This window comes from Clostridium rectalis, assembly GCF_900626095.1.
Lineage (GTDB): Bacteria > Bacillota > Clostridia > Clostridiales > Clostridiaceae > Clostridium_AS > Clostridium_AS rectalis.
On the sequence record NZ_UYZZ01000005.1, the window covers coordinates 115344 to 173014 of the forward strand.

65 protein-coding genes, 1 tRNA gene and 1 pseudogene (2 of these 67 cut by a window edge) are annotated in these 57671 nt (G+C 27.6%); 8 read left to right on the top strand and 59 right to left on the bottom strand.

Annotation, left to right across the window (positions count from 1 at the left end; genetic code table 11):
* The 20 genes from lepB to pta form a co-directional block, all read right to left on the bottom strand.
* Positions 1-442, bottom strand: partial view of a signal peptidase I gene (gene lepB, locus EJL03_RS09550; protein ID WP_125153751.1) — the 5' portion only. The gene continues 86 nt to the left of window position 1, outside the view; only the first 442 of its 528 coding nucleotides appear in the window; the start codon lies at positions 440-442; its stop codon lies off the left edge, out of view.
* A gap of 54 nt (positions 443-496) precedes the next feature.
* Positions 497-844, bottom strand: a complete 348-nt coding sequence (rplS, locus tag EJL03_RS09555; protein ID WP_125153752.1) for a 50S ribosomal protein L19 — start codon at positions 842-844, stop codon at positions 497-499.
* Positions 845-970: 126 nt separating this feature from the next.
* Entirely contained in the window at positions 971-1699 is a 729-nt protein-coding gene (gene trmD / locus EJL03_RS09560) for a tRNA (guanosine(37)-N1)-methyltransferase TrmD (RefSeq protein ID WP_125153753.1), read from the bottom strand.
* Complete coding sequence (rimM, locus tag EJL03_RS09565; protein WP_125153754.1) at positions 1684-2181, bottom strand: ribosome maturation factor RimM; 498 nt, start codon at positions 2179-2181, stop codon at positions 1684-1686. Before rimM ends, trmD begins: the two co-directional genes overlap by 16 nt.
* 52 nt (positions 2182-2233) lie before the next feature.
* Positions 2234-2461, bottom strand: coding sequence for a KH domain-containing protein (locus tag EJL03_RS09570; protein ID WP_125153755.1), 228 nt, complete (start codon positions 2459-2461; stop codon positions 2234-2236).
* A 16-nt stretch (positions 2462-2477) separates the two neighbouring features.
* Positions 2478-2735, bottom strand: a complete 258-nt coding sequence (gene rpsP, locus EJL03_RS09575) for a 30S ribosomal protein S16 (protein ID WP_125153756.1) — start codon at positions 2733-2735, stop codon at positions 2478-2480.
* A gap of 33 nt (positions 2736-2768) precedes the next feature.
* On the bottom strand, positions 2769-4124 hold the full coding sequence (gene ffh, locus EJL03_RS09580) for a signal recognition particle protein (RefSeq protein ID WP_125153757.1): 1356 nt from the start codon (positions 4122-4124) through the stop codon (positions 2769-2771).
* A gap of 10 nt (positions 4125-4134) precedes the next feature.
* The gene (locus tag EJL03_RS09585; RefSeq protein WP_125153758.1) at positions 4135-4482 is read right to left on the bottom strand and encodes a putative DNA-binding protein; all 348 of its coding nucleotides are present in this window, start codon (positions 4480-4482) and stop codon (positions 4135-4137) included.
* Positions 4483-4600: 118 nt separating this feature from the next.
* Entirely contained in the window at positions 4601-5512 is a 912-nt protein-coding gene (gene ftsY, locus EJL03_RS09590) for a signal recognition particle-docking protein FtsY (RefSeq protein WP_125153759.1), read from the bottom strand.
* A 13-nt stretch (positions 5513-5525) separates the two neighbouring features.
* On the bottom strand, positions 5526-9086 hold the full coding sequence (gene smc, locus EJL03_RS09595) for a chromosome segregation protein SMC (protein ID WP_125153760.1): 3561 nt from the start codon (positions 9084-9086) through the stop codon (positions 5526-5528).
* 15 nt (positions 9087-9101) lie between these two features.
* Positions 9102-9200: a DUF4044 domain-containing protein gene (locus tag EJL03_RS09600; protein WP_125153761.1), complete on the bottom strand. Its 99-nt coding sequence runs from the start codon at positions 9198-9200 to the stop codon at positions 9102-9104.
* Positions 9201-9331: 131 nt separating this feature from the next.
* The gene (locus tag EJL03_RS09605) at positions 9332-9592 is read right to left on the bottom strand and encodes a stage V sporulation protein S (RefSeq protein ID WP_125153762.1); all 261 of its coding nucleotides are present in this window, start codon (positions 9590-9592) and stop codon (positions 9332-9334) included.
* A gap of 109 nt (positions 9593-9701) precedes the next feature.
* Positions 9702-10793 (bottom strand): elongator complex protein 3, encoded by a 1092-nt coding sequence (locus EJL03_RS09610; RefSeq protein ID WP_125153763.1) that lies wholly within the window; start codon positions 10791-10793, stop codon positions 9702-9704.
* The gene (gene rnc, locus EJL03_RS09615; RefSeq protein WP_125153764.1) at positions 10786-11487 is read right to left on the bottom strand and encodes a ribonuclease III; all 702 of its coding nucleotides are present in this window, start codon (positions 11485-11487) and stop codon (positions 10786-10788) included. The genes EJL03_RS09610 and rnc overlap by 8 nt, the downstream gene beginning before the upstream one ends.
* Positions 11488-11596: 109 nt before the next feature.
* Positions 11597-11830 carry an acyl carrier protein gene (acpP, locus tag EJL03_RS09620; RefSeq protein WP_125153765.1) on the bottom strand — a complete coding sequence of 78 codons (234 nt, stop codon included), beginning with the start codon at positions 11828-11830 and terminating at the stop codon, positions 11597-11599.
* A gap of 66 nt (positions 11831-11896) precedes the next feature.
* Positions 11897-12898 (bottom strand): phosphate acyltransferase PlsX, encoded by a 1002-nt coding sequence (gene plsX, locus EJL03_RS09625; RefSeq protein ID WP_125153766.1) that lies wholly within the window; start codon positions 12896-12898, stop codon positions 11897-11899.
* A gap of 104 nt (positions 12899-13002) precedes the next feature.
* Entirely contained in the window at positions 13003-13185 is a 183-nt protein-coding gene (gene rpmF / locus EJL03_RS09630; protein WP_125153767.1) for a 50S ribosomal protein L32, read from the bottom strand.
* 13 nt (positions 13186-13198) lie between these two features.
* Positions 13199-13699: a YceD family protein gene (locus EJL03_RS09635; RefSeq protein WP_125153768.1), complete on the bottom strand. Its 501-nt coding sequence runs from the start codon at positions 13697-13699 to the stop codon at positions 13199-13201.
* A 96-nt stretch (positions 13700-13795) separates the two neighbouring features.
* Positions 13796-14995 carry an acetate kinase gene (locus tag EJL03_RS09640; RefSeq protein WP_125153769.1) on the bottom strand — a complete coding sequence of 400 codons (1200 nt, stop codon included), beginning with the start codon at positions 14993-14995 and terminating at the stop codon, positions 13796-13798.
* A gap of 103 nt (positions 14996-15098) precedes the next feature.
* On the bottom strand, positions 15099-16097 hold the full coding sequence (gene pta, locus EJL03_RS09645) for a phosphate acetyltransferase (RefSeq protein ID WP_125153770.1): 999 nt from the start codon (positions 16095-16097) through the stop codon (positions 15099-15101).
* Positions 16098-16351: 254 nt separating this feature from the next.
* Here pta and EJL03_RS09650 point away from each other — a divergent pair, with 254 nt between their 5' ends.
* A complete protein-coding gene (locus EJL03_RS09650) occupies positions 16352-17569 on the top strand; it encodes a nucleotidyltransferase (protein WP_125153771.1) in 1218 nt (405 codons plus the stop codon).
* A 57-nt stretch (positions 17570-17626) separates the two neighbouring features.
* Positions 17627-18799, top strand: a complete 1173-nt coding sequence (ylbJ, locus tag EJL03_RS09655; protein WP_125153772.1) for a sporulation integral membrane protein YlbJ — start codon at positions 17627-17629, stop codon at positions 18797-18799.
* Here ylbJ and EJL03_RS09660 read toward each other — a convergent pair.
* From EJL03_RS09660 to EJL03_RS09685, 6 genes are all read right to left on the bottom strand, one after another.
* Complete coding sequence (locus EJL03_RS09660) at positions 18779-19306, bottom strand: ATPase (RefSeq protein ID WP_125153773.1); 528 nt, start codon at positions 19304-19306, stop codon at positions 18779-18781. The genes ylbJ and EJL03_RS09660 overlap by 21 nt on opposite strands.
* A 12-nt stretch (positions 19307-19318) precedes the next feature.
* Positions 19319-19801 (bottom strand): pantetheine-phosphate adenylyltransferase, encoded by a 483-nt coding sequence (gene coaD, locus EJL03_RS09665; protein WP_125153774.1) that lies wholly within the window; start codon positions 19799-19801, stop codon positions 19319-19321.
* Position 19802: 1 nt separating this feature from the next.
* Complete coding sequence (gene rsmD, locus EJL03_RS09670) at positions 19803-20360, bottom strand: 16S rRNA (guanine(966)-N(2))-methyltransferase RsmD (RefSeq protein ID WP_125153775.1); 558 nt, start codon at positions 20358-20360, stop codon at positions 19803-19805.
* A gap of 165 nt (positions 20361-20525) precedes the next feature.
* On the bottom strand, positions 20526-22574 hold the full coding sequence (recG, locus tag EJL03_RS09675) for an ATP-dependent DNA helicase RecG (RefSeq protein WP_125153776.1): 2049 nt from the start codon (positions 22572-22574) through the stop codon (positions 20526-20528).
* Between the two features lie 57 nt (positions 22575-22631).
* Positions 22632-24275: a DAK2 domain-containing protein gene (locus EJL03_RS09680; RefSeq protein ID WP_125153777.1), complete on the bottom strand. Its 1644-nt coding sequence runs from the start codon at positions 24273-24275 to the stop codon at positions 22632-22634.
* Between the two features lie 14 nt (positions 24276-24289).
* Positions 24290-24640, bottom strand: coding sequence for an Asp23/Gls24 family envelope stress response protein (locus EJL03_RS09685; RefSeq protein WP_125153778.1), 351 nt, complete (start codon positions 24638-24640; stop codon positions 24290-24292).
* Positions 24641-24846: 206 nt separating this feature from the next.
* Between EJL03_RS09685 and rpmB the strand changes: the two genes are divergently transcribed.
* Positions 24847-25038 (top strand): 50S ribosomal protein L28, encoded by a 192-nt coding sequence (gene rpmB, locus EJL03_RS09690; protein WP_125153779.1) that lies wholly within the window; start codon positions 24847-24849, stop codon positions 25036-25038.
* A gap of 119 nt (positions 25039-25157) precedes the next feature.
* Here rpmB and spoVM read toward each other — a convergent pair whose 3' ends face one another.
* The 22 genes from spoVM to EJL03_RS09800 all read right to left on the bottom strand — a co-directional run bounded on the left by spoVM (position 25158) and on the right by EJL03_RS09800 (position 43554).
* Positions 25158-25226, bottom strand: coding sequence for a stage V sporulation protein SpoVM (gene spoVM / locus EJL03_RS16820; protein ID WP_125153879.1), 69 nt, complete (start codon positions 25224-25226; stop codon positions 25158-25160).
* An 18-nt stretch (positions 25227-25244) separates the two neighbouring features.
* Entirely contained in the window at positions 25245-25430 is a 186-nt protein-coding gene (locus EJL03_RS09700) for a hypothetical protein (protein ID WP_125153780.1), read from the bottom strand.
* A 50-nt stretch (positions 25431-25480) separates the two neighbouring features.
* On the bottom strand, positions 25481-26116 hold the full coding sequence (locus tag EJL03_RS09705; protein ID WP_125153781.1) for a thiamine diphosphokinase: 636 nt from the start codon (positions 26114-26116) through the stop codon (positions 25481-25483).
* Positions 26113-26766: a ribulose-phosphate 3-epimerase gene (rpe, locus tag EJL03_RS09710; protein WP_125153782.1), complete on the bottom strand. Its 654-nt coding sequence runs from the start codon at positions 26764-26766 to the stop codon at positions 26113-26115. The genes EJL03_RS09705 and rpe overlap by 4 nt, the downstream gene beginning before the upstream one ends.
* On the bottom strand, positions 26763-27635 hold the full coding sequence (gene rsgA / locus EJL03_RS09715; protein ID WP_125153783.1) for a ribosome small subunit-dependent GTPase A: 873 nt from the start codon (positions 27633-27635) through the stop codon (positions 26763-26765). Before rsgA ends, rpe begins: the two co-directional genes overlap by 4 nt.
* A gap of 37 nt (positions 27636-27672) precedes the next feature.
* On the bottom strand, positions 27673-29562 hold the full coding sequence (gene pknB / locus EJL03_RS09720) for a Stk1 family PASTA domain-containing Ser/Thr kinase (RefSeq protein WP_125153784.1): 1890 nt from the start codon (positions 29560-29562) through the stop codon (positions 27673-27675).
* On the bottom strand, positions 29537-30283 hold the full coding sequence (locus tag EJL03_RS09725; protein ID WP_125153785.1) for a Stp1/IreP family PP2C-type Ser/Thr phosphatase: 747 nt from the start codon (positions 30281-30283) through the stop codon (positions 29537-29539). Before EJL03_RS09725 ends, pknB begins: the two co-directional genes overlap by 26 nt.
* Before the next feature lie 4 nt (positions 30284-30287).
* Positions 30288-31334, bottom strand: coding sequence for a dual-specificity RNA methyltransferase RlmN (rlmN, locus tag EJL03_RS09730; RefSeq protein WP_125153786.1), 1047 nt, complete (start codon positions 31332-31334; stop codon positions 30288-30290).
* A 9-nt stretch (positions 31335-31343) separates the two neighbouring features.
* Complete coding sequence (rsmB, locus tag EJL03_RS09735; protein WP_125153787.1) at positions 31344-32669, bottom strand: 16S rRNA (cytosine(967)-C(5))-methyltransferase RsmB; 1326 nt, start codon at positions 32667-32669, stop codon at positions 31344-31346.
* Between the two features lie 72 nt (positions 32670-32741).
* Entirely contained in the window at positions 32742-33425 is a 684-nt protein-coding gene (locus tag EJL03_RS09740; RefSeq protein ID WP_125153788.1) for a zinc metallopeptidase, read from the bottom strand.
* Between the two features lie 19 nt (positions 33426-33444).
* Positions 33445-34374 (bottom strand): methionyl-tRNA formyltransferase, encoded by a 930-nt coding sequence (fmt, locus tag EJL03_RS09745; protein ID WP_125153789.1) that lies wholly within the window; start codon positions 34372-34374, stop codon positions 33445-33447.
* Positions 34375-34379: 5 nt separating this feature from the next.
* Entirely contained in the window at positions 34380-34832 is a 453-nt protein-coding gene (gene def, locus EJL03_RS09750; RefSeq protein WP_125153790.1) for a peptide deformylase, read from the bottom strand.
* Between the two features lie 20 nt (positions 34833-34852).
* Positions 34853-37015, bottom strand: a complete 2163-nt coding sequence (gene priA, locus EJL03_RS09755) for a primosomal protein N' (protein WP_479723557.1) — start codon at positions 37013-37015, stop codon at positions 34853-34855.
* A gap of 133 nt (positions 37016-37148) precedes the next feature.
* The gene (gene coaBC, locus EJL03_RS09760) at positions 37149-38345 is read right to left on the bottom strand and encodes a bifunctional phosphopantothenoylcysteine decarboxylase/phosphopantothenate--cysteine ligase CoaBC (RefSeq protein ID WP_125153792.1); all 1197 of its coding nucleotides are present in this window, start codon (positions 38343-38345) and stop codon (positions 37149-37151) included.
* 1 nt (position 38346) lies between these two features.
* On the bottom strand, positions 38347-38565 hold the full coding sequence (rpoZ, locus tag EJL03_RS09765; RefSeq protein WP_125153793.1) for a DNA-directed RNA polymerase subunit omega: 219 nt from the start codon (positions 38563-38565) through the stop codon (positions 38347-38349).
* Entirely contained in the window at positions 38546-39175 is a 630-nt protein-coding gene (gene gmk, locus EJL03_RS09770; RefSeq protein WP_125153794.1) for a guanylate kinase, read from the bottom strand. The genes rpoZ and gmk overlap by 20 nt, the downstream gene beginning before the upstream one ends.
* Positions 39175-39444, bottom strand: a complete 270-nt coding sequence (remA, locus tag EJL03_RS09775; protein ID WP_125153795.1) for an extracellular matrix/biofilm regulator RemA — start codon at positions 39442-39444, stop codon at positions 39175-39177. Before remA ends, gmk begins: the two co-directional genes overlap by 1 nt.
* Before the next feature lie 32 nt (positions 39445-39476).
* On the bottom strand, positions 39477-40355 hold the full coding sequence (locus tag EJL03_RS09780; protein WP_125153796.1) for a YicC/YloC family endoribonuclease: 879 nt from the start codon (positions 40353-40355) through the stop codon (positions 39477-39479).
* Positions 40356-40518: 163 nt separating this feature from the next.
* Positions 40519-41670 (bottom strand): aminotransferase class I/II-fold pyridoxal phosphate-dependent enzyme, encoded by a 1152-nt coding sequence (locus tag EJL03_RS09785; protein ID WP_243108697.1) that lies wholly within the window; start codon positions 41668-41670, stop codon positions 40519-40521.
* A gap of 163 nt (positions 41671-41833) precedes the next feature.
* Positions 41834-42016, bottom strand: a complete 183-nt coding sequence (locus EJL03_RS09790) for a hypothetical protein (RefSeq protein WP_125153798.1) — start codon at positions 42014-42016, stop codon at positions 41834-41836.
* Between the two features lie 64 nt (positions 42017-42080).
* Complete coding sequence (locus tag EJL03_RS09795; RefSeq protein ID WP_243108698.1) at positions 42081-42653, bottom strand: ferritin-like domain-containing protein; 573 nt, start codon at positions 42651-42653, stop codon at positions 42081-42083.
* A gap of 109 nt (positions 42654-42762) precedes the next feature.
* The gene (locus tag EJL03_RS09800) at positions 42763-43554 is read right to left on the bottom strand and encodes an N-acetylmuramoyl-L-alanine amidase (RefSeq protein WP_125153799.1); all 792 of its coding nucleotides are present in this window, start codon (positions 43552-43554) and stop codon (positions 42763-42765) included.
* 174 nt (positions 43555-43728) lie between these two features.
* Between EJL03_RS09800 and EJL03_RS09805 the strand changes: the two genes are divergently transcribed.
* Together EJL03_RS09805 and EJL03_RS09810 are read left to right on the top strand one after the other, a co-directional pair.
* On the top strand, positions 43729-44259 hold the full coding sequence (locus EJL03_RS09805) for a hypothetical protein (RefSeq protein WP_125153800.1): 531 nt from the start codon (positions 43729-43731) through the stop codon (positions 44257-44259).
* Positions 44260-44270: 11 nt separating this feature from the next.
* The gene (locus EJL03_RS09810; RefSeq protein WP_125153801.1) at positions 44271-44819 is read left to right on the top strand and encodes a restriction endonuclease; all 549 of its coding nucleotides are present in this window, start codon (positions 44271-44273) and stop codon (positions 44817-44819) included.
* Positions 44820-44884: 65 nt separating this feature from the next.
* Here EJL03_RS09810 and EJL03_RS16090 read toward each other — a convergent pair whose 3' ends face one another.
* A complete protein-coding gene (locus EJL03_RS16090; RefSeq protein WP_164509059.1) occupies positions 44885-45055 on the bottom strand; it encodes a hypothetical protein in 171 nt (56 codons plus the stop codon).
* 240 nt (positions 45056-45295) lie between these two features.
* On the opposite strand from EJL03_RS16090, the gene EJL03_RS09815 reads away from it, so the two are divergent.
* Entirely contained in the window at positions 45296-45694 is a 399-nt protein-coding gene (locus EJL03_RS09815) for a SatD family protein (RefSeq protein ID WP_125153802.1), read from the top strand.
* Here EJL03_RS09815 and EJL03_RS09820 read toward each other — a convergent pair.
* The 8 genes from EJL03_RS09820 to EJL03_RS09855 form a co-directional block, all read right to left on the bottom strand.
* A complete protein-coding gene (locus EJL03_RS09820; protein WP_125153803.1) occupies positions 45668-46504 on the bottom strand; it encodes a DUF3307 domain-containing protein in 837 nt (278 codons plus the stop codon). The two genes, EJL03_RS09815 and EJL03_RS09820, sit on opposite strands and share 27 nt — an antisense overlap.
* Positions 46505-46506: 2 nt before the next feature.
* On the bottom strand, positions 46507-47271 hold the full coding sequence (locus EJL03_RS09825) for a SatD family protein (protein ID WP_125153804.1): 765 nt from the start codon (positions 47269-47271) through the stop codon (positions 46507-46509).
* 71 nt (positions 47272-47342) lie between these two features.
* On the bottom strand, positions 47343-48686 hold the full coding sequence (locus EJL03_RS09830) for a CCA tRNA nucleotidyltransferase (protein ID WP_125153805.1): 1344 nt from the start codon (positions 48684-48686) through the stop codon (positions 47343-47345).
* A 217-nt stretch (positions 48687-48903) separates the two neighbouring features.
* A tRNA-Pro gene (locus EJL03_RS09835) sits at positions 48904-48979 on the bottom strand.
* Positions 48980-49086: 107 nt separating this feature from the next.
* Positions 49087-50565, bottom strand: coding sequence for a stage IV sporulation protein A (gene spoIVA / locus EJL03_RS09840; RefSeq protein ID WP_125153806.1), 1479 nt, complete (start codon positions 50563-50565; stop codon positions 49087-49089).
* Between the two features lie 136 nt (positions 50566-50701).
* Positions 50702-51697, bottom strand: coding sequence for an NAD(P)H-dependent glycerol-3-phosphate dehydrogenase (locus EJL03_RS09845; RefSeq protein WP_206427358.1), 996 nt, complete (start codon positions 51695-51697; stop codon positions 50702-50704).
* 4 nt (positions 51698-51701) lie between these two features.
* Positions 51702-53018 (bottom strand): ribosome biogenesis GTPase Der, encoded by a 1317-nt coding sequence (der, locus tag EJL03_RS09850; RefSeq protein WP_125153808.1) that lies wholly within the window; start codon positions 53016-53018, stop codon positions 51702-51704.
* Positions 53018-54334, bottom strand: a complete 1317-nt coding sequence (locus EJL03_RS09855) for a DUF512 domain-containing protein (RefSeq protein ID WP_125153809.1) — start codon at positions 54332-54334, stop codon at positions 53018-53020. Before EJL03_RS09855 ends, der begins: the two co-directional genes overlap by 1 nt.
* A gap of 248 nt (positions 54335-54582) precedes the next feature.
* On the opposite strand from EJL03_RS09855, the pseudogene EJL03_RS09860 reads away from it, so the two are divergent.
* Positions 54583-55094: pseudogene (locus tag EJL03_RS09860) on the top strand (HTH domain-containing protein); the annotation flags it as partial.
* Entirely contained in the window at positions 55068-55247 is a 180-nt protein-coding gene (locus EJL03_RS09865) for an IS3 family transposase (protein WP_423243343.1), read from the top strand. The pseudogene EJL03_RS09860 and the gene EJL03_RS09865, both read left to right, overlap by 27 nt.
* 88 nt (positions 55248-55335) lie before the next feature.
* Here the strand turns inward: EJL03_RS09865 and EJL03_RS09870 are convergent, their stop codons facing one another.
* Positions 55336-56736, bottom strand: coding sequence for an aminopeptidase (locus EJL03_RS09870; RefSeq protein ID WP_125153811.1), 1401 nt, complete (start codon positions 56734-56736; stop codon positions 55336-55338).
* 126 nt (positions 56737-56862) lie between these two features.
* On the bottom strand, positions 56863-57671 hold the 3' portion of the coding sequence (locus EJL03_RS09875) for a magnesium transporter CorA family protein (protein WP_125153812.1). The gene runs 133 nt beyond the window's last position; 809 of the gene's 942 nt are visible here — the last part of the coding sequence; its start codon lies off the right edge, out of view; it ends in the stop codon at positions 56863-56865.

Here is a 57671-nt window from a genome sequence, read left to right on the forward strand (position 1 = left end):
CAAATCCAACTTTTTCACTGTCTCTACTATCAAGACTATTATTTCTATTATCACCCATTACAAATATAGTGTTATCTGGTATCGTTACTTCATTAAAGTCTTCCATTCTGTGTTCAAATATATAATTTTCTGTTAATTCTTTACCATTTAAATAAAGCTTGTTATTTTCTATTTTAATTCTATCTCCTGGAGTTCCTATAACCCTTTTAATAAATTTTTCCTTTGGATTAGCAGGATATTTTATTACAACTATATCTCCATAAGTAGGTTTTCTAAAATAATAAGAAACTTTTTCTACTATAAGTTTGTCATTATTGTGTAGAGTTGGATACATTGATAGTCCATCTACATTTACTGTTTCAAAAACAAAAGTTATAATTAAAAATGCTGCAACCATAGCTATAATTATCGATTTTCCAAGTTCTATTAATTCCTTTACCATAATATCACCCACCCTAAATATATAATAAAAAAGGGACTTTTAAAGCCCCATTTTTTATCTCATTAATTCTTTAACTTTTGCAGCTTTACCTACTCTATCTCTTAAATAGAATAATTTAGCTCTTCTTACTTTACCTTTTCTTACAACTTCAATTTTTTCGATTGTTGGAACATTAACTGGGAATGTTCTTTCAACACCTACTCCTGAAGCAACTCTTCTTACTGTAAATGTTTCTCTTAATCCACCATTTTGTCTTTTTAAAACTGTTCCTTCAAACATCTGAACTCTTTCTCTTGAACCTTCTTTGATTCTTACATAAACTTTTACAGTATCACCTACATTGAATTCTGGTAAATCTGTTCTAATTTGTTCTGCTTCTATTGCTTTTATTATATCTAACATTGTGCATTCCCTCCTTAAGAATATTTGACGTTCTTGTCTTCAAGATTTATATGTACAAGACAGAGGAGCGCCCGTACTAGCACGAAGTTTATTCTACCATATGTGTGTATTTTTTTCAATATAAAACTATTTTTTTTTATTTATATCAGATAAATTTTTTTTATCTTCCTCTGTTAAATTATATTTTTCAAATAAATCCAATCTTTTTTCTCTAGTAATAATTAAAGATTGAGTTTTTCTCCACTTTTCTATATTCTTGTGGTGTCCTGATAAAAGTATTTTAGGAACTTTCCTCCCTCTAAAATCTTCCGGTCTTGTATATTGAGGATACTCTAATAGTCCATCATAAAAAGATTCTTCCATAAAACTTTCACTTCTACCTAATACTCCTGGAATAAGCCTACATATACTATCTATTATAGGAATACATGCCATTTCTCCTCCTGTCAATATAAAGTCACCTAAAGAAATTTCCATATCTATATAATTATAAACTCTTTCATCTATACCTTCATAATGACCACATACAAAAATTAATTCTTTTTCCTTTGAAAGTTTTTTAGCTATTTCTTGATTAAATGTTTTTCCTCTTGGCCCTAGAAAAATTACTTTTCCCTTATTATATTTTTGTACATTAGTTATAGTATCTACTATAGGTTGAGCTGCCATTACCATGCCTGCTCCTCCACCATATGGATAATCATCAACTTTTTTATGTTTATTTAAAGTGAAATCCCTTATATTAACAGTGTTAAGCTCTATTATATTATTGTTAATAGCTCTACCTATAATACTGTGGTTGAATATTTTAAACATTTCAGGGAAAAGCGTTAATATTTCTATTCTTCTAGCCATTGCTTCACTGGTTTTATTATTATTTTTTCTTTATTAATATTAATTTCAACCACAATACTCTTTAATACAGGAATCATGAGTTCTTTCTCTCCTTTTACCCAATACACATCATTATTTTTAGTTTGTATTACATCTACTACTTTCCCAAGATATAGTTCATTTTCATCAAATACATTACATCCTATTATATCTGATATAAAATATCTACCTTCTGGTAATTTAATAGCATTTTCTCTTGGTACTTTTATAAACTTATTTTTATATTTTGTAGCTTCTTCTATAGTATCTATTCCTTCTATTTTTAATATTACTCTATCTTTTTGAAATTTACATCCTAATATAGTTACTTCGTTACCATCTATATAAACTTTATGCAAGTCATTAAATCTTTCAACGTTATCTGTTAATGAATAAACTTTAACTTCCCCTTTAAGACCATGGGTATTTACAATTTTTCCTACATTTAAATACTTTTCTTTCATATTTAATACTCCTTTTCAAAAAAAGAGTTAGGCGCACCTAACTCTTTTTAGATTAAATTATTTCTACAACAACTCTTTTGTTTTCTTTAATCGCTGCTGCCTTTACAACAGTTCTAATAGCTTTAGCTATTCTTCCCTGTTTTCCTATTACTTTGCCCATGTCTTCTGGTGCAACTTTTAATTCAAGTATAACAGATTGTTCTCCAACAATTTCATTAACTTGAACCATTTCAGGGTTATCTACTAGTGACTTAGCTATAATCTCCACTAACTCTTTCATGTACTACACCCCCGTATTACTTAGCAAGCTTTTCATTTAATCCAGTTTTTTCGAAAAGCTTTTTAACTCTATCTGTAGGCTGAGCACCATTCTTTACCCAATTTACAGCTTTTTCTTCATCTATTTTAACTGTAGCTGGTTCAGTTGTTGGATTATAATATCCTATCTCTTCAATAAATCTTCCATCTCTTGGAGATCTTGAATCTGCAACAACAACTCTGTAAAAAGGAGCTTTTTTAGCACCCATTCTTTTTAGTCTTATCTTAACTGCCATGTATTTCACCTCCTTCAAAAAGTATGTGTTTATCTAAAATGGTAATTTACCAAATAAACCTTTTTTCTTAGAAAAACTTTTTTGCATTCCCTTCATTTGTTTCATCATCTTTTTCATATTTTCATAATCTTTTAAAACTTTATTCACTTGTTGTATAGTCGTACCTGATCCATTAGCAACTCTTTTTTTCCTAGAAGGAGAGCCACTTAAAACTGAAGGGTTTTTTCTTTCCTTTACAGTCATTGAATTTATGATTGACTCTATTTTTTTTAATTCTTTTTCTCCTTGATTTAAATCTACTCCTTTAAGTTCTTTTGAACTTACACCTGGAAGCATTTCAATAATTTTATTTAATGGTCCTAATTTTTTCATTTGCTGCATGGCTGCTAAAAAGTCCTCAAAATTAAACTCTTGATTTATTAATCTTTTACTGATTTTTTCAGCTTCTTTTTCATCAATAGCTTGTTGAGCCTTTTCTATAAGAGTTAAAACATCTCCCATTCCTAATATTCTAGAAGCCATTCTATCAGGATGGAAAACTTCTAAATCACTCATTTTTTCACCAATACCAGCATATTTTATTGGCTTAGAGGTCATAGCTTTTATTGACAGAGCAGCTCCACCCCTCGTGTCACCATCTAACTTAGTCAAAACAACTCCTGTAATATCAAGTTGTGAATTAAAACTTTCTGCTACATTTACTGCATCCTGACCAGTCATAGAATCAACTACTAATAAAATTTCATTTGGTGATGCAACTTCTTTTACATCTTTAAGTTCATTCATAAGTTCCTCATCTATATGTAATCTTCCAGCTGTATCTACTATAACTACATTATGTCCCTCTTCTTTAGCATGTTTAATAGCAGCTTTAGTTATATCCACTGGCTTAACCTTATCCCCAAGACTAAACACAGGTATTTCTATTTGTTTACCTACCACTTGTAATTGTTTTATAGCTGCTGGTCTATATACATCACACGCAACTAGCAACGGTTTTTTATTGTTTTTTCTCAATTGTAATGCTAATTTTCCTGCCATAGTTGTCTTACCTGCACCTTGAAGACCAACTAACATTATTACTGTAATACCATTTTGAGTAAAATTAATGGTACTTTCCTCATTTCCCATAAGTTGTATAAGCTCATCATTAACTATTTTGATAACTTGTTGAGCTGGAGTAAGACTTTCTAAAACTTCTTTTCCCATACACTTTTCACTAACACTTTTTATAAAATCTTTAACTATTCTATAGTTAACATCAGCTTCTAAAAGTGCCAATTTTACTTCTCTCATAGCTTCTTTTATATCTTTTTCCGTAAGTTTCCCCTTACCTTTAAGTTTCTTAAGGGTATCTTGAAGCTTAGAGGTTAATCCTTCAAAAGCCATATTAATCCTCCTAAATATTATTGATAAGTTCATCCCTTATTTTTTCTATACTTTCAATACAATTTTTATCTTTACAATTTTTTTCTATATTATTTAATTCATGTATCATCTGCTTCTTAAACTTTTGTGTATTCTTACTTTTCTGCATAAGTTTTAATTTTTCTTCATATTCTAGCAAAAGTTTATCACATCTTTTTATTGAATCATAGATTGCTTGTCTGCTAGTATTAGTATGTTCTGATATTTCTGCTAATGAAAAATCTTCATTATAATACAAATTCATAACATATCTTTGCTTTTCTGTTAAAAGCACATTATAATAATCAAGCAATAATGACATTTTTATTCTTTTATCCATAGGGCTACAGAACCAAATATCTGTTAACTCACCCCTTTTTTCTTTTTATCTAACGAAATATATAATACCAAACTAAAAAAAGGCTGTCAAGTATTTTTACTTAACAGCTTAACTTTTTTTAAAATAATGCTTCAACAAATTCTTTAGGATTAAATTCTTGAAGATCTTCTATGCCTTCACCAACCCCTATAAGTTTTACTGGAATATTTAATTGATTTTTTATAGAAATAACTATTCCACCTTTTGCAGTACCATCAAGCTTGGTTAATATTATACCATCTATACTACACACTTCCATAAATTGTTTAGCTTGTTCTACCCCATTTTGTCCTGTAGTAGCATCTAAAACTAAATAAGTATGTTTTATTGCATAAGTAAATTCTCTTTCTATAACTCTATTTATTTTCCCTAATTCATCCATTAAATTTTTCTTGTTATGAAGCCTTCCAGCAGTATCGCATACAAGCACATCAATATTTCTAGCCTTTGCTGCTTGAATAGCATCAAATATCACAGCTGCAGGGTCAGATCCTTCTTGATGCTTTACTATGTCTACTTCAGCCCTATTGCTCCATACTTCTAATTGATCTATTGCCGCTGCTCTAAAAGTGTCTGCTGCTGCCATAAGTACTTTATATCCCTTATTTTTTAAATTAGCACTAACTTTACCTATAGATGTAGTCTTACCTACTCCATTTACCCCAACTATTAACATAATCTCCGGAGTTTTTTCTGGTTCAATAGTACTCTTTTTCTCTCCAAGCATTTCTATTAATACCTCTTTTAAACATGGTTTAACCTGTGTTGGATCTTTTATTTTCTCTTCTTTTATTTTCTCTTTAAGCTTATCAATAATATCAAGTGAAGTTTCTACTCCAATATCAGAGGTTATTAAAATCTCTTCTAACTCTTCATATAGTTCTTCATCAATTGTTACATAAAGTTTTAACATATCACTTATTTTATCTGTAAAATTATCCTTTGTCTTAGTAAGCCCCTGTTTTAACTTATCAAAAAAATTTCCAAACATCTAAATTCACTCCTTATTTAGTCAAATCTACTGAAACTATTTTAGATACTCCCTTTTCTTCCATAGTTACTCCATATAATACATTACTTGCTTCCATAGTGCCCTTCCTATGGGTTATTACGATAAACTGTATATTCGTAGAGAATTTTTTTAAAAACTCAGCATATCTAGAAACATTAGCATCATCCAATGCTGCTTCAATTTCATCCAATATACAAAATGGAGTAGGTTTCATTTTTAATATTGAAAATAGTAATGCTATTGCAGATAAAACCTTCTCTCCTCCAGACATAAGATTTATATTCTGAAGTTTTTTACCTGCTGGCTGAACTGCTATATCAATATTTCCACTTAATTCATCACCTGAAGACAATCTTAAATCTGCGTTTCCTCCCTTAAAAAGCTCTTTAAAAGTTTCATTAAATAACTGCCTTAACTTATTGAAATTTTCTTTAAAAACAACCTTCATTTTATCAGTCATTTCCCATATTACATTTGAAAGCTCATCTTTTGCTTTAATTAAATCCTCCTTTTGTCCATTCATAAAATTAAATTTTTCTTTTACTTCTTTATATTCTTCGATAGCTGCTACATTTACTAATCCTAAGGAAGATATATTGTTTTTTAAAATTTCAATAGATTTTTTATATGTATCAATATTGCTTATAGGCTCTTTATAGTCTATGGCTTGAGCATAATTTAATTCATTTTCATCATTTAATTTATCATAAAGTCCCTTTTGTTGTTCTTCTAATTTAGCCAAGTTAATTTCATATCTATGTAGTTCATTTTCTTGTTTATTTTTAACTATAGATATTTCTTCTAATTTATCCTTATTTATATTTATTTGATCCTTTATTTTTATAATTTCAATTTCATTTTCTTTAAAATTTTCTTCTAGTTTCTTTAAAAATTCAGTAATTCCATCATTATTATTTTTGTTTTCCAAAATATTTTGTAAACTACTTTTTTTCTTAACGTCCCAATCTTTTATACTTTTCCCCATCTCTACAATTTTGTTGTCAAGTTCTTCTATATCTTTATTTAATCTATCTAAATCTTTTAATCTACTTACAACAACTTCGTCTATTTGAGCTTCTTTTATTTTATATTTTGTAAGATGATCCCTTATTGATTGTATATTATTTTTACCACTTTCTAATGATTTTTCTAAATTATTTATATCATTTTCATTTTGCTTTTGAAAACATTGCAACTTTTCTAAACTTTTATCCCTTTCTTCTATTTCTTTTAAACTTATATCTATATCATTTTGTACTATCTTTATTTCATTATTAGATATATAAAGCTTATTTTTTAATTTAAAACTATCCTCACCTATAGCCGAGAGTTTTTCTGTAAGCTTAGTTATTTCGATGTTCTCAGAATAAACTTCATCTTTTAAATTTAAACATTCCTCATCTAAAAGTTTAATATTTGTCTTATGGGCATAAATTCTTTTATTAATACTATCTATTTGAGATTTAATATCTGATATTTTATATTTTAACTCTTCTATTTCTCTTTTTCTACCTATAATACTTGTATTTTTACTATGAAATATACTTCCTCCAGTTAAAGAACCCCCTACATTTATAACTTCTCCTTTAATTGTAACTATTTTATAACTATAGTTAAGTAATTTGGCTATAATTAAAGCGCTATCCATATCATTAGAAATTATAGTCCTACCTAGTGTATATTCTATAGCTGCAGCGAATTTAGGATTATATTGTATTAGTTCACTTGCAATACCTATATATCCGTGAGTATTTTTTGCTTTTTCGTTAATAAAACTTTTCTTCCCTCTTATTATATTTAGAGGAAGAAAAGTTGCTCTCCCCATATTTCTATCTTTTAAGTATTTTATCAACAGTTTTGCAATTATTTCATTTTCTGTTATTATATCAGAAATTGCTCCCCCTAACGCAATTTCTATAGAAGTCTCTAATTCTTTTTTAACAGTTATAATTTCACCTAATACAAAGGCATTATTATAAACTTTTTCTATTTTTTTATTATCTATATCTTGCATAAGATTTTTTACTGATTTATTATAACCTTCATATTTCTTTTCTAGACTCATAATAAAATTCAAGTTTGCTTCTGATTTATTATATATAGTATTTAATTCTTTTAAGTTTTTTTCATCCCTTTCTAATAGGGAAGTTATACTCAAGATTTGTTTTTTATCATCTCTAATCTTATTTTCATAAACTTGAATTTTTTCTCTTAGTTTTCTAATTTCATTTTTTAATATTTCAGAAGTACTAGAATTGATTTTTAAAGAATTTGCATAACTTTCGCAAGAAGATTTAACATCCTTTAATTTGATTTTCAATGTGTTTATATTGTTATTAAGTATAGATATTTCATTATTAGTATTTGAAATACTACTTAAATAATCTATTTGATTATCTTTTAGCTTCTTAATCTTATTTAATTTTTCTTCCATGGAATTATTAAATAAGATAACCTTATTTTCCTGTTCAGCAATAAATCCATTAATTTCTTTTAATTGTTCTTTGTATACTAGTAATTCTTTTTCCTGTGAAAGTTTGTTTGCTTTCAATGTAGTCAATTTAACTTTTATTTCATCTAAATCTTTTGAAGTTTTAAATATATACTCTTCGAAATTTTTTATCCTTTCTGAAAATATATTTATATTACTAATTATTTGGTTTTGCTTCTCTTTTTTATTGTAGTAGTCTTTTCTTTCAGTAGATATTTTATTTTCTAAAGTGGTTAATTTTTCATTTAAAAAATCTAATTCTTCTTCCATTTTGATTTTATTTTCATTTAAACAATAGTTTTTATTATTTAATTTCTTTATTTGGATTTCTACATTATTAATATTGTTTTGAATATTTTCTATTAAATGTACAGCTATATTAATCTCCTTTTTCTTAAGTTCATCGCTGTATTTTAAAAATTGTTTTGCTTTTATGCTTTCTTCTCTTAAAGGGTCAAGTCTTTCTTCATAGGTAGTTAATATATCATTTATTCTAACAAGATTTTCTTCTGTATTGTGTAATTTTTTCTCTGCCTCTTCTTTTCGAGTTTTAAATTTTACTATTCCAGCTGCTTCCTCTAATAGACTTCTTCTTTCTTCAGGTTTTCCACTTAAAATAGCATCTATTTTCCCTTGTCCTATTATGGAATATCCTTCCTTGCCTATACCAGTATCCATAAATAACTCGTGGATATCTTTAAGTCTACATTTAGTATTATTTATAAAGTATTCACTTTCACCAGACCTATATATTCTTCTAGATATAGTAATATCAGAATACTCAATGGGTAAATCTCCTTTAGTATTATCTAGGGTCAATGAAACTTGAGCTAAACTTACAGGTTTTCTAAATTGAGTTCCTGAAAATATAACATCTTCCATCTTTCCCCCTCTTAGACTTTTTATACTCTGTTCTCCCAATACCCACCTTATAGCATCAGAAATATTGCTTTTGCCACTACCATTAGGACCAACTATAGCAGTTACACCTCTTTTAAATACTAACTCTGTTTTATTTGCGAAAGATTTGAATCCCCTTATTTCAATAGTTTTTAAGTACATATGCTACAACTCTCCCTATCTACCAAATAACATAGGCAACAATCCAATTATAAAAACTATTAATATAAAATATACTAATAACTTTTGCATTTTTTCTCTTTGTTGTTTTCTCATAATAAACACCTCAATGCTAATTATAAATTTTCGTTAACAATATAATAGTTTATATTATATTAAAAAAAATATCAATGTAAAAATAAAAGCCATGTAGTAACATGGCTTTTATTTTATATAATTATTTCAAATTACCTTGGTTCTACTATAAATTTAATAGCAGTTCTTTCTTCCCCCTCTATACTTACTTCAGAAAAAGCTGGAACTACTACTAAGTCAATTCCATTTGGTGCTACAAAACCTCTGGTAATTGCAATAGCTTTCACTGCTTGATTAACTGCTCCTGCACCTACAGCTTGTACTTCTGCACTACACTTCTCTTTTATGGCAGCAGCTAATGCCCCTGCTACAGATTTTGGTTCTGATTGAGCTGATACCTTTAATATTTCCATAAATAACTCCTCCCCATAACTTCATAAAATATAATTTTTATTATTATATTTTTGTATATTGTATATTAAATGTTGTTTATTATATGTTATATGATTCAATATATCTATTCTATAAAAGGTTAAAATATCCTTCTTTGTATTTATTTAAAATATACTGACTTATCGAGATTTTTTTGCATTTTTTATCTGTCTTTATTATTATATCACCTGAATTAATGCTTCTATTTTGTATTACATTGACTCTTGATGTATTTAATTTAGATATAGTGTCACTAAAAAATCTCTTTTTATCTGAATATAACTTAGAAATATCCTTACTGTTTATTTCAATAGTTATATATTTATTCTCCTCATTTACTAATTGTTCAAATAAAATATCATTTAATATACTACTATCTACTAATTCTCTAAATGCTGCATGGAAAGGTCCAGCCACAACTTCCTTCCCTAAATTAATCTCTTCTGTAGGCTGTAATCCTACTCGTATAACTTTTATATTATTAGCTAAGAGCATACCATATACTATTTTAGTTATTTTTACCGCTTCCTCTAAAGAGTATGGCTTATACTTCTTAGATAAAAACATATTCTCCATGGGAGTGTTTTTAACTACTAGGGAAGGATAAATTCTACAAATTTCAGGGGCCATTTTAATAATCTTTTCTGTAGTTTCTATATCTTTTTTAAAATTATCTCCAGGTAGTCCAAGCATTATTTGATGACCTAATAAAAAACCATAATCTTTTATTAGTTGAGATGCCCTTTTTACATCTTCAGCCCTATGTCCTCTACCAGATTTAATTAAAACTTCTTCATCCAAGGATTGTATACCTAATTCTATTATATCCACTGAATATTTTTTTAGATTCATAAGTATATCATGGTTAATGTAATCCGGTCTAGTAGACAACCTTATATAATTAATTCTCCCATTCTTTTTATATTCCTTTGCTACACTTAATAATTCATTTTGTTTTTCCATTGGAATAGCTGTAAATGTACCGCCAAAAAAAGAAACCTCTATGGTAGTATCCCTAACTATCTTTATAGTTTTTAAATAATTCTCTATTATACCTTTAGTATATTTGTAATTAACTATATTTTTACTACCAGTTATAGCATTTTGATTGCAAAACACACAATTGTGTGGGCAACCCTCATGAGGTACAAAAATAGGTATTATATAATGTGATTTACTCATTTTTACCCTCCAATTTTCTTACAGCTTCTTTAGCAGCATTTTGTTCTGCTTCTTTTTTACTATATCCCATTCCTTCACCAAGAACTTCATCATTAATATTAACTTCAGTATAAAATTTTCTTCTATGAGGAGGTCCTTCATATTTTAATAAATCATAAGTTATATTTACTTCTCCATGTATCTGAAGCTTTTCTTGGAGTTTGGTTTTATAATCCATTACTATCTCATTTCTCATAGCTTTAAAAATTATGTCTTCAAAGTTATGTAATATGAATGTTTTAGCACATTTAAAACCTCTGTCTAAATATATGGCGGCTATTATAGCTTCTACACAATCAGAAAGTATAGACATTCTATATCTTCCCCCTGTTAACTCTTCACCTTTGCTCATGTTTATATATTGTCCAAGATCCCATTTTTTAGATACCTCAAACAAAGAACTTTCACATACAATTAATGCTCTTTTTTTTGAAAGCTCCCCTTCACTTTTATTTTTATAATTTTTAAATAAGTACTCTGTAATCACAAGTTGTAATACAGAGTCTCCTAAAAACTCTAATCTTTCATTATATTTTATATTTTTCTTTTCGTTTGCATAAGAACTATGAGTAATTGCTGTAGATATTAAATCCATATTTTTAAATTCTATGCCTAATTTATTTTCTAACTCTGAAATATTATACTTATTTTCCATATATTCTAAACTCCTTCTAAAAGTTTATTCTTCAGTTTGCTAAAACTAGTAAATTCAAGAATAAACTTAATAAATATAAAGTCCCGTATTTATAACGGGACTTTTGAAACTATTCTTCAGTATGAGATTTTATGTATTCTACTACATCTCCTACTGTGGATATCTTTTCAGCATCTTCATCTGGTATTTCTAAATCAAATTCAGTTTCCAACGCCATTATTAATTCAACAATGTCAAGAGAATCTGCTCCTAAATCATCTATAAATGAAGATTCCATTGATATTTCTTCTGGGTCTAAGCCTAACTGTTCTGAAATTATATCTTTAACTTTATTAAATGCCATAATTTTCACCTCCACAAAAATCTTATACTTAGATAATATTATATAATATTCATAGCGTCAATATTATTAATTATCATTTATTTTTATTAGTTCCTCTTTAATATTATTAATAATATTGCCATTATGAAAATTTATACACTGCCTTATTGCATTTCTAAATGCTTTTTTATCAGAACTCCCATGAGCTTTAACGCATATTCCTTCTACGCCTAAAAAAGCTGCCCCTCCATATTCTTTATAATCAAATTTTTTCTTTATATTTTTAAAAGTAGGTTTTAAAAGTACCCCTCCTAATTTTCCCAAAAATGAACTCATTATTTCACCTTTTATTATATCAAATAAATTAAAAGCAGTACCTTCATACATTTTTAATACTGTATTACCTGTAAAACCATCACAAACTAAAACATTTACATTCCCAGCTGGTATTTCCCTTGGTTCTACATTCCCAACAAAATTTAAATTGGCTTCTTTTAAAAGATGGTATGTATTTTTAGTAAGTTCATTTCCCTTTTCTTCTTCAGTTCCAATATTTATAAGACCTACTGATGGATTATGTATATTCAATATTTTTTCGAAATATACCTTTCCCATAAGCGCAAATTGAACTAAATTTTTGGGTTTACACTCAGCATTTGCTCCTACATCTACAACCATAAATGGTGAATTTTTACCGGGCATAATAGGTGCTAAAGCCGGCCTGTCAATTCCCTTGATTCTTCCTATAATAAATAAAGCTCCTGCCATAAAAGCTCCTGTACTTCCTCCAGAAATTACTGCATCTGCCTCTTTATTTTTAACTAACATTAAAGCTTTACTTAAACTAGAATCTTTTTTTCTTCTTATTGCCATAACCGGTGGGTCATTTGGAGATATAATATCCTCTGCATTTATTATGGATATTTTTCTCTTATCATATGTATATTTGCTTAACTCATTATTTATTAATTTTTCTTTGCCTGTAATAATAATAAATAAATCACTAAATTCTTGTATTGCCTCTACGCATCCAGCTACAACTTCTACTGGAGCTAAGTCTCCTCCCATTCCATCCACTGCAATTATCAATGTAGTTCACTTCCTTCCTAAAATAGAAGATTAAATACTTTTTCCTACACTATTTTTTAATAATCTTCAATTGATTATTAAAAAAAGAAAGTCAAAAGACTTTCTTATTTTTCAGATGCTACAACTTCTTTACCCTTATAAGCTCCACAGTTTTTACAAACTCTATGAGCAAGTTTCATTTCATGACACTGAGGACATTCTACCATTCCTGGTAAGCTTAATTTGAAAGTTTGAGCTCTTCTTGAATCTCTTCTAGCCTTTGAAGACTTTCTTGCTGGATTTCCCACAGTCAACACCTCCTTAGTTAGATGTAAACAAATCTTTAAGCTTTGCTAATCTTGGATCTATATGTTCTTTTTTACAATCACAAGTTGAATTATTAAGGTTAATACCACATTGAGAGCATAAACCCGAACAATCTTCCTTGCAAAGCCTTTTAATCGGTAACATTTCAATAAGGTTATATTCTATAACCTCTGTGATGTTTATTTCATCACTATTTATAAAGATGCAATCATCATCTTTATTAACTACATTATTTGAGAATTTTTCATAAATGTCAAGTTCTACATTTGTAGAAAATTTCTCTAAACATCTTGAACAAACAAGTTCAACTGTTAAAATGGCAGTCCCTTCAAGGTGTAGTATATCATCTATTAATCTTAATTTTCCATTAAATTTAATAGGTCCTATAAAATTAATGTATTCTATACCATCATAAAATCCATCTTCTTTTAAATTTACATCTAGATTTTTTTTAAATATTTTCTTCTTCAATATATCTGACACATCAATTTTCATATTAATCACCTCAACGCATTAGCCACAATTTATTATATAAAGATGATGATTAAAAGTCAAGTTTTATTTATATTTTGTTAAAACATGAAAAATTTATTATCTATTTTCTGTAATTTCTTTTGTATCCCTTGCTATCATAAGTTCTTCATCTGTTGGTATTACAAATACTTTAACATTAGAATCATCAGTACTAATAACTTTTGCAAATCCTCTGCCCTCATTATTCTTCTTTTCATCTATATTAATTCCTAAGAATTCTAACCCTTTGCATATTTCTGTTCTGCTATCTGCTGCATTTTCTCCAAGGCCAGCTGTAAATACAACACAATCCACTCCACCCATAGCTGCAGCATAAGAACCTATACATCTTTTTACTTTATAATGGAATATTTCTAACGCAAGTTCAGATCTATGTTGTCCTTTTTCAGCTGCATTTTCAATATCTCTAAAATCACTGCTAACTCCTGATATTCCATATACACCTGATTTTTTATTTAATAAATTATTGATTTCATCGATATTTAGATTTAATTCTTTCATTAAGAAAGTAATTATAGCAGGATCAATATTTCCTGATCTTGTTCCCATCGCAATACCTTCAAGTGGAGTAAATCCCATACTGGTTTCTACTGATTTTCCACCATCTACAGCACATATACTAGCGCCATTTCCTAAATGACAAGTAATTATTTTTAAATCTTTTACATTCTTACCCATCATATTTGCAGCCACCTGAGACACATATCTATGTGATGTTCCATGGAAACCATATTTTCTTATTCCGTAATTTTTATAAAGTTCATATGGTAATGGGTAAATATATGCATACTCTGGTATAGTCTGATGAAATGCAGTGTCAAATACAGCTACCATTGGAGTATTAGGCATTAAAGCCTTACATGCATTTATACCTATAATATTTGGTGGGTTATGTAATGGAGCTAGCTTTATACAATCTTCTAATGATTTCATTACTTCATCGTCTATTAGAACAGACTGTGCATATTTTTCTCCACCATGTACAACTCTATGTCCAACTGCTGATATTTCTGACATATCAGTTATAACACCATGTTTATCATCCTTTAATGCTTCTAACACTAATTTTATAGCATCTTTATGATCTTTCATTGGTTGTTCAATAACATATTTTTCTTCATTGGCTTTCTGAGTAAGTATTGATCCCTCTATTCCTATTCTTTCAACTAATCCTTTCGCTAATGCGTTTTCATTTCCCATATCTATTAATTGATATTTTAATGATGAACTTCCACAATTTATTACAAGTATTTTCATTTATATTCTCCCTTCCAAAACATATGTATATTAATAATTCAATAGAATATAGTAAAAAAATATTTTTCAATTTTTTCTTACTATATTCCCGTGTATTTATATTTTAATTTGATTGAGCTTGAACTGCTGTTACAGCTACAACATTAACTATATCTTCAGGACTACACCCTCTTGACAAATCATTTATTGGTTTTGCAAATCCTTGAGTTATAGGTCCTATAGCTTCAGCATTAGCAAATCTTTGAACTAATTTATATCCTATATTTCCAGCTTGTAAATCTGGGAATATTAAAACATTGGCTTTCCCTGCTACGTTACTATTAGGAGCTTTTAAATTAGCAACCTTTTCTACAATAGCAGCATCTAATTGTAATTCTCCATCTATATCTAAATCTGCTCTCATTTCCTTTGCCAGTTTTGTTGCTGTAGTAACCTTTTCTACTAATTCATGACTTGCGCTTCCCATTGTTGAAAAAGATAGCATAGCCACTTTTGGATCCAAATTACATAATCCCTTTGCTGTTTCAGCAGTAGATATTGCTATTGAGGCTAACTGTTCTGAAGTTGGATTTGGATTTACTGCACAATCTGAGAATAATAATAATCCATCTTCTCCATAGCTTGATTCTGGTACTAACATAATAAAGAAACTTGATACAACTGATGCTCCAGGGGCAGTTTTTACTATTTGAAGTCCTGGTCTTAAAAGGTCCCCTGTAGTATGTATTGCACCAGAAACCATTCCATCTGCATCATTTTCTTTCACCATCATAGTTCCAAAATATAGCTCATCTCTAATTACCTTTTCTGCCTTTTCAAGTGTCATTCCCTTGTTTTTTCTTAATTCATAAAGCTTTTCTGCATAAGAAGCAGTCTTATCTGATGTTTGTGGATCAATAATTTCTGCTCCTTCTAATGAAACTTTTAAAGATTTAGCCTTATTAAGAATGCTCTCCTTATTTCCTACAAGTATTATATCTGCAAGCCCATTTCTTAAAATCATTTCACAGGCCTTTATATTTCTTTCCTCTTCACCTTCAGCAAGTACAATTCTTTTTTTATTTGATTTTGCCTTTTCCCAAATTTGTTCCATTAATTTCATGTTAAATTCTCCCTTCGGTTATTTTGTTGCTACACACATATATAATATAAGACTTTTTATACATGATTTTCAAGTGTATTCTTAAAAAAATTTATCAATATTTAATTCTCATATACATATTATTGACAGAAATTTTTAAAAAAAGTATAATATTTTTAAAATTATGTGTTAAATTATTGTCAATGTTTATATATAATATACTTTAGTTTATAATAGATATACTTAAATATCCATTACATTAAGGAGGTAATATTTTGAAAGTTACAGGTATAATTGCAGAATACAATCCATTTCATAAAGGTCATCTATATCATGTTACAAACACAAAAAAAATATGTGCTTCTGAAGCAGTTATAGTAATTATGAGTGGTAACTTTGCACAAAGAGGAATACCTACATTAGTAGATAAATGGACTAGAGCCCAAATGGCTCTTTTAAACGGTGTGGATTTAGTAATAGAGCTGCCTACCGTGTATAGCTTATCTTCTGCTGAATTTTTTGCATTTGGAGCTATTAGTTTATTAAACAATTTAGGAATAGTAGACAATATATGTTTTGGAAGTGAGTCTGGTGATATAAATGAGCTAAATGAAATAGCAAAAATATTAATAGAAGAACCAATGGAGTATAAAGAATCACTAAAAAAATATTTAAAGGAGGGATACACTTATCCTTCTGCAAGATCTGCTGCTTTGAAAGAATATTCTTTAAATAAAACGAAATATTGTCTGCACTTTAACAACGTTTTATGTCAATCTAACAATATTTTAGGTATAGAATATATAAAAAATTTATTTAAATTAAATAGTAAAATTAAAAGTTTCACCATAAAAAGATGTGGAAGCTCTTACAATTCGAAGAGCTTAGAGGAAGAATTTTCAAGCGCAACCTCTATTAGGCATTCACTAAAAACGGATTCTTCTATAAAGAAAATAGAAAAATATATCCCAGAAAATATTTTAAATATGTTATTAAATCTTAAAAATAATAATTATAAATTTGTTTTTCAAGATAACATGTTTAAATATATAAAATATAAATATTTATCGGGAATCAAAACCATAGAAAATCTTCCAGATGTATCAGAAGGGCTTCATAACAGAATATATAAAAACCTTCTATATTGTAACTCTCTAGATGAGCTAACAAAGGCTATAAAAACTAAGAGATATACATATACACGCATAAGCAGGTTATTATGCCAATACTTTTTGAATTTTGATATTTATGATACTTTTACTTTAAGACAAATGCCATGTCCTTATGCACGAATATTAGGTTTTAATAAAAAGGGAAGTAATTTACTTAAAGAGATGAAAAAAAAATCTTCTATTCCTATTTACACCAAACTTCCTAAAGATGTAAGCTCCACTTTAAATTTAGATATACAAAGCACAAAATGTTATAGTTTACTAAATAAAAGTATAGACCCACTTTCTGACTTTAAACAAAAACCTATAATATTAAAGTAATAAATTCCCCTTACTAAAATATACATATATTAAATTATTTTTTAAGGAGTACTTTAATTGAATATATTTCTATGTGTTATAATATTAATTCTTATATTATTTCTTCTATACATTTTTAAAAATAAATACTTAATTATAACATTTATTTGTTCCTTAATAATATTAAATTTTGTATTTAATCCCTCCATATGCATAAATGGAAGTATTTCCGGGGCTACATTATTTTTTAATAAAGTTTTTCCCGCTCTATTTCCATTTCTTATAATATGCAATATGATGCTATATTTTAACGGTGTATATATTTACTCTAAAATATTTGGTAAAACATTATGTAGACCTTTAGGAATACCTATTGAATGTAGTTTTGTTATAATTATTAGTATGTTATGTGGCTATCCATTAGGTGCTAAATATTCTTGTGATCTTTATGAAAACAAAATTATAGATTATAATACTTGTGAACGACTTTTAAACATTGCATCTAGTGCTAGTCCACTATTTATAATTGCTACCATAGGTACTTCAATGTTCCAAAGTACATTAATTGGATATATTATTCTTATATCCAACTATTTATCTTGTTTTTTTATTAGTCTGATTTTACCCAATAGAAAACACAAATTTTCAATTGTATGTTCAGCTAAAAATATAATACCTGAAAAAATAAATTTTGGTACTGCTTTAAAAAACTCCATAGAAAATTCTATTAATACGTGTTTATCTGTTGGTGGTTTTATAACTTTATTTTCCGTAATAAATAATATAATAAAAAATAGTATTTTATTCAATACTATTTTAGATAAAATATGTGTCATATTTAAAATCCCCAAAGCATCTGTTGAAGGAACATTTTTAGGCTTAGTAGAAATGACCAATGGATGTAATATTATATCTTCCTCAAATATATCTATAGATATTAAAATCATAGTTATAAGCTTTTTATTGTCTTTTAGTGGTCTATGTATAATATGGCAATGTAGCTCGTTTATAAACAAACATAACTTTTCATTATTTAGATATATAAAATTTAAATTTATTCAAGGATTAATTTGTTCTTTTATATCCTATATTTTATATAAAGTTTTATTTAATAAAATTACTACAACTACTATAAGCTATTCTATGATTTCTAATAATATAAATATAAATATTTTATTCTTAATATTATGGCTAGTATTATTAATACCTATTATACTATATAATATTTTTTTATCTATTCATTTTTCTTAATTCATTTATATTTTCTTTTATAGTATTGGTAGCGGAATTTACCTCTGAATCAATAGAGCTTAAATAGCTTTCCATTTCTTTATGTAAATTGGTTAGCATTTCTTGGCTCTTTTCTTTTATTTCTATTTCTAATTGAGATAATATTTCATCTGCATATTCTCTAGCACCACGTCTAATTAATTTTGCATCTTTTTTAGCTAAAATTAATATTTCTTCTGCTTTATTAGTAGCCTCTTTCGTTATATCATGGCTTTCTATTTGCCTTTTAAGTAAGGATAAATTTTCCTTCTTTACTACCTCAGCCTCTTTAACCGCTTCTTCTATTATCCTATCTTTCTCCTCAAAAACCCATTGAGCTTTTTTAAACTCTGGCGGTAAATAGTTTATTATTTTATCAATAACTTCTAAAACTTCTTTTCTATCTATCATTACTTTCCCTGTCATAGGAACTTTAGAAGATGTTTCGATAATATCTTGTAAATATTCCAATAGTTTCATTACATCCATTGATACATCCTCCTATTTATTATGTATTTTATTAGTTACATCAGAGATTATATCATCCGGTATAAGACCCTTTATACACCCTTTGAACATAGCAACCTGTTTTACAGATGAAGAGCTTAAATAAGAATATTCTGCCGCTGTCATCATAAAAACTGTCTCTACTTCTGGATTCAATTTTTTATTCATAAGCGACATTTGAAATTCATACTCAAAATCAGATACAGCCCTTAAACCTTTAATTATAACTTTTATATTTCTTTCCTTCATAAAATCTACTAAAAGTCCACTAAAGCTCTCAACTTTTACATTGGGAATGTCTCTTGTAACTCTTTTAATTAATTCTACTCTTTCCTCTATATTAAACAAACCTTTTTTATCAGGATTCATTGAAACTATAACTATAATTTTATCAAATGTCTTTGAAGCCCTTTTTATAATGTCTAAATGTCCATTGGTAATTGGATCGAAGCTTCCTGGATAAATTGCTGTAATCATTTTAGTCCTCCTTATGTTTATAAAAACATATAGTTGTATTGCCATATTTTCTATCCTGGGTTAATGTTAATTTTTCTGTCCCTTGAAATATTTTTTCTGAAGAATCAATTTTACTTACTATTATACCATCTTTATTTAACATATTATTTTCTTCTATAATTTTTGCAGCTAATGGAATCATATCCTTAAGATATGGGGGATCTAAAAATATAATATCAAATTTTTTACCTTGTTTACCAAACATTTTTAACGCTTCATATGAATCCATGTTGTGACATACACACTTGTCTTCAAAATTAAAATTTTTAACATTTTGTTCTAAATATTTAAAGGTAGTTGCTCCTTTATCTATAAGATGGCATTCTTTTGCTCCTCTACTTACTGCCTCTAATCCTAAACTTCCTGTGCCCGCAAATACATCTATGGCCACGGAATCATATATATAATTTTGAATAATATTAAATATATTTTCTTTTACTCTGTCTAAAGTAGGTCTTGTTCCCATACCTTCTGGCGACAAAAGTTTTCTTCCTCTGGCAAGACCTGCAATTATTCTCATAGATTTTTCCTCCTTTTATAGAACCCTTTTTCAAATAATTCTATAATATTGTAGCATATTTATTTATTTAACACAAAACTATTTTACCATTACTATACAAATAAATCTTTTAAATATAAATAATTTTTTAATAAATAAATAAAAAAATAATATTTAAATAAAATACTAATTAAAACATATATATTTAGTAGTATTATCTAACTTTTTCATTATGTATTTAATTATTTCTTTATCTTCCACACAATCGCTTTTTAATAATTCATCAGCATCTATACTGCATTGTTTTAATATATTTATATCTTCAATTAGGTCACATAATATCAGTCCTTCTTCCCCATGTTGCCTTACCCCAAAAATTTCACCACTACCTCTTATTTTTAAATCTTGTTCTGCAATATAAAATCCATCGTTACTATTTACCATTGTTTTCATTCTTTTTTTAGTTATCTCATTTTTCACCTCTGCAATTAACACGCAATAAGATTTTTCACTTCCTCTACCAACCCTTCCTCTTAGCTGATGAAGCTGTGCCAGTCCAAATCTTTCAGCATTTTCTATTATTATTAAAGTAGCATTAGGTACATTTATACCAACTTCGATAACAGTAGTGGATATTAAAACCTTAATATGATTATTTTTGAATTTTTCCATGATTTCATTTTTATCTTTATTATTCATCTTGCCATGTAATATAGCTATATTTACATTAGAAAAATACTTGCTTTTTAACTTTTCATATAAATTTTCAACAGAACTCAATTGCAAATCAGTATTTTCTTCTACTAAAGGACAAACAATATATACTTGTCTTCCTTCATCTATTTGTTTTAATGCAAAATTATATACTCTATTTTCTTCTTTTTTATTAATATAATAAGTATTAACTTTCTTTCTTCCTGGTGGAAGTTCATCAATTACAGAAACATTTAAGTCCCCATATAAATATAGTGATAATGTTCTTGGAATAGGAGTAGCTGTCATTACAAGAACATCTACATTTTCACCTTTATTAAACAGCTTATTTCTTTGCATAACACCAAATCTGTGTTGCTCATCTGTTATTATAAATCCTAACTTTTTAAATTTAACATTGTCCTCAATTAATGCATGGGTACCTATTATAATATCAATTTCTCCTTTTTCTAAAGCTATTTTAATTTTTTCTTTTTCTTTTAGAGAAGTACTTCCACTTAATAATTTTATATTTAAATCAAAATGCTTTAGTATATTGTACACCTCATTATAATGTTGTTTTGCTAAAATCTCTGTTGGAACCATAAAAGCAGCTTGATAACCATTCTTAACAACATTAAATAGTGCTATTATTCCAACTATAGTTTTACCACTACCTACATCTCCTTGTACTAGTCTATTCATAGCTACAGGTTTTTTTTGATCAATTAGTATTTCTCTAATGACTTTGTTTTGAGCATTGGTTAGACAATATGGTAGCCTTGACTTTAATTCATTAAGTTCTTTGCTTATATTAAAAGATATCCCTTTATTATTTGCCTCTTTATATTTTTTAAGCATTAAAATTTTTAATGAATATGTAAATAGTTCCTGATATTTTAAACGCCTTTTAGCGTTATAAAGCATTTCAATGTTTAAAGGATTATGTATATTCCTTATGGCCATATCCAAAGAACAAAATTTGTTTTGTTTAACTATTCTAGTGGGTAAATTTTCTTCTATTTTAATAGAATTTAAAACTTCGTTGATTAATTTCATTAGAGTTGTAGTTTTTATTTTACCTCTTAATGGGTACACCGGCATAACTTTTTCCTTGGAATTTTCTGATATAAAATCAGTATTTTTTATAATTTTAGGATTTATAAGCATCCTTTCTCCATTAAAATAATCAATTTTACCCTTTAATGTATATTCATTATTTATTTTAAAATAGTTTTTAATATAAGGTTGATTAAACCACTTACATTTAAAATAAGTCCCTTTGTTAATAAACTTAACTTGAGAAAGCACCTTTCCTCTTTTAGTTCTTATATCTTTACCTATATTAACAACTTTTCCCTGAAGAATTACCTCTTGTTTATTTTTAATTTCACCTATTTCATTACATATAGATATTTTTTTATAATCTCTAGGGAAATATAATAATAAGTCTAGCAAAGTAAATATACCACACTTATTTAATTCTTCTAATGTTTTAGGACCAACTCCTTTAATAGAGCCTACCCCACTATACAAATTCATATAACCACTCCATAAAAAATCTATTTATATAATATAAAAAAAGCCTTAAGGCTTTTTTTATTCAACAGAAAATATGAAATAATATAACGGCTGTTCACCACTATAACATTGAATATCTAATTCATCATACTGATCTTCTAATTCAGATATAAAATTTTCAACTTCTTTTTCTTCACAATCTTTTCCATAAAATATTGTGATAAGTTCACTGTCCTCATTTACCATATTGGAAAGTAAAGATTTACAAACATCAAAAACATTTTTGCCAACCTCTGCTATCTTTCCATCTTTAAGACCCATTATGTCCCCTTCTTTAATTTCCTTACCATCTATTTCAGTTTCTCTTACTGCATATGTAACTGAACCTGTAACTACATTAGTAATTGATTCACTCATAAAATTAATATTATCTTCTACTTCTCCATTTGGATTAAAAGACGTAATTGCAGTTATTCCTTGAGGAATTGTTTTTGTGGGTATAACATATAGGTTTTTATCAGACAGCTCAGCAGCTTGGCTTGCCGCCATTATTATATTTTTATTATTAGGTAGAATAAATATGTTTTCTGCATTTATATTTTTAACAGCATTTAATATATCCTCCGTACTAGGATTCATAGTTTGACCGCCCTCAATTACATAATCTACTCCTAAATCCTTAAATATGTTTTTTATTCCCTCTCCTAAAGACACAGAAACAAATCCATATTTTTTAACTTCTTCTTCTCTATCTAAATTTTGTTTTAATTCTTCTTTATTTGAAAACTCATCCTCTAATATGTGTCTATGTTGTTCTCTCATATTATCTATTTTAACTTTAGAAAGTTGCCCTAATCTAACTGCTTTTGATAAGATAAAACCTGGATCATTAGTATGAATATGCACTTTAACTAAATCATCTGAACCAACAACTATCATTGAATCACCAAGTGGTTCTAACTCAAATTTGAATTTTTCAATATCAACATCTCCTGATAAAATGAAAAATTCAGTACAATATCCAAATTTTATATCTTGTGATCCTATATTTTTAGCAACTGAATTTACAGTAGACTCTCCCACATTGTCACATATTTCAACTGATTTAATCCCTCTTTCTAAAACTTCATACATTCCTTGTAATATTATAAGAAGACCTGCACCTCCCGCATCTACAACCTTAGCCTGCTTTAATACCGGTAACATTTCTGGTGTCTTTTGAAGCATATAATCACTATAATTACATATTTCTTCCATCAGTTTTCTAATATCTCTAGCATCACTCTTAACTGCAGCTTCACCAGCAGACTTGATAATTGTCAAAATAGTACCCTCTGTTGGTCTCATAACAGCTTTATATGCAGCCTTTGCACCTTCTAATATACTATTTGCAAATTCTTTAGATTCTACAATTTCTTTATTTTCAAACCCCTTTGATATTCCTCTAAGAATTTGTGATAATATAACACCAGAATTCCCTCTTGCGCCCATTAATGCTCCTTTGGCAAGACTTTTTGCAATAACTCCTACGCCTTCTCCTTTTAAATTTTTTATTTCTGTAACAGCTGACTTAAATGTCATAGACATATTAGTTCCTGTATCTCCATCTGGAACTGGAAATACATTTAATGCATTAACATATTCCTTTTGATCTTCTAATCTATTGCTAGCATTAACTACCATATTATAAAATTGCTGCCCATCTATATTTAAGTATTCCATCTATAGTTACCTCCTTAAACTCTGACACCTTGAACATTTACAGTTATACTTGAAATCTTTAACCCTGTATAATTTTCTACATTGTATCTTATCTTTTGAATTATATTACTAGCAATTACTGAAATCTTAGTTCCATATTCAACAATTATATATAATTCTATTGATAACTTATTATCTTTAGAATGAATTTTTACTCCCTTACTTAGGTTCTCTCCTTTTATTAGTTCCCAAAAACCATCGGTAGCATTCTTTGATGCCATTCCAACAACTCCATAACATTCCATTGTAGATACACCTACAATATTTCCGATCACTTCTTCAGAATAATTAATATATCCATACTCATTAGAAATATTTCCTATCATATAATAACCCTCCTTATGCAATAATGCCTTATAACATATTTTATATTATATGAGATATTTATTCAAGGAAATATATAATTTAATATAATAAGATTGCTATACAAAATGCATATAATACTTGCAAAATTTATATGTTATATGATAAAATGATATAGGTCTGAATTGAGAAGTTTTTACTCTTTTCGGTAGAAAAGGAGGTGTTTTCGATGTCAAGAAGATGTGAAATATGTGGAAAAGGCGTTGTAGCTGGTGTTCAATACAGTCACTCACACCGTCAGTCTAAAAGAACTTGGGCTCCAAACTTAAAGAAAGTTAAAGCAGTAGTTGAAGGAACACCTAAAACTATCCATGCTTGTACAAGATGCTTACGTTCTGGTAAAGTACAACGTGCTATATAAGATAGAAGATGCAATTGGACATCAATTGCATTTTTTATTTCTTATGTAATATTAAAATTACATAATTAAAAGGCATGTATGCATAAAATGTATACATGCCTTTTTTCTATGTTATAACCTTATTTTCTAAATATGAACTTTATTATTGAAGATATGAATTTAGGTAATTTAATTGCAACTATTTTCATTGAATCTCTCCTTAAAAATTATTTGCAATTTTGCATTAAACACCATCCTAAATAAATAAGGCCTCCTCCAACGGCTATTATCCATCCCCATATAGGGATAATAAAAGTTATTACTATACCAATTCCTATAGAACCTATAATTATTCCCAGTTTATTCTTAATTTTTTTACACTTTCTTGACACATTTATTATCCCTTCATCCATTACTTTATATAATATTATATGTAGGGAATATAAAATAGTGATTGTTTCTTTTAATCCTTGCTTTGAATTATTAATAACAGTCCATCATCAAATTCTATTTTTATTTCATCTTTCTTAAATTCATTGGATATACCTATACTATCTCCCAGTTTTAAATCATATTCATGTAAAGGATACTTTGCTCCTTTAATAGTCAATTTTTTTACTTCTTTACCATAACTTAAAAGTGAAATATATGGAAAATGTCTTGATTTTATTACAGTTGGTTTATTCACAAGTTCAATATTACTATTATTATCTTTTATAGTACATCTTATATTCAATTGCAAGCACTTGTAAAGTATGCCTACATTACCTATAACATGATCAAGTCTATTACCTGTACACCCTAAAAGCACTATTTCATCTACTCCAAAATTTATAGCCCTATTCACAGCAATTAGTGTATCGGTATAATCTTTTTCCGGGGGGAATTTTTCCACATTAAAATTTTCCTTATCTAATTTTTTGAATATTTTTTTATCTATTGAATCAAAATCTCCTACAACTAGATTAGGGCTTATATTATGTTTTAAAAGCATTTCTATACCTTTATCCGCTGCTATTAATAATTTACAATTTTGCAATTCTTCTTTTAATAAATTGTAACTAGGACAATCCCCTCCAGAAATTATTACTGCCTTCATCTTATTGCCTCTTTTAGATCTTCAATATTTCTTTTAATTTTTTCTTCCTTAAAAATTGCTGATCCTGCCACTATTAATTCTGCACCACAATTATATAAATGTTTTATATTTGATATATCTACTCCTCCATCCACTTCTATAATTAACTCTGGATTATAGTCATCTTTTAAAGCTTTAACCTCCAATATTTTATCTGAGGCATATGATATAAGCCTTTGACCTCCAAACCCTGGATTCACAGACATTATAAGTACCATATCTAAATTGGGGATTAAATCCTTAATCAGACTTACAGGGGTTCCTGGATTTAAAGCAATAGCAGCTTTAATATTAAAACTTTTTATGTAATTAATAGTTCTATCAATATGTTTATCAGATTCATAGTGTACTGTAATAATATCTGCTCCAGCATCGACAAATTCCTTTATATATCTTGAAGGTTCTTCAATCATTAAATGTACGTCAAAAGGTAATTTAGTAATTGATCTTATACTTTTTATAATAGGTACCCCAAAGGAGATATTAGGCACAAACATTCCATCCATAACATCTATATGGATAACATCTGCTCCATGTTGCTCTAATAATTTTATTTCTTCCCCTAATTTTGAAAAATTTGCTGATAATATAGATGGCGCTAACTTCATCATTTATTACTTCTCCCCCTTATTTTTTCTTCAAGTATTTTTATATAAAAATCATATCTCTTTTTATTAATTTTTCCTTCATTCAACGCATTTTTTATCATACAAGCTGGTTCTTTATAATGCATACATCCAGTAAATTTACAACCATTTATATATTCTAAAAATTCCGGTATACAAAACTGTATCTCATTTTTAGATATAAAATCAGTGTTTAAAGATGAAAAACCTGGAGTATCCACTAAAAATCCTCCTTCTATTTCAATAAGTTCACTATGTCTTGTTGTATGTTTACCTCTCTTTAATTTCTCACTGATATCTCCAGTCACCATTATATTCTTTCTTGCTAACCTATTTAAAATAGTAGACTTGCCAACTCCAGATGGGCCGCATAGTACCGTAACATTTTTTTTAAGCCTCTCTCTTATTTTATCAATTCCAATTCCCTCTTTAGCTTTTAAAAATAATATTTCATATCCTGCATCTTTTATCATTTTTACTGCATCTATTTTATTTGGTTCTTTGATTAAATCACTTTTATTAAAACATACCACAATTTTTAAATTATTATGCTCACATAACATTAAAAATTTATTTAATAAATTTTCACTTATATCTGGGTTAGTTAAGGAAAATACAACCAATGCTTGAGTAACATTAGCCACTGCTGGTCTTATTAACATGTTATGTCTTTCATAGATATTATCAATAGATCCTTTATTAGTATCAGATATAAAGCTTATATCTACTTTATCACCTACCATAGGGGTAAGTTCATTGTGTCTGAACTTACCCCTTGCCTTACACTCTATGACATTATCATTTACTTTTACATAATAAAATCCGCCTATACCTTTGATAATAGTTCCTTGCATAATGCCTCCTATTAATTATAAATATTAATTATAAATATTATTTATTTTTACTTCCACTATTACTATTGCCATTATTATTGTCGTTGCCCTCATTGTTATTCCCACCATCTTCTGTATTATTTCCTTCTCCACTTTCATCTTCTCCATCCGTTGGTGGTTTTTCTGGATTTTCTTTTTTGTAAACATAATAGGTTACATTCACATAACTACCTTCTGAAACTTTACTATATGCTTCTAAACTTTGTTCAAAAATTTTTCCATTTAAACTTTTATCTGAAGTTTCTACAGTTTTTTGATCTCCTAAGTTTAAATTTGCACCAGCCAATATATTTCTAGCCTCTTCTATAGTTTTACCATTTAAACTTGGAACAGTTGAATATTTTATTTCAGGTCCTTTACTTATAACTAAATCTACATTAGAATTAACATCTACTTGTTCGTCCTTAGATGGACTCTGACTTATTACACAGTTTTTAGGTACATTATCATCATATGCTTCTTTCACGTCTCCAAGTTTTAAATTATTTTTATTTAATATATCTTTAGCTACTTCTAAATCCAATTCTCTTAGATTAGGCACAAGTGTCTTTCCTAATCCTTCACTAATAACTACTTTTATTGTCTCATTAGACTTTACTGTACTTCCAACCTCAGGATTACAACTTAAAATTGTTCCTTCCGGTTTATCACTTTTTTCAGTTGAACTTACTTCAAGTTTTAAATTTTTATCTTCTAATAATTTCTGCGCCTGATCTTTTGTAAGTCCAATTATATTAGGAATTATAACTTTTTTAGATGCTGCTCCTTGCTGTGGATTTATAAATTTATTGTATATTACATATCCTGAGGCAAATCCTACTACTAAAATAAATATAACAGCTGTAACAATAAGTATCATATTTTTTTTCTTTTTATCTAAGCCTTTTCTACTTTCTCTTCCACTATCTTTGGAATCTTCATAATCATAAAAACCATCTTCTTCATCATCTAAATCATCTATATTTGCCTTAGAAGCTTTAGTAGTATTATTAACATAATCTTCCACTTTAACAGCATCCATTACTCTAGTTCTATCATCATCTAAGTCAGAAAATCTTACATTAAAATCTTGATTTTGCTGCAATTTATTCAAATCTAACAATAGTTCTTTTACAGTTTGATACCTTTTCACAGGTTCTTTTTCAATAGCTTTCAAAATTACATTATTTAAGTTTACTGGGACAGATGGATTAATATTTCTAGGTGGCACAACTGGCTCTTGAATATGTTTTAATGCAACAGAGACAGGACTTTCCCCATCATATGGAACCTTTCCTGTAACCATTTCATACATTACTATTCCCAAGGAGTATATATCTGTACGACAATCTACAAAACTCCCCTTGGCCTGTTCTGGTGAAAAATAATGGGCTGATCCCATTACTTTAGAAGTATTAGTTATAGTTACAGAATTTGTGGCTTTAGCTATTCCAAAATCTGTAACCTTTACATTTCCATCATCTGTTACTAAAATATTATGAGGTTTTATATCTCTATGTATTATATTATTTCTATGGGCACATTCTAATGCTTTTGCTATCTTAGTAGCAAATTCAATAGCTTCATAGGTATTTAATGTTCGCTTATCTCTTATTACATCTTTTAATGTTTTCCCATTCACATATTCCATAACTATATAATTTATTCCCTCTTGGGAACCAACATCATATATATTTACTATATTGTTATCAGAAATACTGGCTGCTGCCGTAGCTTCCCTTTTAAACTTATCTACAAATTGCATATCTTTTGCAAATTCTTCTTTTAATATCTTTACTGCCACATATCTATTTAGCAAATGGCATTTAGCTTTGTATACTACTGCCATTCCACCTTCTCCAATTTTTTCTAAGAGTTCATACCTATTTCCCAGTAAAGTTCCTATCATCTTTACACTCTCCTTCAACTACAATAACTGATATGTTGTCTCTTCCACCTTTTATTTTACTTAATTCTACTAACAACTTACATGACTCTTTATTATCATTGTTTATTATTATATCACACATTTCCTTAGGAGTAACATCGTTTGTTAATCCATCAGTACAAAGTATTATTTTTAAAATCATACTTCTATCTAAGATAAACGTATCTACTTTTACGGATTTGTTTGTCCCAAGTGCTCTTGTTATAATATTCTTGTTTGGATGTGAAATTGCTTCCTGCTCAGTTATACTTCCATTATCAATAAGTTGTTGCACTAAAGAATGATCCTTTGTAATTTTAATTATATTTTTCTTGTTATCTATAATATAGCAACTACTATCTCCAACATTTGCAATAATAACATCATTATTTTCTATTACACAAACCGTTACAGTTGTTCCCATACCCTCTAAATTTCTATCTTTTTGACCCATTATATATATATTGTTATTTGCTTCTTCTATAGCTTTTATAACCTCTTGTTCTAAATTAGATTTTTCATTTGATTTTTTTATATATTCAATTATTGTATCTACCGCAAGTTTACTTGCAACCTCTCCTGCATTATGCCCTCCCATTCCGTCAGCTATTACATATACTCTTCTATTAATGCCTTCATAGTATCCAACAGAATCTTCATTTATTCTTCTAAAGTTTCCTATATCTGATAGCATACCAACCATAAACTTACACCTCTTTAATATTATTTTTTCCTTCTATATAACTTCTCCTTAGTTGACCGCAAGCAGCATTTATATCTGCTCCCATTTCCCTTCTTATAGTAGTCTCTATGCCATTCTTAATTAATATATTACTAAACTTTTTTATACTTTCTAAACTAGATTTCTTAAAATTATTTTCCTTTATTTCATTTACCGGTATTAAATTAACATGACAAAGTATCCCTTTAAGCATGCTAGAAAGTTCTTCTGCATTTTTATCACTATCATTTACTCCTTTTACTAACGCATATTCGAAAGTGATTCTTCTGTTGGTATTATTTATATAATATTTACACCCATCTATAAGCTCATTTATATTATATTTATGAGCCACAGGCATGATTTCTTTTCTCATAACATCATTGGATGCGTGCAATGAAATAGCTAAAGTTATTTGCAATCCTTTATCCGCCAACTCAACTATCTTAGGGACAATACCACACGTAGACAAAGTTATGTGCCTTTGCCCAATATTTAGTCCTTCTTTTGCATTTATTAGTTTTATAAATTTAACTACATTGTAGAAATTATCTAAAGGTTCTCCACTGCCCATTAGTACAACATTAGAAATTTTTTCACCAATTTCATCTTGAGCCTTTAATATTTGACCAAGTATTTCCCCACAAGTAAGATTTCTCACAATTCCATCTAATGTAGATGCACAAAATTTACATCCCATTTTGCAACCTATTTGTGTAGAGACACATATAGAGTTACCATGTTTATACTTCATTACTACAGATTCTATAATATTGCCATCTTTATATTTAAAAAGGAATTTATATGTATCATCTTTTTGAGATTTCAACTTTCTTAGTACCTGTGGGATACTAAAATAAAAGTTTTTATTTAATTTATCAGTGGTATTCTTAGGTATATTCTTCATATCATTAAAATTGTAAATTCCTTTATATATCCAATCAAATATTTGCTTCCCTCTAAAAGCACTTTCCCCATTTTCTTTCATCCATAATTTAAGTTCAAATAAATTCAAATCTAAAATATTCAACATTTAAAACACCTACCATTGCTTCTTTAATTTTGCTATAAAGAATCCATCCATACTTTTATCAGGCAATATAGTAACAGTTCCCATATTATCATACTTTATATTTTCTAAATTCCCATAAAATATAGGCTCTATTTTAAATTCAGGATGTTCTTTAATAAACCATTTAATATTTTCTTCATTTTCCTCTTTATTTAAAGTACAAGTTGAATATAATATTATACCATTATTTTTCACATATTTTGATGCATTTAATAGTATTTTTCTTTGAACCTGTATTATAGATTTTAAATCATTTTTATTTTTTGTATATTTTATTTCAGGTTTTTTTCTTATAATCCCCAGACCAGAGCAGGGTACATCTATTAAAATTCTATCTGCGAATTCTTTATATTTTTCTTTATATATACAAGCATCCATTACATTTAAATGAATATTCTTTATGCCCAATCTAGAAGCATTATCTTTAACTAGTGATAATTTATTTTTATGTATATCAAAAGCAAAAATACTACCTGTATTATCTAATAGTTCTGCTATATGAGTTGTTTTCCCTCCTGGTGCACTACATAAATCTAATACATATATATTATCTTCAATCTCCATAGTTGAGGCTACTAACATAGCACTTTCATCTTGTACAGTAATTAGCCCTTCTTTAAAAATAGGATTGTTTTCTATATTTTTTCCTCTAACTATTTTTATTGCCTCTGGACATACACTTCCCTGTTCTATATTATATCCATTCTCAATTAGTTTTCTCCAGATATCTTCATAATCTCCCTTTAAGTTATTTACTCGTACAGTAACTGTTGGTACTTGATTTAATCCATAAAGTATTTTAATCGCATCGTCTATGCCATACTGTTTTATAAATAATTGGGTAAGCCATTTTGGAAATGAGTACTCAAAACAAACTTTATCTAATTCAGTATTTTTATAGTATATTTTATTTTTATTTCTTAAAAAATTTCTCAAAACACCATTTACTAATTTGGAACCGCCTTTAGATCTCTCTTTTGCAAGCTCTACACACTCATTTACAGCTGCAAATTCAGGTATTTTATCCAAATAATTTAATTGATAAATTCCAATTCTTAAAATATTTAATATGTATTCATCTAATTTTTTTATGCCATTTTTTAAATAACAATCTAGCATTTTATCTATAGAATACATATATTTTAGAGTTCCATAAACTATTTCAGTAGTTAGTCCTTTATCTATATCAAATAGATTACTATTATTTAATTTATTATTAAGCACTATATTAGAATAGGCATTTTTATTTATTACATCATTTAATATTTCAACTGCAATTTTTCTAGAATTATCCATATATATACCTCAACTTTTTATTTCTTTATATAAGAAAGTTGTATGGCTATATTACCATACAATTTTCTTATTTTAATCATCTCTTCTACCATTACTTAATATTATTAATCTTACTAATTGTAAAATTGTCGTGAGAGCGGCTGCCACATATGTCATAGCTGCAGCATTTAAAACCTCTCTAGCTTCTCCTACCTCATCTTCATATAATACATTATTATCATATAATAATTTTAATGCTCTACTAGATGCATTAAATTCTACAGGTAAAGTTATAAGTTGAAAAATAACTACCCCTGAAAATAATATTATTCCTATAGTCAATAATTTAGGTTGACCTAAAAATAATCCTATAACAAAAATTACCCATGATAAATTAGATCCAAAATTCACTATAGGTACTATAGAATTTCTTATTATTAAAGGAGAGTATTTTTCTTGATGTTGAAAAGCGTGCCCTGTTTCATGTGCTGCTACTCCAATTGCCGCAACTGATGTACTATAATATACTTCTTCTGATAATCTCATAACTCTATTTATTGGATCATAATGATCCGTAAGCTTACCTGCTACTATTTCTACGGGAACATCTGATAAACCATGACTATCTAAGAGTCTTCTAGCTACTTGTGCTCCCGTAAACCCATTAATACTTCTAACTTTAGAATATTTTTGAAAAGTATGAGATATCCTAAATTGTGCCCAAGCAGAAACAATAAGGGCTGGTATAAGTATTATAAAACTACTATCGTAGATCATATAATCCCTCCAACATTAATTATTCTAATTTCACGTCTTTATCTATAGAATGTCCTTTAATATATTCTTCCACATTAAGTGGCTTTTTAGACGGAAATTGTATTTTTTTAATTAATACACACCCATCTCCTGTGACTACTTTTATTCCATCTTTTGATACCTCTAATATAGATCCTGGTTCCAAATTACTTCTCTCATTTAAAACATTCATTTCATAAATTTTCATAGCTTTATCCTTATAATTTGTATATGCTATAGGCCATGGATTTAATCCTCTCACCAAGTTATTTATCACTTTACTTTCTAGTTTCCAATCAATTTTTCCCATTTTTTTGTGTAGCATTGACGCATAGCAGGAATCACTATCATTTTGTTTTACTCTTTTTATTTCATTTTTGCTTAAGCCTTTTACTGTTTTCACTAAAAGATTCGCTCCATCTTCCATTAAGATATCATGTAAATCTCCTGCAGTCATATTTTCTGTAATTAAAACTTTGCTTTTTAAAAGCATATCTCCCGTATCTAAACCTTCATTCATAAGCATAGTAGTATTCCCACTTTCCATTTCCCCTTTTATTATTGCCCAATTTATTGGAGCTGCACCTCTATATTTAGGCAATAATGATGCATGAAGATTTATACAAGCATATTTAGGTATATTTAATATTTCTTTAGAAAGTATTTGTCCATAAGCTACTACAATTATAAAATCTGGTTGAATATTTTTTAAGTATTCTATAGTTTTTAAATCATCTTTTAAAACTTCAGGTTGAAGTACAGGAATATTATATTCTAAAGCTTTTTCTTTTACAAAAGACATTGAAAGTTTTTTTCCTCTACCTTTTGGCCTATCAGGTTGGGTAAGAACAGCAACTACTTCAAATTCTTTTATTAATCTATCTAAAGACGGCACTGCAAACTCTGGGGTGCCCATGAATACTATTTTCATGTTTACTACACTTCCTCACTTTCTATAATTTTGTCTACAAATAATATTCCATTTAAATGGTCAATTTCATGACAAAATGCCCTTGCAAGAAGTTCTTCTCCTTCTAAAATAACTTCTTCTCCTTTTCTATTTAATGCTTTTACCTTTACTTTATAAGGTCTTTCCACAGCCCCTTGTTCTCCTGGTATACTCAAACATCCTTCTTCATCAATATAAGCTCCATGAGTTTCTACAATTTCAGGATTTATTAAAAATATTGGTCCCTGACCTATATCAATCACAACTAGTCTTTTTAAAATTCCAACTTGTGGGCCTGCAAGACCTACTCCGTTATTTTCATACATTGTTTCTAGCATATCATCAAGTAAAGTTAAAATTCTTTCATCTATTTTTTCTACCTTCCTACTTTTCTTTCTTAATAATTCATCTCCATATTTTCTTACATTTCTTATAGCCATATATATTTACCTCCATTTTTTTATACTAAACTTATAGGATTACTATCAATGCTTATTCTAACATCATTATATACATCTTTTATAAGTTTATAAATAAAGTTTTTAATTTTAATTTTCAAGTTAGAATCCAAGTTCCCTTTTATAATTATTTGCCATCTATAATTATTTTTTATTTTAGAAATCTCACAAGGACAAGGTCCTAACACTTCTATTTTATCATTACTTTTTAAAAAATCTTTTAAATTTATACCAACATTTTGTATACTTTTTATTAAAATTTGTTCGTTTTCACTACTCATATTTATAAGCATTAATTCAACAAAAGGTGGGTAATTCATAATATGTCTTAACTGAATTTCTTCACTATAAAACTTAAAATAATTATTATTAGCTGCATAAACTATGCTATAATTATCTGGGTTATATGTCTGAACTATTACCTTTCCCATTTTTTCTCCTCTACCTGCCCTACCAGAAACTTGAGTTATTAGTTGAAAGGTTCTTTCTGTAGCTTTAAAATCCGGTATATTTAACGAAGTATCTGCAGCTATTACACCAACAAGTGTTACATTTTTAAAATCCAATCCCTTTGCAATCATTTGTGTACCAACTAAAATATCTGCCCTGCCATTTTTAAATTCATTATAAATATTTTCATAAGCATTTTTCCTTCTAGTTGTGTCAAAATCCATTCTTAATGTTCTAGCTTTAGGAAAATATTTTTTTATTTCTTCTTCCACTTTTTCTGTTCCCACTCCAAAATATTTCACATACTTACTGCCACATTTAGGACACACTTTAGTAATCTTATTTTTATTTCCACAATAATGACAAACCATATTATTTTCATAACTATGATATGTTAATGCAATATCACAATTCTTACATTTAAATACGAATCCGCATTTTCTACATGATACAAAAGTTGAAAATCCCCTTCTATTTAAAAATAAAATGATTTGTTCATTCTTATCTAAACGTAATTTTATCTCCTTAAACAAAGATCTACTAAATATAGATTTATTATTATTTAAAAGTTCATCTCTCATGTCCACTATATTTATCTCTGGCAAAACTGCACCATCTGCTCTTTTGTTTATAGTAATGAGTTTAATTTCATTTTTGATGCATCTATAGTATGTATCAATAGCTGGTGTAGCTGACCCTAATACTAATTTACACCCATTTATTTCAGTCTTAAATTCTCCAATTTCTTTTGCTATATATTTAGGATTACTCTCAGATTTGTAACTAGTTTCATGCTCTTCATCTATAACTATTAAACCTAAATTTTCAAAAGGTAAAAATATTGCTGATCTTGCACCAATTGCCAATTTAACTTTTTTCTCTTTTACCCTTAACCACTCATCATATCTTTCACCATCTGATAATTTACTATGAAATATTGCTATATCTTTTCCAAATCTTCCTTTGAACCTTTCTACCATTTGAGGAGTTAATGATATTTCTGGAATAAGAATTATAGACTCCTTTCCATCTTTCATCATTTCATTTACCAAATGCATATATATCTCAGTTTTCCCACTACCCGTAATACCGTGTATTAAAAACATACTCTCTTCAGAATTCATTACAGAATCTACTGCTATTTTCTGTTCATAATTTAAATGTTTCCATTCATAATAATTATATTTTCTTTGATCAAATCTATTTACTATTTTTGTTGATTGATAAAGATAATTGTGTTTTAGCATAGTGTTAATGGAAGATAACGATAGTTTAAATTTTTTACTTAAACTAGTTTTATTATACTTACCATTGTTATCATTTACAATATGATATATGGATTTATATGGCTCTTTATCATATCTACCCTTAAGTTTTTCTCCTATAAAAATAAAATTTTCAACTCTATTTTTAGTCCCTTTAAAAAATATAGAAGGAATTATAGTTTTTATACACTCCATATATGTACAAAGATATTTCACCCTCATTTTTTCTATAAGAGATAAATCGTTATCCGTAAGGTTAGGGAATTTATCATATACATTTAATATCTTTTTTGTTCTTTTTAAATCTTCAACGTTAGAATATAATTCTATTACAAAACCATCAATTTTTTTATTTCCCATGCCAAAAGGAATTAAAACCCTATTTCCTCTTTGTACCCTTCCTATTAGTTCTTCCGGTATTTCATAAGTAAATAGTTTATCTAATTGTATGGAAGTGCTATTAACAATAATACCAGCATACTTATACACCTAATCACCCTTTTATGTATGAATAAAATATATTTATACTAAATAAAAGAGGCTTTTTCGCAAAAAATATGCGATACATGCCCCTTTTAATATATTAATCTCTTAATTCCAAATTTATAAGATTAAATAATTCCTTTGCAACATCCCTTTTAGACATCTTATTCATTGGTATCTTTTTACCTTTTTTAGTCAATATAGTTACCTTATTATCATCTGTTGCAAACCCTGTATCCTGGGATGTTATATCATTTGCAACTATGTAATCTAAATTCTTTTTTTCTAATTTTTTTTCAGCATTTGATATTAAATCATTACTTTCAGCAGCAAACCCTACTAAAATCTGATTGTTTTTTTTGTCACCTAATGTTTTTAATATATCTTTATCTTTTAGAAGCTCTAGATTAAGTGTATCATCAGATTTTTTTATTTTATTGTTTGAATAAGTTTTAGGTTTATAATCTGCTACTGCAGCAGCCTTAATAATTATATGCTGATCATCAAAGTTTTCTAACACTTTATTTAACATTTCCTCATTTGTTTTTACATCTATAAACCTTACTCCAAAAGGTTTTGGCAAAAAAGTAGGACCGGATATCAAGGTCACTTCTGCCCCTCTATCTCTTGCTTCCTCTGCTATAGCATAACCCATCTTTCCTGATGATTTATTGGTTATATATCTAACAGGATCTATAGGTGCTATAGTAGGACCTGCAGTAACTAGAACCTTTTTTTTCCGCAAATCCTTAACTGGATGAAGCATACTAATTATTATTTCACATATGATTTGTGTATCTCTTAACTTACCTTTTCCTATATCTCCACAAGCCAATCTTCCTGAATCAGGTTGTATAAACTTATATCCATATTCCTTTAATTTACAAATGTTATTTTGAACTATTGGATTCATAAACATATTTGTATTCATTGCTGGGGCAAAAATAACAGGAGCTTTTGTTGCCATAATGGTTGTAGAGAGCATATCATCTGCTATTCCATTTGCAATTTTGCCTATTATATTTGCGGTGGCAGGTGCTATAAGCATCAAATCAGCTTTTTGGGCTAATGATATGTGCTGAATTTCCCATTGTTTTGGTTCAGTAAACATATCATTCACTACCATATTTTGGCTTAGGCTTTGAAAGCTTAATGGATTCACAAACTCACACGCTGAGTTTGTCATAATAACATGCACGTCTATATTCTTCTTCTTTAATCTGCTTACTATGTCTAGAGCTTTATAGACAGCTATACCTCCCGTTACACCTAACACAACTGTTTTTTTCTTATCCATATTATTTTATACCTTCTCTTATAGTTTCATAAGTAATAACCCCTGAATCAATTTCCTTTATAGCCATAGTCACAGGCTTAGATAAATCTGTATCTATTAATAATGGCTCTCCATCTATTAGTTGTCTTGCCCTTTTAGATGTTACTACTACTAAAGAATATCTGTTATCTACCTTTTCTAATAAATCTACTATTGATGGATTAATCATAGAGTTGTTCATGTATTAAACCCTCCTTAGAATCAAATATTGTATCTTTTATTCTATCAACTCTGCACTTTTCTGCTAAAATAATCGCCTCTATTTTTTTCACAGCCTCATCTACTTTGTCATTAACTACTGCATAATTATACTTTGACAAATAATTAATTTCTTTGTAAGCGGACTTAAATCTAGTCATAAGGGATTCTTTTGTTTCAGTTCCTCTATTTGTAATTCTTTTTTTAAGTTCTTCCATTGATGGTGGAAGTATAAATACAAATATGCCATCAGAATAAGTTTCTTTTACTTTTAAGGCCCCTTGTATATCTATTTCTAATATTACATCTTTTCCACTTTCTAAAGCCTCTACTACCTTTGATCTAGGTGTTCCATAGTAATTTCCATATACTTCAGCATACTCTAATAAATCTTTATTATTTATTTTATTTATAAATTCTTCCTTAGTTAGAAAGTAATAGTTAACACCATCTTTTTCTCCTTTTCTTGGGTATCTTGTAGTAGCTGAAACTGACATGTAAAAATCATTCTTTTCTAGTAACGCTTTACAAACAGTTCCTTTACCTGCACCAGATGGGCCTGAAATAACAATAAGCACACCTTTTTCATTCATTATTCTTCTCCCTCTTCTAGTTCTTCTTCTTTTGAGGATAATCTATGTGCCACTGTTTCTGGTTGTACTGCAGATAAAATCACATGATCACTATCTGTTATAATAACAGCTCTAGTTCTTCTACCATATGTAGCATCTATAAGCATTCCTCTATCTCTAGCCTCTTGTATTATTCTTTTTATAGGTGCTGATTCTGGACTTACTATAGCTACAAGTCTATTAGCTGAAACAATGTTCCCAAACCCTATATTTATTAACTTAATACTCATTGATTGCCTCCTATTATTATCTTATAATTTTATTATTCAACATTTTGAATTTGTTCCCTTATTTTTTCTATTTCATTTTTAATATTGATAACTAAATTAGAAATTTCTAAATTATTAGCTTTAGATGCTATTGTATTAGCTTCTCTATTCATTTCCTGCACAATGAAATCTAATTTCCTTCCTACAGGTTCGTTTAATTCAAGAGTTTCCCTCATTTGTATTAAATGACTATTAAGTCTTACTATCTCTTCATCTATGCAAGACCTATCAGCAAATACTGCCACTTCCATAGCTATCTTATTTTCATCAACTTGTGCCTCTCCAAGCAGTTCCTTTAATCTATTAGTAAGTTTATCTTTATAAGCTATAGGTACATTAGGTGCCTTTTTTTCTATTTTATCTACTACAAATTTTATGTATTTACATTTAGATAATATGTTTTCCTGAAGTTTTAATCCCTCTTTCTTTCTCATTTCTATGAGAAAACTTAAAGCTTCCATTAAAGGCTTAGAAAGACTTATCCAAAGATTATCCATATCTTCCTCTTGTTGTTCTAATGTAACAACTTCAGGGAATCTAGCTATTAAAGACACTGTTATATCATTTTTAACATCATAATCATTTTTTATTTCAGTTAAACATTCAAAATAACTATCTGCTAAGGTTTTATTTAAAACAGTTCTTACATCCTTTTTATCATGTGTATTAAGAGTTATAAATACATCTATTTTCCCTCTGTTTACTTCTTTTTGTATAAGATTTCTTATCTTGTCTTCTAGAGATATCAAGCTTTTAGGCATTTTAACATTTATATCACAGTATCTATGATTTACGCTTTTTATCTCTACAATAAAATTCCTGCTGCTGTCTTCTGCTGTTGCCCTTCCAAAGCCAGTCATACTCTTAATCATAAATTATTCATCCTTCCATCTGCACTTGCTTAACATATTAATTATACATATATATATATAATAAACTCAAGCATATTTTGCAACATTACAAAATATGCTTAAAGCATTAATACATATTGAATTATATCATAAAAATGAAAATATAAACATACTTGTCATCATTTTATTTATATATTTGTAAATTATCAAAAGCCTTCTCTATTAACTTAATGTCTTTTGTAACAGCTATTCTGAAATGGCCATAAGACAGATTTCCAAATACATAACCAGGAGTAACTATTATACCATAATTTTTTAGTAATTCTATGCAAAATTCATCTGTAGTATACCCTTCAGGTACATTACACCATATGTAAAATGTACCTTCACTTTTACTAAAACCTATATTGTGTTTCTGTAATAAGTTTTGAGTAATCTCTATTCTATTATCATATATATTTCTAATTTTATTAATATAACCTCTACTTAAATTTAAAGCCTTAATTCCAGCCCTTTGTATTGGAATAAATTGACTAGAATCCATATTCATTTTTATCTTTAAAATAGAATCTAATACATCACTATTTCCTACAACGTATCCTAGCCTAAATCCTGTCATATTATATATTTTTGAAAATGTACCAAATTCAACACAATTCTTTTTTTTATCTAATTGCATTAAACTTAATGGATATTTTGTTCCTCTTAATATCTCATTATAAGCTCCATCATTACACACTACAATATTATTCTTATAAGAAAACTCAACTATTTCTTTATAGAAGTCTTCATTTGCAAGGGCACCTGTTGGATTATTAGGATAATTAATTATAAACAATTTACTTTTGTATACAATCTCTTTAGGTATCTCTCCTATATTAGGCAAATAATTATTTTTAATTTTCAACGGTATTTTATATGGTATAGTTCCCCATAACCTACTTGTCAATTCATATATAGGATAAGATGGTTTAGGAATAATTACATAATCTCCCACATCACAAACTGCGGGAATAATATTACTTAATCCCTCTTTAGATCCTATAAGGATAAGTACCTGATTTTCTTTTAAATTTACTTCAAAAGTTTTTTTATAATAATTAATTACTTCTTTTTTTAATTCTTTTATGCCTTCATAAGGTGAATAATTATTAAATCTTGGAATTTGGCAGGAATCTATTAATTCTTTTATTATACTGTCTTCAACAGCTAAATCTGGATCTCCTATGCCTAAGTCCAATATTCTTTTATTATCTTTAATCATATGATTTTTTATACTATCTAATTTATTTAATTCATATTCTGGTATAGTGCTCAATCTATTGTTTGTTTTCACAGCTATTCCTCCAAATAACTTTTTTATTATATTATTCATATCAAATTTAGATTGTGACAGTTAACATTTATTTTATTTACATAATTATATTTATGTAAACTATTATTCATGGATAAAAAACATCCCTTATCAAACTTAAAATATTGATAGGGGATGTTTTTTATTATCTAATATACTTAATAATCTCCACAGATGGTTTTGCTAGTGACCAAGCATAACCATCTTTTAAATAAGTAAAAATATTTCTACTATTAGGATTCTCTATCCATTCTTTAAACTGTTTAAACTGATAATCATTTAATGAATGTATTTGACATCCATATTTCGTTGTGATTTCTAACTTCATATAAAACACCTCCAGTAAATGTATATTAAAATTTATATATATTTATTCTCACTACCATATAAAATTAAATTGTTTTTTCTAATTTTATTAAAAGTTGTTTGAAAATTTGTAAATGTAATAATTCATCATCCACTATTCTCATCAAAAGTTTATTTATTGACTGATTTTTTATAATTTTTATATGTTTTTCATACTGATTTATTGCCTCATTTTCTGCTTTTATTGCCAACTGTAAATTTTCTTTAACTGACCTTCCATAGGGTACAAAGTTGCTTTTCCAGTTTTTTTTACTTCCATCTCTAAATTTAGGATTACCCCCTAATTTTAAAATTAAATCACCTAGAATGTCTAAATGAAACATTTCCACTATAGCTATACCTAAAAAAGCTTGAGCAATCTCTTTTATAATAGAATTACCCATATAATTCTCTGATATGAAATGAGCGTAAATATACTGAGATACCGCTGTGTATTCACTTACTTTACTAGAATAATCCTGAAAAATTAAATGAAGCCATTTTTTATCTTCTTTATTAACACATACAGCTTCATATTCACCTGGAAGTTGATATTTTCTCATATTTATACCTGTATTTTTCATATGATTTAAAAAATTTTTTTCTTTACTACATTCCATTAATTTTACTCCTTAATATTTCTTTATATTTATATATACTATCTTAAGTTTATAAATATAATGGAGTATGCAAATGCACACTCCATCTAAAAAAATTAGTACATTTAGTTTATTTTCCTATAAACTTTAAAACTTCTTTAATAGTAGTGTATCTATCTGAACCACTAATTAAAATACATTTACTATTCGGCTTCCAATTTCCTCCTATTATATAGATTTTCTCTGAAAAATCTAGAACATCTTGACTTAAGTTTTCCTTTGAAACCATTGGACATTTTAAATAATCTGCCAAATATTCTGCCGCCCTTTTATCTGCACCCTCTCCATATACAACTATATTTTTCATTTTATTTCTCTCTCCTTCTTGCTCCTTTATTTCAGAGCCTGTTAAACCTTTTACAATAGCATTTGAAATTTTTTCAATTCCAATTGAGTTATATAAATCAACATCAGACTTAGTATCTACAAAACATATTTCTATTAATATAGCTACGGGCTTACTTCTTCTTAAAACATATAAACTACGTCCATCCTTCACTCCCCTATTAATAAAACCTAAATTTACAATTTCATTTAATACATTTCCTGCAACTTTTTTTCCTGCATCTGACACGGCAAATATTTCCGTTCCTTTTCCTCCTCCAGCATTTAAATGAATTGAAACAAAATAATCTGCACTTTCCCCACTATTACATCTTTTTTGCAGAGAATCAGTAACACTACCTGCAGTACTTGGTCTTACATTCCAAGCCTCATGCCCCAAGCTTTTTAATTTATTTATAACTATCGTAGCAATATTAAGAGCACAATTTTGTTCAATTAAATACCCTACTGCTCCACCATCTCCCCCTAAACTTCCATGCACATCTCCATGTCCAGGATCTATTGCAAACTTACTCATTTAATCAACCTCCCCCATAATATTATTTATGCATATTCTTATTTATTGTTTCATTAAACAGATTCTATTTAAAAAATATTTCTAAAGAATATTTATGAATAAACTGGAAATAATAAACCATTGAGGTGATATCTATTGGGAACATTTTTAATCTTAATCCTTATTTTATTAACAATGAATATATACAGTAAAATACTTGATAAATTTATTAAAAAAGCCAATGATAATTTTTATAATAAGTGGTTAAAATATGGATTACTATCTTGGAAAAAATTATCAGAATTAGACATAGATAAATTTGATGATTGGTGCTGTGAGTTTTTAATAAATATAAATTGTAAAAGTGTATCTACAATATATAAATCATATGAAAATAATTTAATTATAATAAGTTGTATTAAAAATCATGAACCATACCATGTTTTATGCAAACTTTCACAAAATAAATCCGATTCTTTTGAAAAATTTGATACACTTTCATTAAATGAAGCTTATATGTTTGTAGGAGATATGCTTGAAAATAATATAACAAAGGGTTTAATATTAAGTACCGGAGAATACACTAATGAAATTTTACAATATATAAATTTAATATCTGATAAATACTTAATAGACTTATTAGATGGTGTTACATTGACTAATGAACATAGAAAAATAAGGAATAAAAAAATTTCCTTATTTTTGCAAAGCCAAAGTTATTTATAGGAGATGAACTTATGAATTTTTTTTATAATATAAACACAATTTTTGTTTTGGCATTAATTATATATGCCATGAGTTTATGTGTTAAAACTTATTATTATATTAAAGATAAAATAAATTTCAATTATACAATAGATAGACTAAAACGAGGTATTTTACACATTGATGATCTACGTACACTCTCTGATATTGAATTTATTTATTGGTGCAGTGAATTCATAGAAAAAATGGGTTTTTCAAATATAAATATTACTTCTGATAAATGGCCCATTATTAAGGCCTCTAACGGCACCTCAAAATATATTATATATTGTAAAAATAACAATACCATCTCTCAAATCACTGAAAATGAAGTAAAAACTCTAATTGGATATATACTTCCTAAAAAAATATATAATATTATGATTATAACAACGGAAACTTTTTCACCTTCTGCTATTAAATTCTTTAAAAAATTACCCTCGAATTATAACATAAGACTAATTGATGGTAGCGATATCATACAACATAATGAACTTAATTATAATTTTAATTTACCAAGTAATATAAAAAATCGTACTTAGTACAATAATAAGCTGTTATTATTAACAGCTTATTATTAGTAATTTATCTATTTTCTTTATGTATTTCATGACTTTGAAGAATTACTTTCCTCTTGAGCTGCTATGGTTAAAATTAAACTTCCAACTGCAACTATTAAGTTCCCCAATACATTTAGCTCATCTGCTGTTTTATCCTTTGATAATATTAATGCAATTGCATTGGCAGCAACAGCAATTTCTCTAGAATTGCATTTCATATGCCCACCTACTTTCTTTCCCTATTATATATAAGTTTGTATAAAGCTTTATATTATTATATTTATAAATCTAATAGTTTGTTCTTAAATATTTGTCAATCACTTTTAAAAAACATGCTCATACTATAATATAAAGAATATTTTATTATTAAACAATTTAACATAAAAAAGTATAGATTAAAATATTAACCTAACTTAAGTTAATATTTAAACCTATACTGTGTAACGTAGGAGGTAATTATGTTGTATTGTACCTTAATTTGTGATATAAAATCTTCAAGAAAACTAAAAAATAGAGAAGAACTGCAATATAAAATCATAGATATGTTAAAAAAAACCAATATTGAATTCAAGGATACTATTATTTCTCCATTTCTAATAACTACTGGTGATGAATGGCAAGGACTCTTAAAATACCCTTGTGATTACAAAACTATACTTAAATTCTTTAAAAATTCTATAAACAACATAGAATTTTATACAGGAATAGGTATAGGAACTGTATATGTTCATAATTTTGAACTAACTGTAAATCAATTAGATGGTCCCTCATTTTATAGAGCTAGAGATGCAATAAAATACGCTAAAAGAAATAATCTTCCTTTAGTTATATTATTTGATGATTGGAATAACGTTTAAAGATTTAATTATTATCCCTCCAATTATAGCCATTATAAAACTTAAAAACGTACCCATAATAAAATATTCTGCAAAACTACTATCATCTAATTTTTTAAATCTAGCTATGGATTTTGCTGTAAGGACAAAGCCTATCATTTGGGGTTGTCCAATACACATAACAATCAAAATAAATATTCTTTCTAATATACCAATTATAAATCCTCCATTTTTTGTGCCTAAATAAACACATCCTGTTTTTTTTATTATAATAAACCTGTTATCTATAAGCCCTTTATAATGTTTTAAGTTTAAGTTTTCAATATACTTGTGTATAAAAATTCCAGTAACCCAAGTTGAACAAATAAAAACAATTAAAATTATAATATATTTATCAAATATATTTATGCTACTAGGATATTCTTTTATTATATAAGTTATATCCTCTTGTAAACTAGAGTTATGATATTTTAATATACTTAAAACTATCACTAAAAAATGCAATAGTTGATCAATTAAAAATAATATTGCACTATTCCCTAATGAAGGTTTAGTAATAACAATTATTGTTTTCATTTCATCAAATACCAAATGAAAAAATGCTATAACCAAACAACAATGATTATAATATAAAATAGATGGATCATAAATATAGTATATACTTAAAATAAAAAACATATTAATTAAGTGTATTAAACTATGAACTACATTCCCCACTATATTAATTTTAAAAATTTTACTTGCCCTTAATTCTAAAATCTTTTCCCCTTGAAAAATAAAATCACAGATAAAATGACTTAATATAAAAAGTAACATAATCCTAATATACATCTTTAATTATACCTTCTAAAATTCAAGTATAAATTTAGCAGTAATTCTATAATTAAATTATTATTATTTATTACAAAATAATTAGAAGCATTTAATTTTTGGCTTATATCTGCTTTAGAAGTATCTTTATTATTTTTTACTATATTATTATAAGATCCAAGCCTTTCATAAAGTTGAATTATTTCCAATTGTTTATTAGTTACCCTACTTTTTATCACTTCATTATTTTCAATAAATGAATTTATAATTTTATTTACAGATAATTGTTTTTCCATGGATAAATCAGAGGTTACAGCAACTTCAGGTAAAATAAAACTTTCTTTTGTCTCATTTACAAATCCAATTTCCTTAGCATTAAAATATATATTATTTTTTGTACTATTTAATTTTTTATTATAGAATCTATTTTTATTTTTAGTTGTATTTAAAGCTTCTCTTGCTTTTATAAAACATTCTCCATCCATCAATCTTGAATCATTGTAGACCTCTGTGCTAATACTTCCTACCCCTATACCTGCATATATATGTATATTATATTTATACAAAAAATTTTGAAATATCCTTATTACACGGTAACTCTTAGATATATCCTTTAAAACAATCTGCCATTCATCCCCTAGAGTCATAGTTATTGGACATAATAATATATCTTTTAATTCAATATTTAATTTATTTATATAATTTCTCAATTCATTTTGTATAAACTTCCTATTGGTTAAATTTCTAGAATCCATTATATCAATATTTATAACTCCAAATATTTTCACTTTATCACCACACTTAGATATAATATTTAATTTAGATTATATCATAGCAAATCTAAAAAATGTATTTAAATTTAATTTTTATTAAATTTTGTATTTTTTTTAACTAAATCTATTAATTTGTCTTTTTGATTTAAACTTGGATCATCTAAAACTTTTATAAAAACATCTTTTAATATTTTCCCTATATCCTTTCCCTGTCTGAATCCCAATTTTATTAAATCATCCCCATTAATACTTAAATCTTTAATGTTTATACATTGATGTTCTTTTAAAATTTTTTCTAAGTTTAAATTAATATTTTGGCAGTTTTTATAGTGTTTTTTAATATTAAAATTATTATTTTTTAATATATCATGTTCCTTAATTTTTAATAAATCTAAAGTCAATTCTTCACCTAGTATACTTAATAATTTTCTGATAGATTTGTTATTTTCTATAGAAAAATTATAAAATTTAATTATATTAGCTACATTATATATGGTATTTTTATCATATTTAATTCTTTTTAAAATTTCTTGTGACTCCTTTGCTAATTGGTCATAATCATAAAATATATTTTTATTATTAATATACTTTAATTTTAAAATATATTTTAAAATCATAGCTAGTCTTACATGTATAGATTTTGGTATACACGATACGTTATTTATTAAATAATTTTTTAATTTTAAACTAGTTTCATAATTATTATTAATAGCCTGAACATATTCTGGTAAAAAATACTTTATTAATCCATAGTCATATAGGCAATGAATTCTACTAATATTATCTGATAGAAGTATTTTATTAAATTCCTCTCTAATACGCTCAATAGATACACACTTAATATTTTTATTTAAACATTTTATTCCTTTCTCAGTATTACCTTCAATATCAAAACCAAGTTGTGCTGAAAATCTTACGGCCCTTATCATTCTTAATGCATCTTCTGAAAATCTCTTAATTGGATTCCCTACACAATTTATTGTTTTATTTTTCAAATCGTTAATGCCACTGAAATAATCTATTAATCCTTCTTTATAATTATATGCCATAGCATTTATAGTAAAATCTCTTCGTTTTAAATCCTCTCTTAGAATACCTGTAAACTCTACCTTATCAGGATGTCTTCCATCAGAATATTTCCCATCTATTCTATAAGTAGTAACTTCATAAGATGTATTATTAATTAAAATTGTAACTGTTCCATGTTTAATACCAGTATCTATAACTTTACAGCCTAATTGTTTAAATACAGCCTTTACCTTTTCTACCTTAGCACTGGTAGTAATATCCCAATCCTTTGGTTTCTTATTTAATAAAGTATCCCTTACACACCCCCCCACAATATAAGCCTCATATGTATTTTTTTCTAGTGTATTTAAAATAAATTCTACCTCTTTAGGAATGTTTATCTTAAAATTTTTATCTTTCATTTCTATACCTCTACTAAAATATTATCTGTATTATATTATATAATAAATAATCTTATTTACCTTAAATTATAATTTTAATTCTATGTAATACATACTTAATAAGATTATTATCTAGTAACTGAAACAATGATCTCATTAATAATTAGGATTACCATTTGCTTTTATTTTTTTATTTATAAATAAAAAAGAGTTGTATTATAACAACCCTTTTAAAAAATGGTCTGGGTAACAAGACTTGAACTTGCGACTTCATGGACCCCATCCATGCGCGCTACCACCTGCGCTATACCCAGTTAAAATAACAACTATATGTTATATAATACCACATTGTTTTGTAAAATCAATATTTTGCACTTAAAAGCAGTAAACATATTTACATACTGCTTTTAAGTGTAGTGTTTTACAATATAATACAGATGAGACCTCCATTACCTTCATTTATAATTTTTTGTAATGTCTTTTGAATTTTAATTTGTACATCTTCTGGCATCTTATATAATTTGTTTTGAAGCCCATCCTTTACTAAAACTTCTAAAGATCTTCCAAAGATATTACTTTGCCATATCTTTGATGGGTCACTTTCAAATTGTTCTAATAAGGATCTAACTAATTCCTCACTCTCTCTTTCAGTTCCAACTATAGGAGAAATTTCTGTTTCAATATCCGCACGTATGAAATGTAATGATGGAGCACTAGCCTTTAATTTAACTCCAAATCTATTACCTTGTTTAACCATCTCAGGTTCCTCTAATTTCATTTCACTAAGTTGTGGTGCTACTAATCCATATCCAGTCTCTTCTACATCCCTTAAAGCGGAAGCTACCTTATCATATTCTACTTTGGCCTTGTACATTTCTTGCATTATAGTCATCAAATCATTTTCACCCTTGATTTCATCATTACATATTTCACCTAATATTTTATAGAACAATCCTGATTTAGGACTTAAATTAACCCTAGCAATTCCTTCTCCCATATTAACTTCATTTAAGTTTGATGCTCCTAAAAACTCAAATTCTTTAAAACTATCTAAAGTTTTTCCCACATCTCTTACCTTATATACTTGTTTAGACATATCTTTTACTAGATTTATAAAATCTGTTTTTAACCAATGTTCGCTAGACAATTCTTCTATCCAAGTAGGCATATCTATGTTTATTTCTTTTACTGGGAATTCTTTAAGTACTCTACCAAAAACATTTGTTATGTCATCTTCCTTCATATTTAAAACATCCATTATTTGCACGGGAACATCATATTTTTCTTCTAAATCTTTTTTTAATTCAATAGTTTCAGGATCATATACATGACTTGAATTTAAAACTATTATAAAAGGTTTATTTATGGCTTTTAATTCTTTTACTACCCTTTCTTCTGTTTCCAAATAATCATCCCTAGGAATATCTGTAATAGATCCGTCTGTGGTGATTAATAAACCTATAGTTGAATGCTCATTTATAACCTTTTTAGTCCCAAGTTCTGCAGCTTCTTCAAAAGGTATTTCATAATCATACCAAGGCGTTGTAACCATTTTTGCATTTTCTCCATCCATGTATCCTGATGCATTTTTTACAATATAACCTACGCAATCTACCATTCTAACTTTAAATTTTGTGCCATCCTTTAATTTTACCTCCACCGCCTCATTTGGAACAAATTTAGGCTCTGTTGTGTGAATACTTTTTCCTGAAGAACTTTGTGGTAATTCATCTTGTGCCCTTTTTTTCTTATACTCATTTTCGATATTAGGCAGTACCATACTCTCCATAAACTTTTTTATAAAGGTCGACTTACCTGTTCTAACGGGTCCTACTACACCAACATAAATATCTCCTTGGGTTCTTTCAGCTATATCTTTGTATATATCAAAATTTTCCAAGATAATATACCCTCCCATTATCTAATATTAACAGTATATATATATTTTTTAATACTTGAAAATATTACTTACTTATAAAAATATTATAAGTAATATAAAAAAAAACTGCTGATATTATAATATCAACAGTTTTTTTTTAATATGTTTCACATTTCTTATCTCTTGTCATTAACTCATATACACCATATTTAACATCCTTATTTTCAAATAAAACTTTATAAAGCATATCAGTAATGGGCATAGATATATTAAGTTTTTCTTTTATTTTATAAAAAGCTCTACATGCTTTTATTCCTTCTACAACCATACCTACATTATTAACTGCTTCCTCCATACTCATACCTTTACCTATAAGTATACCTGCTCTTCTATTTCTACTATGCATGCTGGTGCAAGTAACAATCATATCTCCTATTCCTGTTAATCCTGAAAAAGTCTCCCCTTTTCCTCCAAGTCTTTTACCTATCCTTATAATTTCATTCATTCCTCTAGTCATTAAAGCTGCTTTTGCATTGTCTCCATACCCTATACCATCACAAATCCCTGATGCTAAAGCTATTATATTTTTAACAGCCCCACCTATTTCAACTCCTACAATATCATCATTAGTATAAACCCTAAACTTATTTGACATAAATAGTTCCTGAACCTTTTGGGCAGATTTAATTGATAGCGAACTTGCTACAACAGCTGTAGGAATATCTAAAGCAACCTCCTCTGCATGGCTAGGTCCTGAAAGAATTACAACATTATTATCTATAATTTCCTCATTTATTACAACGGAAAGTCTTTTCCCTGTTTCCTCTTCTATACCTTTTGCTATGCTTATTATAATTGTATTTTTGTTAGTAAAAGGTTTTATATCCTTTGAAATTTTTCTTACCACATGAGATGGTATTGCGATTATAATATACTCTTTATCTATTACAGCCCTTTCTAAATCTTTAAAAGCTTTTACATTAGATGGTATAATAACATTAGGTAAATACCTAATATTTTCTTTCTTTATATTTATATCTTCCACAACTGAATCATTTCTATCCCATATAGAAACATCTAAGCCCTTTTTCGCTAGCATAATAGCAAGAGCTGTTCCAAAGCTTCCTCCCCCGATAAAAGCAACATTCCCCACGATTTTACTCCTTCCTTTCTCTAAACTCCATTTTTATTCCTGTACCTGAAAAATCAAAACTATCTCTAAGCTGATTTTCAATATATCTTTCATAAGAAAAATGTAGTGATTTAGGATTATTTACAAAAAATACAAATGTGGGCGGCTTAACTCCTGTTTGAGTCGCATAATATATTTTTAATCTTGTAAGTCCTACTACAGGAGGTTCCTTCATCATTACTGCTTTACTTATTACATCATTTAACACCCCTGTTTTTATTCTCTTATTATAGTTATCATAGCAATTTCTAGCCATTTCTAACACTTTATGTACCCTTTGACCAGTTTTAGCTGATATAAACAGAAAAGATGCATAAGGCATAAACGCTAACTCTACTTGTAATTTCTTTTTAAAATTATTCATTGTATTATTATCTTTTTCTATTAAATCCCATTTGTTAACTAATACCAATATAGCTTTGCTCATTTCATGAGCATATCCTATTATCTTTTGATCTTGCTCACTTATACCCTGTTCTGCATCTATAATTAAAATACATATATCAGCTCTTTCTATAGCTGCATAAGTTCTTACTACGCTATATCTCTCAATCTCATTTTTTATCTTACTCTTTCTTCTTATTCCCGCTGTATCTACTAATATAAATTTACCTTCTTCTGTTTCTAAATAACTGTCTATTGCATCCCTTGTAGTACCTGGAATATTACTTACTATATTTCTATCTTCGCCTAACAACTTGTTAACTAGGGATGATTTACCTACATTGGGTTTTCCAACAAATGCAATCCTTATATATTCATCCTCTTCCTCATCTAACAAATTATCATCAAAATTTTCAACTATTCTATCAAGCATATCCCCAAGTCCTAAAGCTTGTGATGATGATATTGCAATAGGTTCCCCAATACCCAAATTATAAAACTCATATACATTTTCTTCTTCTTTTAATCTATCAATTTTATTTACAACTAGAACCACAGGTTTCTTACTCTTTCTAATCATTTGAGCTACTTCTTCATCTGCTGGTGTTATACCTTCTTTTCCACTTACTAAAAATAATATAACATCTGCGGTTTCAATGGCTATTTGTGCCTGTCTCCTCATTTGAGATATTATTACATCTTCACTTTCAGGTTCTATACCACCTGTATCTATAATTGTAAAATTATACTTTAACCATTCAGCTTCTGCATATATTCTATCCCTTGTAACCCCTGGTGTATCCTCTACTATTGATATTCTTTTACCTGCTAGTTTATTAAATAAAGTAGACTTACCTACATTTGGTCTTCCTACTATAGCAACTATTGGTTTTCCCATTATTTTTCCTCCTCGCTGTAACTATTTATTATTTCTATTAAATCTTCTCCTGAATATTCACAGGTTAATATTTTTTTATTAAAATATTCTTCTAATTGTTGTATCGTAATATCATCCAAAAATATATTTTCTCCTGTTCTTAACATATTTTTTGAAATTATTATATAATCTCCTAGCATATTTTTATCTACCTGATTTTTTATATCTTCTCCGGTTATAAGTCCAGCTACTGTTATATCTTCTCCAAAAAATTTGTTAAGAATTTTAAATACATTAATATTTATGTTAGGATTAACACTTTTCACTTTATTGCATGCACTACTTACTTCTTTAAATGCAGATTTTCCTGTTATTATACTAAAACTTCCCTTTTTATTATTATTAATATTATTTAATTTCCTATCTATATTATCTCTAAACATTCTAATCATTCCAACACCATCTTCTATTTGATCAAACTCTTCATAAAATTCACTGCCTGGTATATCTTTACCGGCAATCAAATAAAATTCATCTGATAATCTAACAAAAGGTGTACCTATTTCACTTATATATTTGTTTTGTAATTTACTTATATTATATAATTGTTTCAAAGCACTTTCTTTATTAAATAACTTTAAATTGCATAACCCTTCTCTATATTTTGTAATCCCCACAGGAACAACTGCTATATTCTTAACTAGTGGATAAAGTTTATACAAATCTTCTACTGTTTTTATTAGTTCTTCTCCATCGTTAATCTCTGGGCACAATACTATTTGACAATTAATAGTTATGCCACCATGAGTAAGTTTTTTTAGTCTTTCGTATACATTTCCTGCAAACCTATTATTAAGCATTTTTTTTCTTAATTCTGGATTAGTGGTATGCACAGAAACATTTATAGGGCTTATCTTATATTTTATTATTCTTTCTAAATCTTCATCTTTTAGATTAGTTAATGTAACAAAATTACCTTGTAAAAACGATAGTCTAGAATCATCATCTTTGAAATATAAAGACTCTCTCATTCCTTTAGGAAGTTGATCTATAAAACAAAAAATACATTTATTATGACAGCTTTTTGCCTCATCCATAATAGATTTTTTGAATTCTACTCCTAAATCTTCATCATATTCTTTTTCTATTTCAATTTCCCATATCTCCTCATTATTTTTTTCTATTTCTAATATTATAACCTCATCTGAAATTAAAAACTTATAATCCAATATATCTTTTACTTCTTGTTCATTAATAGATATAAGTTTATCACCTGCTTCTATTCCTACTTCCTCTGCAATACTATTGGGTAGTACCTTTGCTACTACATTTTCCATTTTTGTTCCACCTCTACCTTTACTTCCCTATTTTAGAGTTAAATACTTCAACAACTATCTTTAGTTATATTACATTAATCTTCTTATTTAGTCAATTACAATACTTAATGTAACTGATTATATAAAAAAGCCGTTGATATTATATTTAAAATGTATCCTATGGAGTAGACGATTTAAAAAAAATCTATTCCATAGGATTTTTTATGTATAATAAAATAAATAGAAAATTAAATGTGAGGTTATTATCAATGAGCGATAAATTATTCACTAAAGAAGAAATTAATATATTATCTAAAAACAAGTATGTGAAAAAAGTAACTTCAAAAGGAATTGCTTATACTGATGAATTCAAAAAAAATTTTATAACCGAAAATAAAACTGGCAAACTTCCTAGACAAATATTCGAAGAATGTTGTTTTGATATAGAAATTTTAGGTATAAAAAGAGTAAGCTCATCTGGTAAAAGATGGCGTACCATGTATAAAAGTGGCGGAGCCATTAGGTTACAAGATACTAGAAAGTTTAATTGTGGTAGACCAAGTGAAAAAGAACTATCTATAGAAGAAAAATATGCTCGTCTTCAAGTTCAAAACAAACTATTAAAAGCTGAAAATGAATTACTAAAAAAGCTAGGAATGTTAGAAAGGAAGGTGTTAAAGAAGAAATAATTATACAATCTAAAAATATATTCAATATTATTAGGAATGTTCTTAAAAAATATAAACTTAACCGAATGCTATCGCATTTATGTAAGTTAGCTAATAAAGATGAGGTAGATATTAAAAAGTGTAATACACTTGAGGAAGTAAAATCAGCAATAGATAGCTATATAGGATATTATAACAATTATAGATACCAATGGAATAATCTAAACAAGATGACTCCTGCACAATACAGAGATCATCTTGTTTAGAGTTAGTCTTTTTTTAATATGTCCTTGACAAAGGGTACATTTTATTAAATTAAAAGATAGTTCTTTTATTCTTTCAAATATATAAAAATTAAGCTTCTACTAAAAATGCATAATAGCCTCTCATAGTTTCATATATATCTGCTTTACTAGCTACTTCCCATGGCGCATGCATGTTATGCAAAGCTACTCCACAGTCTATTACTTCCATTCCATAATTAGCTAAAATATATGCTATGGTTCCTCCTCCACCTTGATCCACTTTCCCAAGCTCAGATGTTTGCCAAGAAACATTATGTTTATCCATTATATTTCTTATTTCTGCTATAAACTCAGGGTTAGCATCATTACATCCAGATTTTCCTCTAGCACCAGTATATTTATTAAATACTATTCCTTTACCAAAGTAAGCTGCATTTTTCTTTTCCATAACAGAAGGATAATTAGGATCAAAAGCAGCACTTACATCTGATGAGAGCATTCTAGAGTTAGCTAAAGCTCTTTTTAATTTTAACTCATTATAATCTTCATAAAGATTCATAACTTCAGCTACTGAATTTTCAAAAAATCTTGATTGCATTCCAGTAGCTCCTACACTACCTATTTCTTCTTTGTCTACTAAAAGAGTTACACATGTTTTATCCATTTCATTAAGTTGCATCATAGCTTTAAAAGAAGTATAGGAACAAACTCTGTCATCATGACCATATGCCATTATCATACTTCTATCAAGACCATAATCTCTAGCTTTTCCTGCTGGCACAATCTCAAGTTCGGCAGAAACAAAATCCTCTTCTGTAATATTGTATTTTTCATTTAATAATTTTAGTATATTTAATTTTACCCTACTCTTGGCATCCTTATCTTTTACAGGTATACTTCCAACTAATATATTTAAATCTTCCCCTTCTATAGCTTTAGATAGCTTTTTATTCATTTGGTCGCCAGATAAATGTACTAGCAAATCTGATATACCAATTACTGGATCGCTATCATCATCTCCAATCACAATATTTAAAATACTACCATCTTTTTTAACAACAACTCCATGGATAGCAAGAGGCAAAGTTACCCATTGATACTTCTTTATTCCTCCATAGTAATGGGTTTTCATAAGAGCTAAATCTGTATCCTCATACAATGGATTTTGTTTTAAATCCAATCTTGGCGAATCCACATGGGCCCCTAAAATCTTCATGCCTTTTTCAAGAGGTTCATCCCCCATTAAAAATAAAGCAAGAGTTTTCCCCATATTATTAGCGTACACCTTATCCCCGGCCTTTAATTTTTTTCCTGATGCAATTAACTCTTTGATATCTTTATATCCCTTTTGTTTAGCTAACTTTATAAATTCACAAATACATTCTCTTTCTGTTTTACATTTTGACATAAATTGTCTATATTCTTCTCCTAATTGAAAAACTTTTTCTAAATCTTCCTCAGAATATTTATCCCAAGCATATTCATACTTCTTTGTTAATTTTTCTTCCATATTCCTATTGCTTTACTATTATATTATTATATTCTAGTAGAGCAATTTTCACCTCCACTTACTGTAAATTTTATATGTATGTATATTTTATCACAATATATAATCTTTTCCACAAAATTTAAAATATTATAACCATTTTCTTCTTTTAAATATCCATATAAGCAATATAGAAACTGTTACCATTATGCCTAAAACATAATAATATCCATTATTTAAGTGTATAAAAGGCATTCCATGTACATTCATACCATACATACTTGTAATTAAATTTAAAGGTAAAAATATAGTAGCAATTATAGTAAAAATTTTCATAAGTTCATTAGTCTTATTAGCTATCTCTGACTCGAAAGCCTCTCTAACCAAAGCTAAATCTTGAACAAGACTCTCCAAAGCCATCATAAGTTTATCTATTTTATTATTTAAGCTTATAAAATATTCTATATGTTTTTGATTTATTATAGAATTATCATTACTAATTAAACTATCCCCTATATACCTTAAAGGATTTAAATATTTTCTAATCTTATAAACTTGCCTTCTAAGCATTATTAAACTATCTAATTGTTCATGCCTAGGTCTTTTTAATATACTAATTTCTATTTTATCTGCTTCTGCTTCCAATTGTGATATCACTTGATAATTTTTAACAATAATTCTATCAAGTATACTGTATAGTAAGATAGCTGGATAAGAGTTATTTTTTAATATAAAACAATTCCTATTTTCATCAATATCTAACATAAGATTTTCTATCAATTCTAGGTCTTCTTTAAACGAAGTAATTATATAATGCTTTCCTAAAAAAATATATAACTCACGTGAATGAACTCCTTTACTATAGTATTGTAATATATTAAAAGTTACAAAAATATGACTATTAAGGAACTCAATTTTTGTAGCTTTCTCAAAATCTTGACAATCCTTTATATTATCCT

What these genes read in the sequence shown, in the direction of transcription:
- rsmD (WP_125153775.1), bottom strand. Translation starts at nt 20,360, where the DNA reads ATGAGAATAATTGCAGGTCTTGCCAGAGGAAGAAAACTTTTGTCGCCA.
- ftsY (WP_125153759.1), bottom strand. Translation starts at nt 5,512, where the DNA reads ATGTTTGGAAATTTTTTTGATAAGTTAAAACAGGGGCTTACTAAGACA.
- der (WP_125153808.1), bottom strand. Translation starts at nt 53,018, where the DNA reads ATGGGAAAACCAATAGTTGCTATAGTAGGAAGACCAAATGTAGGTAAG.
- recG (WP_125153776.1), bottom strand. Translation starts at nt 22,574, where the DNA reads ATGAATTTGTATAGTGGGGTAGGCTCTATTAAAGGAGTTGGTCCTAAA.
- fmt (WP_125153789.1), bottom strand. Translation starts at nt 34,374, where the DNA reads ATGAAAATAGTATTCATGGGCACCCCAGAGTTTGCAGTGCCGTCTTTA.
- EJL03_RS09795 (WP_243108698.1), bottom strand. Translation starts at nt 42,653, where the DNA reads ATGGAATGTAGTAAAGAAAAAAATTTTTTAAATCATATGAAAAATACA.
- EJL03_RS09740 (WP_125153788.1), bottom strand. Translation starts at nt 33,425, where the DNA reads ATGATCTACGATAGTAGTTTTATAATACTTATACCAGCCCTTATTGTT.
- EJL03_RS09800 (WP_125153799.1), bottom strand. Translation starts at nt 43,554, where the DNA reads ATGAGTAAGTTTGCAATAGATCCTGGACATGGAGATGTGCATGGAAGT.
- coaD (WP_125153774.1), bottom strand. Translation starts at nt 19,801, where the DNA reads ATGATTACAGCAATTTATCCAGGAAGCTTCGATCCAATTACCAATGGA.
- EJL03_RS09815 (WP_125153802.1), top strand. Translation starts at nt 45,296, where the DNA reads ATGTTGTATTGTACCTTAATTTGTGATATAAAATCTTCAAGAAAACTA.
- EJL03_RS09790 (WP_125153798.1), bottom strand. Translation starts at nt 42,016, where the DNA reads ATGAAGTTAGAAATCACAACGAAATATGGATGTCAAATACATTCATTA.
- rpsP (WP_125153756.1), bottom strand. Translation starts at nt 2,735, where the DNA reads ATGGCAGTTAAGATAAGACTAAAAAGAATGGGTGCTAAAAAAGCTCCT.
- EJL03_RS09865 (WP_423243343.1), top strand. Translation starts at nt 55,068, where the DNA reads ATGCTATCGCATTTATGTAAGTTAGCTAATAAAGATGAGGTAGATATT.
- EJL03_RS09830 (WP_125153805.1), bottom strand. Translation starts at nt 48,686, where the DNA reads ATGAAAGATAAAAATTTTAAGATAAACATTCCTAAAGAGGTAGAATTT.
- coaBC (WP_125153792.1), bottom strand. Translation starts at nt 38,345, where the DNA reads ATGGATAAGAAAAAAACAGTTGTGTTAGGTGTAACGGGAGGTATAGCT.
- EJL03_RS09635 (WP_125153768.1), bottom strand. Translation starts at nt 13,699, where the DNA reads ATGAAAATTGATGTGTCAGATATATTGAAGAAGAAAATATTTAAAAAA.
- EJL03_RS09705 (WP_125153781.1), bottom strand. Translation starts at nt 26,116, where the DNA reads ATGAAGGCAGTAATAATTTCTGGAGGGGATTGTCCTAGTTACAATTTA.
- EJL03_RS09780 (WP_125153796.1), bottom strand. Translation starts at nt 40,355, where the DNA reads ATGATTAAGAGTATGACTGGCTTTGGAAGGGCAACAGCAGAAGACAGC.
- rpe (WP_125153782.1), bottom strand. Translation starts at nt 26,766, where the DNA reads ATGATGAAGTTAGCGCCATCTATATTATCAGCAAATTTTTCAAAATTA.
- rnc (WP_125153764.1), bottom strand. Translation starts at nt 11,487, where the DNA reads ATGGAAAATAAGTATAATATTTCAGAGTTAGAAAATAAATTAGGCATA.
- EJL03_RS09600 (WP_125153761.1), bottom strand. Translation starts at nt 9,200, where the DNA reads ATGAGAAAACAACAAAGAGAAAAAATGCAAAAGTTATTAGTATATTTT.
- EJL03_RS09855 (WP_125153809.1), bottom strand. Translation starts at nt 54,334, where the DNA reads ATGGAAAATGTAGTAGCAAAGGTACTACCCAATAGTATTGCAGAGGAA.
- EJL03_RS09585 (WP_125153758.1), bottom strand. Translation starts at nt 4,482, where the DNA reads ATGGATAAAAGAATAAAAATGTCATTATTGCTTGATTATTATAATGTG.
- EJL03_RS16090 (WP_164509059.1), bottom strand. Translation starts at nt 45,055, where the DNA reads ATGAAATGCAATTCTAGAGAAATTGCTGTTGCTGCCAATGCAATTGCA.
- rsmB (WP_125153787.1), bottom strand. Translation starts at nt 32,669, where the DNA reads ATGGATAATTCTAGAAAAATTGCAGTTGAAATATTAAATGATGTAATA.
- EJL03_RS09570 (WP_125153755.1), bottom strand. Translation starts at nt 2,461, where the DNA reads ATGAAAGAGTTAGTGGAGATTATAGCTAAGTCACTAGTAGATAACCCT.
- EJL03_RS09680 (WP_125153777.1), bottom strand. Translation starts at nt 24,275, where the DNA reads ATGGAATACTTAAATATAGATGGGCAGCAATTTTATAATATGGTAGTT.
- ffh (WP_125153757.1), bottom strand. Translation starts at nt 4,124, where the DNA reads ATGGCTTTTGAAGGATTAACCTCTAAGCTTCAAGATACCCTTAAGAAA.
- rsgA (WP_125153783.1), bottom strand. Translation starts at nt 27,635, where the DNA reads ATGCAAGGAACTATTATCAAAGGTATAGGCGGATTTTATTATGTAAAA.
- EJL03_RS09640 (WP_125153769.1), bottom strand. Translation starts at nt 14,995, where the DNA reads ATGAAAATACTTGTAATAAATTGTGGAAGTTCATCATTAAAATATCAA.
- rplS (WP_125153752.1), bottom strand. Translation starts at nt 844, where the DNA reads ATGTTAGATATAATAAAAGCAATAGAAGCAGAACAAATTAGAACAGAT.
- acpP (WP_125153765.1), bottom strand. Translation starts at nt 11,830, where the DNA reads ATGGCATTTAATAAAGTTAAAGATATAATTTCAGAACAGTTAGGCTTA.
- gmk (WP_125153794.1), bottom strand. Translation starts at nt 39,175, where the DNA reads ATGAATGAAAAAGGTGTGCTTATTGTTATTTCAGGCCCATCTGGTGCA.
- EJL03_RS09605 (WP_125153762.1), bottom strand. Translation starts at nt 9,592, where the DNA reads ATGGAAATATTAAAGGTATCAGCTCAATCAGAACCAAAATCTGTAGCA.
- remA (WP_125153795.1), bottom strand. Translation starts at nt 39,444, where the DNA reads ATGAGTATTAAGTTAATAAATATAGGGTTTGGGAACATTGTTTCAGCT.
- EJL03_RS09700 (WP_125153780.1), bottom strand. Translation starts at nt 25,430, where the DNA reads ATGGATGAAGGGATAATAAATGTGTCAAGAAAGTGTAAAAAAATTAAG.
- EJL03_RS09725 (WP_125153785.1), bottom strand. Translation starts at nt 30,283, where the DNA reads ATGGTTGGTATGCTATCAGATATAGGAAACTTTAGAAGAATAAATGAA.
- rpoZ (WP_125153793.1), bottom strand. Translation starts at nt 38,565, where the DNA reads ATGAACAACTCTATGATTAATCCATCAATAGTAGATTTATTAGAAAAG.
- trmD (WP_125153753.1), bottom strand. Translation starts at nt 1,699, where the DNA reads ATGGCTAGAAGAATAGAAATATTAACGCTTTTCCCTGAAATGTTTAAA.
- def (WP_125153790.1), bottom strand. Translation starts at nt 34,832, where the DNA reads ATGGCTATAAGAAATGTAAGAAAATATGGAGATGAATTATTAAGAAAG.
- rpmB (WP_125153779.1), top strand. Translation starts at nt 24,847, where the DNA reads ATGTCAAGAAGATGTGAAATATGTGGAAAAGGCGTTGTAGCTGGTGTT.
- EJL03_RS09805 (WP_125153800.1), top strand. Translation starts at nt 43,729, where the DNA reads ATGAATATATACAGTAAAATACTTGATAAATTTATTAAAAAAGCCAAT.
- pta (WP_125153770.1), bottom strand. Translation starts at nt 16,097, where the DNA reads ATGAAATTAATGGAACAAATTTGGGAAAAGGCAAAATCAAATAAAAAA.
- EJL03_RS09870 (WP_125153811.1), bottom strand. Translation starts at nt 56,736, where the DNA reads ATGGAAGAAAAATTAACAAAGAAGTATGAATATGCTTGGGATAAATAT.
- EJL03_RS09610 (WP_125153763.1), bottom strand. Translation starts at nt 10,793, where the DNA reads ATGAGTAAATCACATTATATAATACCTATTTTTGTACCTCATGAGGGT.
- EJL03_RS09820 (WP_125153803.1), bottom strand. Translation starts at nt 46,504, where the DNA reads ATGTATATTAGGATTATGTTACTTTTTATATTAAGTCATTTTATCTGT.
- rlmN (WP_125153786.1), bottom strand. Translation starts at nt 31,334, where the DNA reads ATGTTGAATATTTTAGATTTGAATTTATTTGAACTTAAATTATGGATG.
- EJL03_RS09660 (WP_125153773.1), bottom strand. Translation starts at nt 19,306, where the DNA reads ATGGATGTAATGAAACTATTGGAATATTTACAAGATATTATCGAAACA.
- EJL03_RS09810 (WP_125153801.1), top strand. Translation starts at nt 44,271, where the DNA reads ATGAATTTTTTTTATAATATAAACACAATTTTTGTTTTGGCATTAATT.
- smc (WP_125153760.1), bottom strand. Translation starts at nt 9,086, where the DNA reads ATGTACTTAAAAACTATTGAAATAAGGGGATTCAAATCTTTCGCAAAT.
- EJL03_RS09685 (WP_125153778.1), bottom strand. Translation starts at nt 24,640, where the DNA reads ATGATAGGAAATATTTCTAATGAGTATGGATATATTAATTATTCTGAA.
- rimM (WP_125153754.1), bottom strand. Translation starts at nt 2,181, where the DNA reads ATGAAAGAAAAGTATTTAAATGTAGGAAAAATTGTAAATACCCATGGT.
- pknB (WP_125153784.1), bottom strand. Translation starts at nt 29,562, where the DNA reads ATGATAGGAACTTTACTGGGAAATAGGTATGAACTCTTAGAAAAAATT.